At 69.1% G+C, this 49,111-nt stretch carries 39 protein-coding genes (1 of these 39 cut by a window edge); 25 read left to right on the top strand and 14 right to left on the bottom strand.

Annotation, left to right across the window (positions count from 1 at the left end; translation table 11 throughout):
- Positions 1-49 precede the first annotated feature (49 nt).
- Positions 50-3,985 carry a hypothetical protein gene (locus tag ACIBL3_RS25715; protein ID WP_396356100.1) on the bottom strand — a complete coding sequence of 1,312 codons (3,936 nt, stop codon included), beginning with the start codon at positions 3,983-3,985 and terminating at the stop codon, positions 50-52.
- 87 nt (positions 3,986-4,072) lie between these two features.
- Positions 4,073-4,333 carry a hypothetical protein gene (locus ACIBL3_RS25710; protein ID WP_396356099.1) on the bottom strand — a complete coding sequence of 87 codons (261 nt, stop codon included), beginning with the start codon at positions 4,331-4,333 and terminating at the stop codon, positions 4,073-4,075.
- Positions 4,334-5,080: 747 nt separating this feature from the next.
- Here ACIBL3_RS25710 and ACIBL3_RS25705 point away from each other — a divergent pair.
- A complete protein-coding gene (locus ACIBL3_RS25705) occupies positions 5,081-5,626 on the top strand; it encodes a hypothetical protein (protein WP_396356098.1) in 546 nt (181 codons plus the stop codon).
- A gap of 53 nt (positions 5,627-5,679) precedes the next feature.
- On the opposite strand, the gene ACIBL3_RS25700 is transcribed toward ACIBL3_RS25705, so the two are convergent.
- The 4 genes from ACIBL3_RS25700 to ACIBL3_RS25685 form a co-directional block, all read right to left on the bottom strand.
- Complete coding sequence (locus ACIBL3_RS25700; RefSeq protein WP_396356097.1) at positions 5,680-6,393, bottom strand: hypothetical protein; 714 nt, start codon at positions 6,391-6,393, stop codon at positions 5,680-5,682.
- 312 nt (positions 6,394-6,705) lie between these two features.
- Positions 6,706-8,031 (bottom strand): hypothetical protein, encoded by a 1,326-nt coding sequence (locus tag ACIBL3_RS25695; RefSeq protein ID WP_396356096.1) that lies wholly within the window; start codon positions 8,029-8,031, stop codon positions 6,706-6,708.
- A complete protein-coding gene (locus ACIBL3_RS25690; RefSeq protein WP_396356095.1) occupies positions 8,028-10,976 on the bottom strand; it encodes an SNF2-related protein in 2,949 nt (982 codons plus the stop codon). Before ACIBL3_RS25690 ends, ACIBL3_RS25695 begins: the two co-directional genes overlap by 4 nt.
- A gap of 43 nt (positions 10,977-11,019) precedes the next feature.
- Positions 11,020-12,906 (bottom strand): ABC transporter ATP-binding protein, encoded by a 1,887-nt coding sequence (locus ACIBL3_RS25685; RefSeq protein ID WP_396356109.1) that lies wholly within the window; start codon positions 12,904-12,906, stop codon positions 11,020-11,022.
- A gap of 180 nt (positions 12,907-13,086) precedes the next feature.
- Here ACIBL3_RS25685 and ACIBL3_RS25680 point away from each other — a divergent pair, with 180 nt between their 5' ends.
- From ACIBL3_RS25680 to ACIBL3_RS25665, 4 genes are read left to right on the top strand one after another with little or no spacing between them, the layout of a single operon-like run.
- Complete coding sequence (locus tag ACIBL3_RS25680) at positions 13,087-13,857, top strand: TetR/AcrR family transcriptional regulator (protein WP_396356094.1); 771 nt, start codon at positions 13,087-13,089, stop codon at positions 13,855-13,857.
- A 41-nt stretch (positions 13,858-13,898) separates the two neighbouring features.
- Positions 13,899-14,564: a TetR/AcrR family transcriptional regulator gene (locus tag ACIBL3_RS25675; protein WP_396356093.1), complete on the top strand. Its 666-nt coding sequence runs from the start codon at positions 13,899-13,901 to the stop codon at positions 14,562-14,564.
- Positions 14,564-16,297 carry an ABC transporter ATP-binding protein gene (locus ACIBL3_RS25670; RefSeq protein ID WP_396356092.1) on the top strand — a complete coding sequence of 578 codons (1,734 nt, stop codon included), beginning with the start codon at positions 14,564-14,566 and terminating at the stop codon, positions 16,295-16,297. Before ACIBL3_RS25675 ends, ACIBL3_RS25670 begins: the two co-directional genes overlap by 1 nt.
- Entirely contained in the window at positions 16,294-18,342 is a 2,049-nt protein-coding gene (locus ACIBL3_RS25665) for an ABC transporter ATP-binding protein (protein WP_396356091.1), read from the top strand. The genes ACIBL3_RS25670 and ACIBL3_RS25665 overlap by 4 nt, the downstream gene beginning before the upstream one ends.
- 73 nt (positions 18,343-18,415) lie before the next feature.
- On the opposite strand, the gene ACIBL3_RS25660 is transcribed toward ACIBL3_RS25665, so the two are convergent.
- On the bottom strand, positions 18,416-19,048 hold the full coding sequence (locus ACIBL3_RS25660; RefSeq protein WP_396356090.1) for a hypothetical protein: 633 nt from the start codon (positions 19,046-19,048) through the stop codon (positions 18,416-18,418).
- Positions 19,049-19,199: 151 nt separating this feature from the next.
- Between ACIBL3_RS25660 and ACIBL3_RS25655 the strand changes: the two genes are divergently transcribed.
- The 4 genes from ACIBL3_RS25655 (at position 19,200) to ACIBL3_RS25640 (ending at position 23,801) form a co-directional block, all read left to right on the top strand.
- Positions 19,200-21,251 carry a sensor histidine kinase gene (locus tag ACIBL3_RS25655; RefSeq protein ID WP_396356089.1) on the top strand — a complete coding sequence of 684 codons (2,052 nt, stop codon included), beginning with the start codon at positions 19,200-19,202 and terminating at the stop codon, positions 21,249-21,251.
- On the top strand, positions 21,244-21,894 hold the full coding sequence (locus tag ACIBL3_RS25650) for a response regulator (protein WP_396356088.1): 651 nt from the start codon (positions 21,244-21,246) through the stop codon (positions 21,892-21,894). The genes ACIBL3_RS25655 and ACIBL3_RS25650 overlap by 8 nt, the downstream gene beginning before the upstream one ends.
- 186 nt (positions 21,895-22,080) lie before the next feature.
- Entirely contained in the window at positions 22,081-22,662 is a 582-nt protein-coding gene (locus tag ACIBL3_RS25645; protein ID WP_396356087.1) for a TetR/AcrR family transcriptional regulator, read from the top strand.
- Complete coding sequence (locus tag ACIBL3_RS25640) at positions 22,662-23,801, top strand: MFS transporter (protein ID WP_396356086.1); 1,140 nt, start codon at positions 22,662-22,664, stop codon at positions 23,799-23,801. Before ACIBL3_RS25645 ends, ACIBL3_RS25640 begins: the two co-directional genes overlap by 1 nt.
- On the opposite strand, the gene ACIBL3_RS25635 is transcribed toward ACIBL3_RS25640, so the two are convergent.
- Together ACIBL3_RS25635 and ACIBL3_RS25630 are read right to left on the bottom strand one after the other, a co-directional pair.
- Entirely contained in the window at positions 23,798-24,991 is a 1,194-nt protein-coding gene (locus ACIBL3_RS25635; protein ID WP_396356085.1) for a M20 family metallopeptidase, read from the bottom strand. The genes ACIBL3_RS25640 and ACIBL3_RS25635 overlap by 4 nt on opposite strands.
- Positions 24,988-25,908: a 5'-3' exonuclease H3TH domain-containing protein gene (locus ACIBL3_RS25630; RefSeq protein ID WP_396356108.1), complete on the bottom strand. Its 921-nt coding sequence runs from the start codon at positions 25,906-25,908 to the stop codon at positions 24,988-24,990. The genes ACIBL3_RS25635 and ACIBL3_RS25630 overlap by 4 nt, the downstream gene beginning before the upstream one ends.
- A 129-nt stretch (positions 25,909-26,037) precedes the next feature.
- Here ACIBL3_RS25630 and ACIBL3_RS25625 point away from each other — a divergent pair, with 129 nt between their 5' ends.
- The 4 genes from ACIBL3_RS25625 to ACIBL3_RS25610 are packed head-to-tail and all read left to right on the top strand — an operon-like array spanning position 26,038 to position 29,327.
- Positions 26,038-27,213 carry an endonuclease/exonuclease/phosphatase family protein gene (locus ACIBL3_RS25625; protein ID WP_396356084.1) on the top strand — a complete coding sequence of 392 codons (1,176 nt, stop codon included), beginning with the start codon at positions 26,038-26,040 and terminating at the stop codon, positions 27,211-27,213.
- Positions 27,214-27,261: 48 nt separating this feature from the next.
- Positions 27,262-27,702 (top strand): Lrp/AsnC family transcriptional regulator, encoded by a 441-nt coding sequence (locus tag ACIBL3_RS25620; protein WP_396356083.1) that lies wholly within the window; start codon positions 27,262-27,264, stop codon positions 27,700-27,702.
- A complete protein-coding gene (locus tag ACIBL3_RS25615; protein ID WP_396356082.1) occupies positions 27,699-28,367 on the top strand; it encodes an HAD family hydrolase in 669 nt (222 codons plus the stop codon). Before ACIBL3_RS25620 ends, ACIBL3_RS25615 begins: the two co-directional genes overlap by 4 nt.
- A 54-nt stretch (positions 28,368-28,421) precedes the next feature.
- Positions 28,422-29,327 (top strand): S41 family peptidase, encoded by a 906-nt coding sequence (locus ACIBL3_RS25610; RefSeq protein WP_396356081.1) that lies wholly within the window; start codon positions 28,422-28,424, stop codon positions 29,325-29,327.
- Here ACIBL3_RS25610 and ACIBL3_RS25605 read toward each other — a convergent pair.
- The 3 genes from ACIBL3_RS25605 to ACIBL3_RS25595 all read right to left on the bottom strand — a co-directional run bounded on the left by ACIBL3_RS25605 (position 29,313) and on the right by ACIBL3_RS25595 (position 33,344).
- Entirely contained in the window at positions 29,313-29,867 is a 555-nt protein-coding gene (locus ACIBL3_RS25605) for an MOSC domain-containing protein (RefSeq protein ID WP_396356080.1), read from the bottom strand. The genes ACIBL3_RS25610 and ACIBL3_RS25605 overlap by 15 nt on opposite strands.
- Before the next feature lie 58 nt (positions 29,868-29,925).
- On the bottom strand, positions 29,926-31,689 hold the full coding sequence (locus ACIBL3_RS25600; protein WP_396356079.1) for a hypothetical protein: 1,764 nt from the start codon (positions 31,687-31,689) through the stop codon (positions 29,926-29,928).
- Positions 31,690-31,865: 176 nt separating this feature from the next.
- Positions 31,866-33,344, bottom strand: coding sequence for a KamA family radical SAM protein (locus ACIBL3_RS25595; RefSeq protein WP_396356078.1), 1,479 nt, complete (start codon positions 33,342-33,344; stop codon positions 31,866-31,868).
- Positions 33,345-33,487: 143 nt separating this feature from the next.
- Here ACIBL3_RS25595 and ACIBL3_RS25590 point away from each other — a divergent pair, with 143 nt between their 5' ends.
- From ACIBL3_RS25590 to ACIBL3_RS25550, 9 genes are all read left to right on the top strand, one after another.
- Positions 33,488-34,531: an L-erythro-3,5-diaminohexanoate dehydrogenase gene (locus ACIBL3_RS25590; RefSeq protein WP_396356077.1), complete on the top strand. Its 1,044-nt coding sequence runs from the start codon at positions 33,488-33,490 to the stop codon at positions 34,529-34,531.
- Between the two features lie 3 nt (positions 34,532-34,534).
- A complete protein-coding gene (locus ACIBL3_RS25585; RefSeq protein ID WP_396356076.1) occupies positions 34,535-36,124 on the top strand; it encodes an amidohydrolase in 1,590 nt (529 codons plus the stop codon).
- A complete protein-coding gene (locus ACIBL3_RS25580) occupies positions 36,118-37,683 on the top strand; it encodes a lysine 5,6-aminomutase subunit alpha (RefSeq protein WP_396356075.1) in 1,566 nt (521 codons plus the stop codon). The genes ACIBL3_RS25585 and ACIBL3_RS25580 overlap by 7 nt, the downstream gene beginning before the upstream one ends.
- Positions 37,680-38,438 (top strand): OAM dimerization domain-containing protein, encoded by a 759-nt coding sequence (locus ACIBL3_RS25575; protein ID WP_396356074.1) that lies wholly within the window; start codon positions 37,680-37,682, stop codon positions 38,436-38,438. The genes ACIBL3_RS25580 and ACIBL3_RS25575 overlap by 4 nt, the downstream gene beginning before the upstream one ends.
- Positions 38,439-38,828, top strand: a complete 390-nt coding sequence (locus ACIBL3_RS25570) for a hotdog domain-containing protein (RefSeq protein WP_396356073.1) — start codon at positions 38,439-38,441, stop codon at positions 38,826-38,828.
- 559 nt (positions 38,829-39,387) lie between these two features.
- The gene (lnt, locus tag ACIBL3_RS25565) at positions 39,388-40,953 is read left to right on the top strand and encodes an apolipoprotein N-acyltransferase (RefSeq protein ID WP_396356072.1); all 1,566 of its coding nucleotides are present in this window, start codon (positions 39,388-39,390) and stop codon (positions 40,951-40,953) included.
- 57 nt (positions 40,954-41,010) lie between these two features.
- A complete protein-coding gene (locus tag ACIBL3_RS25560; protein WP_396356071.1) occupies positions 41,011-41,790 on the top strand; it encodes a polyprenol monophosphomannose synthase in 780 nt (259 codons plus the stop codon).
- Positions 41,791-41,793: 3 nt separating this feature from the next.
- The gene (locus ACIBL3_RS25555) at positions 41,794-42,267 is read left to right on the top strand and encodes an FxsA family protein (RefSeq protein ID WP_396356070.1); all 474 of its coding nucleotides are present in this window, start codon (positions 41,794-41,796) and stop codon (positions 42,265-42,267) included.
- Between the two features lie 352 nt (positions 42,268-42,619).
- Entirely contained in the window at positions 42,620-45,181 is a 2,562-nt protein-coding gene (locus tag ACIBL3_RS25550; RefSeq protein WP_396356069.1) for a P-loop NTPase fold protein, read from the top strand.
- Here ACIBL3_RS25550 and ACIBL3_RS25545 read toward each other — a convergent pair.
- A complete protein-coding gene (locus ACIBL3_RS25545) occupies positions 45,135-46,319 on the bottom strand; it encodes a GDSL-type esterase/lipase family protein (RefSeq protein ID WP_396356068.1) in 1,185 nt (394 codons plus the stop codon). The two genes, ACIBL3_RS25550 and ACIBL3_RS25545, sit on opposite strands and share 47 nt — an antisense overlap.
- A gap of 102 nt (positions 46,320-46,421) precedes the next feature.
- Positions 46,422-46,793, bottom strand: a complete 372-nt coding sequence (locus ACIBL3_RS25540; protein ID WP_130448290.1) for an RNA polymerase-binding protein RbpA — start codon at positions 46,791-46,793, stop codon at positions 46,422-46,424.
- Between the two features lie 235 nt (positions 46,794-47,028).
- Between ACIBL3_RS25540 and ACIBL3_RS25535 the strand changes: the two genes are divergently transcribed.
- The 3 genes in view from ACIBL3_RS25535 to ACIBL3_RS25525 are tightly spaced (each overlapping or abutting the next) and all read left to right on the top strand, a layout consistent with a single transcriptional unit that may run on beyond the window.
- Positions 47,029-48,390, top strand: a complete 1,362-nt coding sequence (locus ACIBL3_RS25535; RefSeq protein WP_396356067.1) for an efflux RND transporter periplasmic adaptor subunit — start codon at positions 47,029-47,031, stop codon at positions 48,388-48,390.
- Positions 48,380-49,072, top strand: coding sequence for an ABC transporter ATP-binding protein (locus ACIBL3_RS25530; protein ID WP_396356066.1), 693 nt, complete (start codon positions 48,380-48,382; stop codon positions 49,070-49,072). The genes ACIBL3_RS25535 and ACIBL3_RS25530 overlap by 11 nt, the downstream gene beginning before the upstream one ends.
- Positions 49,072-49,111, top strand: partial view of an ABC transporter permease gene (locus ACIBL3_RS25525; protein ID WP_396356065.1) — the start only. The gene runs 1,190 nt beyond the window's last position; 40 of the gene's 1,230 nt are visible here — the first part of the coding sequence; its start codon is at positions 49,072-49,074; its stop codon lies beyond the right edge, outside the window. Before ACIBL3_RS25530 ends, ACIBL3_RS25525 begins: the two co-directional genes overlap by 1 nt.

The following is a 49,111-nucleotide window of genomic DNA, read 5'->3' as shown; positions in this document are numbered from 1 at the left end:
TGATCAGAACTGCATGGGCTTCAGATCTTCCTCGGGAAGGTGCGCTCCTTCATGTCACCCCGCCGAGGGCCATCCACAGGTTCTGATCATTGCTCCCCAGCGCGATGGTGTCGACGACGAGCGAGGACTTACCCGACCCGGACACTCCGCAGACGCCGGCCAGCACGCCGAGGGGGACGCGGACGTCAAGTGAATCGAGGTTGTTCTCCCGCACTCCGGTGACCTGCATCCAACCAGTCGGCTCCCGACGGCGGTCGCGGAGCATCGCAGGAACCCGTCCGTCCAGAACCGCCCGCGTCACCGACTGCGGGCTGTCCAGTCCGACCAGGCGACCACCCGATCGCCCGGGACCGGGACCGATCTCGACGATGTCGTCGGCGGCACGGATGACGATCGGGTCGTGCTCGACGGCGATGACGGTGTTGCCGGCGGCCCGTATCTCGGTCAGCGTCCGGGCCAAGGCGTTCACCTCCGAGGGATGCAGGCCGCGGGAGGGCTCGTCGAGCACGACCGTCGTACCGACCAGTCCGGCGCCAAGTACCGACGCCAGTTTGATTCGTTGCGCCTCGCCGGCCGACAGCGTCCAGGTCGACCGGTTCAGTTGCAGGTAGCCCAGACCGACGGCACGGAGGAAGCCGAGCCGATGCAGCGCGCTGGACCGGGCGTCTGCCGCTTGCAGATCGTCGGGCACGTCCATCGAGGACAGGACGGCCTCCAGGTCGGCCAGCGGGGTCGAGAACAGCTCATCCCGTCCGCGTCCCTGAAGGCGGATTGCCAGGTACGGCGGACGGAGCCGACGACCACCGCACTCCCGACACGGAAACTCGGTCGAGTCCTTGCCACCGACGTCGTTCGCGGCCCAACTGTTCAACCCGACCCAGGACGCGTCGCCGTACATGACTGCGTGCCGGGCCTCGTCGCCCAACTCCGTCCACGGGGTGCTGTCCAGGTCGAACCGATACCGCTCGGCCAGCGACCGCATAGGCTGCTCCATGCCGCCGGTGGCGCGGAACCAGGCCAGGCTGTCGCCGAAGACGCCGTCGACGATCGGCACGTCCGGCGCCACGATCAACTTGGTGAAGTCGAATTCCCGCTCGACTCCGAGTCCCAGGCACTGCGGACAGGTCGACACCGGTGACCCCACCAGATGTCGCGGCTCGATCGGCACCGCACTGGTCCCGCAGTCGGCACAGCTCCACGCTGCCTCCGGCTTCGGGGACGTCCGGCGTACGGCGTCGTTGCCGCAGGCAAGGCAGGTGCGGACACCGGCACGGGCGATGATCACGGCGAACAGGCGGTCGAGGTCGCTGGACCGACCGACGGTGACCCGGTCGGCATCCCAGACGTAGAAGCCCGGCCCGAGCGCGCCGAAGGTCCTGCCGGCCCCGTCGATGCTCATCGTCGGGCCCAGCCCGGTCAGCGAGTCGACCGGAGCCTCCGGTCCCTCGCGGACCGACTGGCGCTCGTAGACCGACAGGCACTCGAGCAGCCGCCTGGCCGCCTCGGACTCCACGACGTTGTGGACCAACGACGACTTGCCCGAACCCGAGACGCCCGTGACGACAGTGAACCGACCCTTGGCGAAGTCGACGTCGACAGCTTGCAGGTTGTGAGCGCGGGCACCGCGGACCCGGATTGCATCGCTGGACCGTCGGTCGGTACGCGGTTCGGCGCGCGGACGTACCCGCGGCTGCTTTTCGGCAACAGGCGCCCCGCAATGCTGCAGGCGTCCGCCCGCGGGACCACCGCCCGGGCCTAGATCGATGCGCCAGTCGGCGGCGGCGATCACGTCCGGCTGGTGCTCGACGACGACCACCGTGCAGCCGTTGTCTGTCAGCCGGTCGAGCACCGCGAGCAACCGATCAAGGTCGCCAGAGTGGAGACCTGTCGTGGGCTCGTCGAGCAGCACGAGGTCGCCCGTCCGCGCCTTGGCCACCTCGCGGGCCAGCCGTACGCGTTGGGCTTCCCCACCGGAGAGGCTCGGAGACGGCTGCCCGAGCGACAGATAGCCGAGCCCAACCTCCTGCAGGGACTGCAGGATGCGGATCACCGACGGGTGCTCGGCGAACACCGCGCTGGCCTCGTCAATGCTCAGCGCCAACACGTCGGCGATCGACCGACCCGCCCAGGTCGCCTCGAGGACCTCGGGTCGGTAGCGCCGGCCATCGCAGGCGTCGCACGGAACCCAGATCGGCGCCAGATAGCTCAAGCCGATCGCCACCGATCCCATCCCCTCGCAGTCCGGGCAGGCGCCCTCGGCCCGGTTGAAGGTGAAGTCCGCTGCGGAGCGTCCGGTCTCGTTCGCGAAGACGTCGCGGATCCGGTCGAGCACCTTCGTGTACGTCGCCGGATTCGACCGTGGGTTGTTCCCCAGCGGCGCCTGATCCACCGCACGAGCCCGGGTCACCGGCGCGTCGAACGACGCGCACCCGACTGGTTCACCCTCGCGCAAGGAAGCCAACAGCACCCCGTGACTCAGGGTGGTCTTGCCTGCCCCTGACGGCCCGGTGATCACCGTCAGCGCGCCGAGCGGGACCTCGCAGTCGACATCGCGGAGGTTGCGCAGGCTCGCGCCGGTGACCCGGATCCGCTCGTCGGAGACCGGGCGTCGCGAACGTTGCCGGCGAGCGCTGCCGGAGAAGCTGATGCCCGACGCGGTGCCTGCCCGCCACAGGTCTGCGGGCGGTCCCTGAAACACCAGTCGGCCTCCGGCCTCGCCACCGCCGGGGCCGATCTCCACGACATCGTCGGCCATGGCGACGGCCAGTGGGTCATGTTCGACCATCAGCACCGGGCCCGGCAGGGCGACAATGGCGTCGAGCAGTCGACTGAGATCGCTGTGGTGCAACCCGATGGTCGGTTCGTCGAGGACGTGCAACAGGTCTTCGAGACGCCCGGAGAGCACGACCGCGAGCCGGGTGCGTTGCGCCTCTCCGCGCGACAGCGTCGGCATCGACCGGTCGAGGGCGAGGTAGCCAAGACCCACCTCTTGCAGCGGACGCAGGCGTCGTAGCAACTCGTCTTGGATCCGTCGAGCGCGCGGCCCCAGTGAGAGCTGCTGCACGAATTCGAGGACCTCGCTCACTGATCGACCGAGCAGCTCCTGGAGCGTGACGCCGGCGATGCGGTGTGACGACGTGTCGTTGTCGCCCCGGAAGGCTGACGGTGCGAGTGGTCGGACCCACGCGCCGCACTGCGGGCAGATCGGTGCCCGCAGGACCGACGTACCGCCGAGCAGCACCTCGGGTCTGCCCAACGCATCGGCCTGCTCCAGAGTGGCCCGGACCTCGCCTGCCGACACGCCAGGCCGAAGGGTGGCCACTCGTACGACGACGTCGTGCGGCAGCGCCGGGTCGAGGCGGGTCGCTGCCGTCGCTGCCAACGGGCGTCCGTCGACGGTGACCTGGGTGAACTGTCCCCGGACGCCGGCAAGCAGGAGCGCGTGACTGCCCACCAGGCCTCGCACGATCGCGACATCGACATCGAGTTCGTCGTTGCGAGCGAGCAGATCCAGCGCGGTGGCAAGGCGCTCCTCGGCGGAAAGCGCCCGGACCGGCACGTGGCAGTCGGGGCATTCGACCTCGGCGAATCGTGAGTACAGAATTCGCAGGAACGGATGCAGCCCGACCGATGTCGCCAGAGTCGAGGCCGGGTTCCGGTTGAGGACGTTCTGAGCAACCGACACCGCGGGTCCCAGACCCTCGATGCGCCGGACGTGCGCAGCGGGAACCCGCGCTCTGTTGCCGCCGAGCGCCAACGACTCGACGAACCGGCGCCGCGCCTCCGCATAAACCACGTCGAACGCCAACGACGACTTACCCGACCCCGACACACCGACGACCGCGGTCAGCCCCGGCCCGAAGGACACATCGACATCGCGCAGATTGTGCTCAGCCGCACCGTGTACGTCGAGGACCCGCTCGTTTCGGCGCCTCAGGCCAGGACCACGCCCGGGCGCACCATCTCCCGCGACTCGGCGATCCACCCCGCCATCCTTGCAGCCTCGTGTTGGAAAACGACCAACTTGGACCAGCAATGCAGCGCAGCTTGATCACCAAGAGCAACTCGACAGTCAGTCCGGCAAAAGCTCCGCGCCCGCTGTGCGTAGCTGCTGCTCGGCTTCGTCTCGCCGTTTCCGGAGATGGCGCAGAGACTCCTCCAGTGCGGCAACCTCCCCGGGCCAAGCCCGGTCGTTCGCCTCGGCCAGGCGGGATTCGGCGTTGCTGGTCATCTCGTCGATCCGCGGCAGTTGGCTGGGGTCGACGCGCAGGAACCGGCACCTCGCCAAGATCACTTTGCCGCCGCCGGAAGCCGCGATGCTCTGGCCGGTCACGCGCCGATCCCCAGCAGTTCGAGGACGGCTGCGACGCCGCCAGCTCCCGCAGATACCCCGACGCCGCATCATGCTCGAGTTCCGGGAACAGCACCCTCCATCGCAGACCCGACTCGAACTCGACCCACGACCCGGCTCAACGTTTGGCACGCCACACCCTCTCCCGGTACCCGCTGTAGCACCAACTGGCGCCCAGAAGAGTTCAGTCAACTAGTCTTCATTGAACCCCTCAATTACCGCTCCATCTCAGGCGTCAGCTGCCTACCTGGCGGCCGCACCCATCCACGTCCGATTCGCACTGACTGCGGCAGCGTTGCCGCGTGCTCCGGGCGGTTGCGTACTGCGGCCGCCCGGCCGGCCGGTAGACCTGGAGCGTTATGCCCTTCGAGAAGGCGCGCGATTCGAGGTCAAGCGCCGTGACTGGGCCGCTGTCGGGGAACAGTCGCGTGCCCTCGCCGACGACCACCGGGACGAGCACATTCATGTCGCTGACGAGGTCGTTCTCGGGTCGTCGGGCTCGAGTGGTGTACAGGACGCGCGCCGGGGGATTTGCTGGTCTTGGGACCACCGGCGGATGGCCGCCCGGGTCGGTGATCACGCATCGGGGCAAAGATGCCACTGGCTGGCATCAATCCAGGCAGAGTCGCCCGGTCCGCGCTCTGCTCGACAGGGGGTACCCGTGCTGCCGGGGCATTCGGGTGTGACCGAACGCGTCACGCGGCCGGGGGCACAGAATGGAGGGGACCAATGCGTAGGCTCGCACTGGTGGTCGGAATCGTCGTCGCATTCGCGTTGGGCGGAATGCCGTCGGCGGTCGCCGCCAATCCTGAGGCCAGCCGCTTCAGCTTCACCGAATCGTTCACCGACGGCGACTTCTGCGGCACCGGCGAGGCGGTGCAGGTCTCCGTGACCGTCAAGGGAACGGAGTTCCTCGCACCCAACCAGCCGGTCGACTACCGCAATGTCACGGAGGTCAAGGTCGTCTACACGAACCCGCAGAACGGCGCCACCGTCGTACGACACGCGGCTGGACCGCTGTCCCAAACGATCGTTTCGGGTGACCCGCTGGGTGTGCACACGGTCGAGCTCGTCCTCGGCGGGCTGTCGGGGATCCTCCGTACCGCCGACGGCGCCGTCCTGCTCGGCGCCGGCTACATCGTCTTCCGCGAGACCTTCAACGGCGAGGAGTTCATCAGCAGGGAGATCCTCGTCGACAGGGGACCGCACCCCAACCTCGAAAGCGACTTGGCGCTGTTCTGCGAGGTCACGACACAAGCCCTCGGCCTGACCTAGCGGCCCGTGGAGGCCGGCCGCGGCTCTGGCCTGGTGCCTGACGCCGCGACGGATCAGCCAGCTGCCTCGAGGAGGTCATGCTGGAGTTTCGAGATGGTGGCGGCGAGTCGGGTGTCGGGGCGGAGGCCGTCTCTGGTCGCGCTTGACTCGGTCACCGACACTTGGGCGAGGACGTTGCCGACGACAAAGTTCACGTTGGCGGTTGCCGTGAAGCGTGTGGGCGACGACTTCTTGGAGAGTCCTGAATCCGTCCAGGTGCGGGAGATTCCCCGGACCGTGAAGGTGTCGCCGTGCTCGTATTGGTCCCAGAAGCGGTCCTGGAGGGTTACTGCGCCCTCGTGAGAACGGAACCGGTACAAGTACACAACCAGTCGTCGGCCGTCGGACGACATGCGGATGCTGACGTATCCGCGGACGAATCCGGTCCGGGCGAGCAGCTTCCGATCCTCCTCCGGGGTCCCGGACAGCTTGCTGACGAACCGCTTGGCGTCGAACGGACCGACCCGTTCCCGATCCCAGTCCCGAGACGATGTCCGAGTGAAGGTGGCGGATCGGACGACCAGCTGCGCGAGATCGTCCTGCCGCGGCGTGGCAGTCGCCCGTGGCGATGCGGCTCGTGACGGTGTCGCCGCAGGAGTTGGCGCAGGTGATGCCGGGGTCGCCGAGGCTATCGTCGATGCCGTCGGTGGCGGCGTGCTCTGCTCGGCGGTGCCGCCGCAGCTGACCAGCAGTGGTACGGCGAGCAGGGCAAGTCCGGCACGCATCATTTGGTGTTCCTTCCTCCCCGCCGGACTCGCTCGTCCGGCCGAGAGCAGACCCTACCCGGCGTCGGGGTGGTGGTGCGCGCACACTGCGATGACCGCTGATGACGATCACCCCCGACAACTGGGATGAGTGGCTCGACCCCCGCACCACCGACGTCGACCACATCAGCGAACTTTGGCGCTGTTGCTCGACGACAGCCGGGAGATCTACTGACTCGCCAGGGCGGGGTCCGACGACATGCGAGCATGGAAGGCTGGCAGATGTGTCATCGGAGGACGATTCGCTGCCCCCACCACCTCGCGCCGCTGTGTGGCTTACCAATCCGTCAGGGCGGTGAGCGGGTCGGTGGTTGCTGGAGCGGATGGGGTCCAGGTGGTGCCGACTTTGCGGTACGGGTGCCAGTGACCGTGGTGGTCCAGGCGGAGCTGGGTGTCCGGGCCGACGGTGATCCGGTTGTCGAGGATCTCGACGGTGAACTCGGCGGCGGTGAGCTCGGTGCGGGCGCGGGCCAGGTCGGCCGGGGGTGGGGACCAGGTGTGCTCTAGGACGTCGAGGCCGGGGGCGCCGCCGTACTTCCAGGCTTGGATGCCCAGAGCAAGCTTCTCGTCGGCCAGCGCGTCGGCGAGCTCCGGGAAGTCGGCGGCCAGCCGGACGCTGTCCTGCCACTCGTCGAGCACGTGTGGCTCCGGCGCTCCGTGCAGCAGCGCGTTGAGCACCGCCCGCGCCCGGCGCGACGCGTCCAGCACGAGCAGCGCCAACGTGGTCGGCGACATGCCCTCCGGCGGCTCGATCCCACCGACCGCCAACTCGTCGAGTGTCACCTTCCCCGGCAGCTCAGGCACGTCAGGCAACTCGGCAACCGGCGTGGACAGAACGTCGGCCACCGCCACCCCAGCCGGCTCCAGCCGGCCGCTCCCAGCTGCCCCCCGGATGCTGCCCCCGCCCAGGCCTCGGGTGCTGCCCTCGCCCAGGCCTCGGGTGCTGGCCCCGCCCGGCCCCTCGGTGCCGCCCCCGCCCGCCGCGGCGGTTGTCTCACCGTCCGCGACCGGGGCATCCGCTGCGGACGCCGCGTTTCTGTTGCGGAGCTGCCGGCTCTGGAGTTGGTCCAGGAGGTCCTCGCGGGACCGTCCGCGGAGCAGGAGCAGGACGAACGGGTCGGAGTCGAGCAGCCAGGCGACCTGGTAGGAGAGGCCGGCGGCGTGCTGGCAGGGGAGCTCCCAGCCGTCGCACGTGCAGGTGGAGTCGAGATCCCCGATGCCCGGTAGCAGCGGAACGCCGGCATCGGCCGCCGCCTCCACCAGGTCATGTGGCATCTCGCCGTCCAGCAACGCCGCGATGTGACCGGCGCGCTCGGCGACCTGGTCGAGGAAGCGGCTCCACTCGTCGGCGCTCAATTCGTCGACCGTCACGACGGCCTCGTAGGTGTCCTCGGGGGAGTAGACCGTGGCCGCGATCCGCCCCGGGCTGATCGTGATCGTCCCGACCTGCCCGGAGTTCGCGTACCGGCGGCCCTTGCGCAGTTGGTCCGAATCCAGCGACGTGTCCTCCAGCGCCTGCACCCAGGCCCGCGCCCACCACGACCGTCCGCGCGTGCTCCGCCGCTGCGCCGCGAACGCCGGGAACCCTCGTGCCTCAGTCATCGCAGGCCTCCTCGCAGCTCGACCAGGTCGGCCAGCTCGGCGTCGGACAGCTCGGTCAGCGCCGCCTCACCACCCGCGAGAACGGCCTCGGCCAGCTCGCGTTTGCTCGCCAGCATGGCCGCGATCCGGTCCTCGATGGTGCCCTCGGCAATCAACCGGTGCACCTGGACCGGCTTGGTCTGACCGATCCGGTACGCCCGGTCGGTCGCTTGGTCCTCGACCGCCGGGTTCCACCACCGGTCGTAGTGCACGACGTGATCGGCCCGGGTCAGGTTGAGCCCCGTCCCAGCCGCCTTCAGCGACAACAGGAACACCGGCACGTCGCCCGCCTGGAACCGCTCGACCATCTCCTCACGCTTCGGCACCGGCGTCCCACCGTGCAGCAACTGGGTGCCGATGCCACGGTCGGCCAGGTGCCGCTCGAGCAGTCTTGCCATGGCGACGTACTGCGTGAAGACGAGCACGGCGCCGTCCTCCGCCACGATCGTCTCGAGCAACTCGTCGAGCAGCTCGAGCTTGCCGGAGCGGCCGGTCAGCCGGGCGTCGCCGCTCTCCTTCAGGTACTGCGCCGGGTGGTTGCAGATCTGCTTCAGCCCGGTCAGCAGCTTCACGATCAGCCCGCGTCGCGCCATCCGGTCGCTGGCCTGCACCTCGGCCATCAGCTCGCGAACCGTCGCCTCGTACAGCACCGCCTGCTCGCGCGTGAGCGACACCGGCTGATCCGTCTCCGTCTTCGGCGGCAGCTCCGGCGCGATCCCGGGGTCGGACTTGCGGCGCCGGAGGAGGAACGGGCGGACCAGTTTGGCCAGCCGCTCGGCGACCTCCTCGTCCTTGTCCGCCTCGATCGGCGCGGCCCACTGGTTCCGGAACGTGCCGAGCCGGCCAAGTAACCCAGGCGTGGTCCAGTCAAGGATCGCCCACAACTCGGAGAGGTTGTTCTCCACCGGCGTACCGGTCAGGGCGACCCGTGCCTGTGACGGCACGGTCCGCAGCGCCTTCGCCGTACCGGACGATGGGTTCTTCACGTGCTGCGCTTCGTCGGCGACGACGAGCGCCCAGCGATGAGCAGCAAGACGTACGGCGTCCCGCCGCAACGTGCCGTACGTCGTCAGCACGAAGCCGTCCTCGGCGCCGTCGAGGGACCGAGCCGACCCGTGGAAGCGCCGTACCGGTGTGCCCGGGGCGAACCGCTGGACCTCCCGCTCCCAGTTGCCGAGCAGCGACGCCGGGCAGACGACGAGCGTCGGGCCGGCCGTGTCGGGGGAGGCCTGGCGATGGAGGTGGAGTGAGATGAGGGTGATCGTCTTGCCCAGACCCATGTCGTCGGCCAGGCAGCCGCCGAGGCCGAGCGAGGTCATCCGATCCAGCCAGCGAAGACCGCGCAGCTGGTAGTCGCGCAGGGTGGCTTGCAGGCCGGTGGGCGCTTCGATGAGCTCGTCGGCGCGGTCCGGGTCGGCGATCCGGGCGCGCAGATCCTCGAGCCATTGGGCCGGCTTGACCGCGATCTGGCGGCCGTCGATCTCGGTGCTCCCGGTGAGCGCGGCGCCGAGGGCGTCGATCGCGGTCACGGGTTTGAGGATCCGCTCGCGCGCCTTGCGGGCCAGCTCGGGGTCGATCAGCATCCACTGGTCGCGCAACCGGACCACCGGGCGGGTCGCCTCGGCCAGTTGGTCCAGCTCCGCCTCGGTCAGCGGGTCGTTGCCGAGCGCAACATGCCAGCTGAAGTCGAGGGTCGCGTCCCCGCCGAAGAAGCTCGGCAGGTCGCTCGGCGGACCGTCCGCCGAGGTGATCGCCGCCCGCGCGGTGAGCGCCCGCCCGAGGCTGCGCGGCCAATGCAGGTCGACGCCGGCTGCGGTCAGCCGCTGAGCCCCGCCCGCGAGCAGGTCGGCGACCTCTTCGTCCGACAGCTCCATCCGATCCGGTACGGCGGACTCCAGCAGCCGGCCCAACGGCGCCCAGACCCGCCCGGCCCGTCGGATCGCCAGTGTCGCGTCGATCCGTGCCCGCGGCCCGAACCCGGGCACATCCTCGGCCCAGACGTCGTCCGCATCCCGCACGAGCGTCGGATCCTGCAAGCTGTGCAGCTGCACGACCGCCCGAAACGCCATCGTCTCCGGCAGCTCGACCCGCAACGAGATCCGGACCCCACTGTCCAGCCCGACTGCCACCTCGTCGGCCCATCCGCGCAACCGCTCAACCCGCTGAGGTTTCGTGCTGGTGAAGAGGTCAGTCCGGTGAGCCTTCGCCGCAGCCGGCGACCGAGGCATGCCATCCGCAACCGCGTCCAGGAAGCTCCGCAACAAATCCTCAGCCACCGGCAACCGCACCCCGGCGACCCCACCTCCCCGACCTCCCGCGTCGGCGGATGCCGGCCCCTGAGCACCCGCACCGCCCAGCCGACCGCCGACAGTCACGCCAACGGTGGCCCCGCCAGAGACGGAAGCGCCGGCTGGCTCAGGGGCGGCAGGTGATGTGCTGGAGGGTTCAGTGGGAGGTGGTTGCAGGGGGAGGGCTCGGGCGGTGGGCGGCATTGCTTCTGCCAAGGACAGGACGCGGTGGACGTCGTCGGCGTCTAGTGGACCTACTCGCCAGGCGTCGTGGCCGGCGGGGGAGACGCCGGGTAGCAGCTTGCCACGGGCAACGAGTTGGAGGGCGGCCAGGGACGCGGCGCCCCAGAAGGCCGCCGAGGGGTGCGCAGCAGCTGCCTGCCGGGCTCGGCCGAGCAATGGCACCGCGTCGGCAACCGGGAGCACGATCGCGCGGACGGTCCTCGGCTCCGCGTCGACGATCAGGTCCAGGTGTGTCTGCTCACCGGCGCCGAGCGGGAGCTGCCCGCCGTCCGGATCCCAGAAGCACACTCGGCCTGCTCGTGGTGGGTCGGCCGGTTTGAAGACCACCGCACAACCAGCCAGCTCCTGCTGCCCCGCTACCGCCAACCCCAACACCCTCCTAGCTCATGGCACTCCTGTCACCGGATCCCGCCGTACCTCAGACCGTGAGCACCTCCGCGTCGGTCGGACCGGCGCCTGGCTGGTCGAACTGGGTGCGGTAAAGCTCCTCGTACCGACCGCCCGCGGCCAGCAGATCGGTATGCGTACCCTGCTCGACGATCTCTCCGGCCTCGATCACCAGGATCTGATCGGCAGCCCGAATCGTGGAGAGCCGGTGCGCGATGACCACCGCAGTCCGGCCTTCCAGCGCCTCGGTGAGCGCCGCCTGGACAGCAGCCTCGTTCGTGGAATCCAGCGCGGCAGTCGCCTCGTCGAGAATGACAACTCGCGGCTGCGCCAGGAGAAGGCGGGCGATCGTCAACCGCTGCCGCTCACCGCCGGACAGCCGGTACCCACGCTCGCCGACGACGGTGTCCAGCTGATCCGGCAACGACCTGATCAGCTCAGCCAACCGCGCCCGCGTCAGCGCGTCCCACAGCTCGTCCTCGGCCGCCTCAGGCCGGGCGAGCAGCAGGTTCTCCCGGATGCTGTCGTGGAACAGGTGCCCGTCCTGCGTCACCATGCCGAGCGTGTCCCGCAACGACTCCGCGCTCACATCTCGTACGTCGACGCCCGCGAGCTTCACCGACCCGGAGTCGACGTCGTACAACCGCGGAATCAGCTGGGCGATCGTCGACTTGCCGGCGCCGGACGAGCCGACCAGGGCGACCATCTGACCCGGCTCGGCGCGGAACGACACGTCGTGCAGCACCTCGACCCCGCCGCGGGTGTCCAGTTTCGCGACCTCCTCCAGCGACGCCAGCGAGACCTTGTCCGCCGACGGGTACGCGAACTTCACGTGCGAGAACTCGACCGACACCGGCCCGGCAGGCACGGTCCCGGCGTCCGGCTTGTCCTTGATCAGCGGCTCGAGGTCCAGCACCTCGAAGACCCGCTCGAAGCTGACCAGCGCGGTCATCACCTCGAGCCGCGCACTCGCCAGCGCGGTGAGCGGCGAGTAGAGCCGAGTCAGCAGCAGCGCCATCGACACGACCGCGCCCGCGTCAAGCTGGTCGCGCAACGCGTAGAAGCCGCCCAACCCGTACACCACGGCCAGCGCAAGCGCCGACACCAGCGTCAGCGAGGTGACGAACACCCACTGCACCATCGCGGTCCGCACACCGATGTCACGCACCCGCCGCGCCCGGATCGCGAACTCCGCCGACTCCCGCGCGGGCCGGCCGAACAGCTTGACCAGTGTCGCGCCCGGCGCCGAGAATCGCTCGGTCATCTGAGTGCTCATCGTCGCGTTGTAGTTCGCCGCCTCCCGCTCCAGCGACGCCAGCCGGTTCCCGATCCGGCGCGCCGGTACGACGAAGATCGGCAGGATCACCAGCGCGAGCAGAGTGATCTGCCATGACACGCGCAGCATCACGACCAGCGTGAGCACCAGCATCACGAGGTTGCTGACCACACCGGAGAGCGTGTCGCTGAACGCGCGCTGCGCACCGATCACGTCGTTGTTGAGCCGCGACACCAGCGCACCGGTCCGCGTGCGGGTGAAGAAGGCGATCGGCATTCGCTGGATGTGGTCGAACACCGCGGTGCGCAGGTCGAGGATCAGTCCCTCACCGATCTGCGCCGACAGCCAGCGAGTCAGCAGACCCAGCCCGGCCTCGGCGACGGCGATGATCGCGATCAGGACGGCCAGCCACAGCACCGTGCTGAACGCCTTCCCGCCGACTATCGCGTCGACGACGTTCCCGGCCAGCACCGGCGTGGCCACCGCGAGGATCGCGGCGCCGACACTCAGCAGCAGGAACAGGATCAGCGCCCGCCGGTGCGGCCGCGCGAACGCGAGGATCCGTTTCAGCGTCGCACGCGAGAAGGGCCGCTTCTCGTCCTGTCGGTGCATCGCGTGGTACATCGACGTCCACGCGGTCATTTCCATACTCACAGCGAGACTCCGGCAGCTCGGTTGTCCTGGGAACGCCGATGATCTCGCGGACCACCGACAGTTTCCGACGCTAGAACCTCAACAATCCTTGAGGTCAACTTCCTTCCCAACTGGGTACACTGTACGAAGTAACCGCACCACTGTAGCCGGTCGGAGAAGGCGACGCACATGAATACCGAGTACACCGGCAGCGGCGACCCCGCGAAGAGCCTGGAGCTGCTCTGGCGCCGCCGCCCGCAGCCGACCCGCGGGCCCAAGCCGGCGCTCACCGTCGAGCGCATCGTCGAAGCCGCACTGCGGATCGCCGACGCCGAAGGGATCGGCGGCATGTCGATGCGCCGGGTCGCCGACGAGCTCGGCGCCGGCGCGATGACGCTGTACCGCTACTTCCCGGGCAAGGCCGAGCTCCTCGACGTCATGCTCGACACCGTGTACGGCGAACTGCCGCGACGTGACGTGGACGGCGGCTGGCGCGCCAAGCTCGACGAGGTCGCCCGGGAGAACCGTGAGCTGTACCTGCGCCACCCGTGGCTGCTCCAGGTCGCTATCAGCCGGCCGCCGCTCGGTCCGCAGGTGATGGCGAAGTACGAGTACGAGCTGTCCGCCGTCGAGGGGATCGGCCTGACCGACATCGAGATGGACGACACGGTCGCACTGGTCAACGGGTACGTGCACGGCGCCGTACGGACTGCTGTGGAGGCGCGGCAGGTGATCCAGCGGTCGGGGATGACCGACAAGGAGTGGTGGCTGGCGCACGTGCCGCACCTGGACAAGATCGGCGACGCGCAGAAGTTCCCGCTCGCCTCCCGGGTCGGGACCGCGGTCGGGAATGAGTTCGACGCACCCTACGACTCCGATCATGCGTTCGAATACGGTCTCGCGAGGCTGCTGGAGGGCGTATCCGCGCTGGTGGAGAACCGGTCTGGCCCGAAAGCGTAAACGCAGTTGTGAGTGAGTACTCACTCAGTTAATCTCGATGCGTGACACCACGAGCGACCCCACTGCCACCGGAAGAGCGACGCGCGGCCATCGTCAAAGCCGCGCTGCCGCTGCTCGAGGAGTACGGCGTGGAGGTGAGCACCAAGCAGATCGCGGAGGCTGCCGGGATCGCCGAGGGCACCATCTTCCGTGCCTTCGGTAGCAAGGACGCGCTCATCGATGCGGCGATGGCGACCGCGTTCGACAGCTCCGACCTGATCACCGCGCTGGAGCAGGTCGACCGCTCGCTGCCGTTGCGGGAGCGGATGGTCGCCGCCGTCGAGATCGGCCAGAACCGGCTGCGCGGCGTCTTCAAACTCATGTTCGCGCTGCGGATGCGGCGCCCGCCGGAGTTCAAGGGCACGGCGTTCGACGAGGCTCGCCGCAAGCGGCAGTCCGACCTGGCCAACCTGGCCTTCGCCGACCTGCTCCGACCGGACGCGGACCAACTGCGCTTCACGCCTGAGGAAGTGGTCCGCCGGATCGGGCTGATCACCTTCTCGGCCACCCACCCAATGATTTCGGGCGGTTCGGTGCTGTCCTCCGAGGAGATCGTCGACTTCGCCCTCGACGGTCTCCGCCAGCGTGGCAGCGACCAGCCGGGCGCCCGTGAGGCCGCCGAGCTCGCCCTCGACGGCCCTCGCACCAACGACTCTGGGGATGCCTGATGTTATTGCGAATCTTGCGTACGCAGCTGCGGCCGTACGCGGGAAACCTGACCATGGTGGTCGTCCTGCAGCTGATCGGGACGATCGCCTCCCTCTACCTGCCCAGCCTGAACGCCGACATCATCGACAACGGTGTGGCCAAGGGCGACACCGGCTACATCATGGAGACCGGCGGCTGGATGCTCGGCGTCAGCCTCGTGCAGATCATCTGCACGGTGCTCGCCGTCTACTTCGGCGCCAAGACCGCCGCCCTGCTGGGCCGGGACCTGCGCGCTGCGGTGTTCCACCGGGTCGGGGAGTTCTCGGCCCGTGAGGTGAACCAGTTCGGCGCGCCGACGCTGATCTCCCGCAGTACCAACGACGTCACCCAGATCCAGATGCTCGTGGTCACCACTTGCACGATGCTGGTGGCCGCGCCGATCACCATGGTCGGCGGCGTGGTGATGGCGGTCCGCGAGGACGTCGGCCTGTCCTGGCTGGTGGCGGTCGCCGTCCCGTTGCTGGCGGCGTCGGTCGGCCTCATTGCCAGCCGGATGGTCCCGCAGTTCCGGCGGATGCAGAAGAACGTCGACGGCGTGAACCGGGTGCTGCGCGAGCAGATCACCGGCATCCGGGTGGTCCGGGCGTTCGTCCGCGAGCCGCACGAGGTGGAGCGGTTCGGGGAGGCGAACGCGAACCTCACCGACACCGCGATCAGGGCCGGCCGGCTGATGGCGCTCGTCTTCCCAGTGGTGATGCTGATCCTGAACCTGTCCAGCATCGCGGTGCTCTGGTTCGGCGCCTCCCGGGTGGAGAGCGGGACGATGGAAGTCGGTGCACTGACCGCCTTCCTGAGCTACCTGATCCAGATCCTGTTCTCGGTGATGATGGCGACGTTCGTCATGATCATGGTGCCGCGCGCCTCGGTGTGCGCGGACCGGATCGCCGAGGTGCTCGACACCGAGTCCTCGGTCCGCCCGCCGGTCACCCCGATCCGCACCTTCACCGGTCGCGGCCAGTTGGTGTTCGAGAACGCCTCGTTCCAGTACCCGGGGGCGGCCGAGCCGGTGCTGCGCGACATCAGCTTCGTCGCCTCGCCGGGCCAGACGACCGCCATCATCGGCAGCACCGGCGCCGGCAAGACGACGCTGCTGTCCCTGGTTCCACGGTTGTTCGACGCGACCGCGGGCCGGGTGCTGGTGGATGGAATCGATGTTCGCGACATCGAGCCGGAGGCCTTGTGGGAGCGCATCGGCCTGGTGCCGCAACGCCCGTACCTGTTCTCCGGGACCGTTGCGAGCAACCTGCGGTACGGCAACCCGGACGCCACCGACGAGGAGCTCTGGACGGCGCTGGAGATTGCTCAGGGCAAGGACTTCGTCGAGGCGATGCCGGAGGAGCTGGACGCGCCGATCGCGCAGGGCGGCACGAACGTGTCCGGCGGTCAGCGGCAGCGGCTCGCGATCGCGCGGGCGCTGGTCCGCAAACCGGAGATCTACCTGTTCGACGACTCGTTCTCCGCGCTCGACCTGGCCACCGACGCCCGCTTGCGGTCGGCGCTGCGGCCGGTCACGGCGGAGGCGTGTGTGGTGATCGTGGCGCAACGCGTGTCCACGATCGTGGATGCCGACCAGATCGTGGTGATCGAGGACGGCGCGATCGTCGGCAAGGGGACGCATGACGAGTTGCTCGAGGGCTGCCCGACGTACGTCGAGATCGTCGAGTCCCAGCGGTCCGCGGAGGAGGCGGCATGAGCGAGGAGAACAAGACACCGCCGCCGTCTCCGAACGGTCAGGGGCCGGCGACGGTCAAGGCAACTGAACGGCCGACCACTGGGCGGGCGTTCGGTCCGCCTGGCGGGATCCCGGGGGACAAGTCGCTCGACTTCCTCCCGTCGGCGAAGCGGCTGCTGGCCAGGCTGCGTCCGCACCGGACGCAGGTGTTCGGTGTCATCATGCTGGCGATCGGCAGCGTCACGCTGTCGGTGCTCGGCCCGAAGATCCTCGGCCGGGCGACCGACATCATCTTCGCCGGCGCGATCGGCAAGGGCCTGCCCAGCGGGGTGAGCAAGGAGCAGGTGATCGAGCAGACCCGGGCCTCGGGCAACGGGCGGCTGGCCGACCTGCTGCAGGGGATCGACCTGATCCCGGGGGTCGGCATCGACTTCGATGCCCTGCGCAACGTGCTGCTTCTGGTGCTGTGCCTGTATGCCGGGTCGTTCGTACTGTCCTGGATGCAGGGCTACATCCTGAACGGCATCGTCCAGCGCACCATCTTCGACCTGCGGTCCGAGGTGGAGGACAAGCTCAACCGGCTGCCGCTGAGCTACTTCGACGGCGCACCCCGCGGCGAGCTGCTGAGCCGGGTGACCAACGACATCGACAACATCTCGACCAGCCTGCAGCAGACGCTGAGCCAGTTGCTGACCTCGGTGCTGACGGTGATCGGCGTGGTGACGATGATGTTCGTGGTCTCGCCGCTGCTGGCGCTGATCGCGCTCGTCACGATCCCGATCTCGATGATCGTGACGGCGGCGATCGCCAAGCGGTCGCAGACCCGGTTCGTGGCGCAATGGCGGCACACCGGTGCGCTGAACGGCCAGATCGAGGAGGCGTTCACCGGGCACGAGCTGGTGAAGGTCTTCGGCCGGCAGCAGGAGATCGAGGCGGACTTCGCGAAGAAGAACGAGGAGCTGTACCAGGCCGCGTTCGGGGCGCAGTTCATCTCCGGCTTGATCATGCCGCTGATGATGTTCATCGGGAACGTGAACTACGTGGTGATCGCGGTGGTCGGCGGTCTGCGGGTCGCCTCCGGCACGATGTCGCTGGGTGACGTCCAGGCGTTCATCCAGTACTCGCGCCAGTTCACCCAGCCGCTCACCCAGGTGGCGTCGATGGCGAACCTGCTGCAGTCCGGGGTCGCCTCGGCCGAGCGGGTGTTCGAGGTGCTGGACGCCAAGGAGCAGGTGCCGGACGACGCGACGCCGGAGAAGGTCACCGACGCGCGGGGACGGGTCGAGTTCGAGCACGTGTCGTTCTCGTACGACCCGGACAAGCCGCTGATCACCGACCTGAGCCTGGTCGCCGAACCCGGCCAGACGGTCGCGATCGTCGGCCCGACCGGAGCCGGCAAGACCACGCTGGTCAACCTGATCATGCGGTTCTACGAGCTGAACGGCGGCCGCATCACCCTGGACGGGGTCGACATCACCGAGCTGACCCGGCACGATCTGCGGTCGCGGATCGGCATGGTGCTGCAGGACACCTGGCTGTTCGGCGGCACGATCCGGGACAACCTGCAGTACGGCAACCTCAACGCCACTGAGGACGACATGCTCGCTGCGGCCAAGGCGACGTACGTCGATCGGTTCGTGCACAGCCTGCCGGATGGGTACGACACGGTGATCGACGAGGAGGGCAGCAACGTCAGCGCCGGTGAGAAGCAGTTGCTGACCATCGCGCGGGCGTTCCTGGCCGATCCGCAACTGCTGATCCTGGACGAGGCGACCAGCTCGGTCGACACCCGCACCGAGGTCCTGGTGCAACGAGCGATGGCTGCACTGCGGTCGGACCGGACCAGCTTCGTGATCGCGCACCGGCTCTCGACCATCCGCGACGCCGACCTGATCCTCGTCATGGAGGACGGCGCGATCGTCGAGCAGGGCAACCACCAGGAGCTCCTGGCGGTGGACGGCGCCTACGCCCGGCTCTACAACGCCCAGTTCAGCGGTGCGGTCGTCGACATCGACGAAGAAGCTCCTGCGGTCGCCGGCCCACCCGGCGGCGCCGTCCGCGTCTGAGCCATTCGAGCAGGTGGCTGCGGAAGCTGACAGCTGGAGGGGTGCCACCCGCCACGGGTGGCACCCTCAGTGTTCACTTCGGTACGACGAGGTGGGGTTTCAGGGCGAGCAGGACACCCAGGGTTGCGTAGCCGATCAGTAGGTGGGTTCCGCCGACCCAGCGGGAGGCCTGGTCGCCGAAGACGATCATCGACGGGACGGTCACGACGGCCCAGCTCTCGGCGACCAGCGGCCACCACCGCAGGACGCCGCGCCAGCGACCGGCGAACGCGATCTTCACGGCGATCACCGCCATCCCGAGCATCGAGAGCGGCCAGCAGATGTCCAGCGGGACCAGCCAGGCCGCGTCCTGGTGCGGCGCCGGCAGCACCCCGTGGAGCAGCGACCAGACACTGGCGATCCCGAGGATCACCGCCTCGACCTTCAGCAGTACGACGGACCCGCGGGACAGCCCGGTCGCCCGAGTCCTGAACTGGATCGCGAGCAGGCAGAATACGCCGAGCTGGAACGCGAGCCCGGTCAGGTCCCCGATCCGCCCGGGCACCCCGTCGTTCACCGTGGTGAACGCGAAGATGCTCGCGGCCCAGGTCAGTGTCCCCGCGGTCAGTCCCAGACCGAGTCGCCGGATCGTGCGTTCCGCCGGAGGGGCAGCCATGCGCAGCGTCGGTGCTACGTCGGTGCGAGCCCTAGCAGGCGTGGTAGTCATTGCAGTTCCTCCCCCTGAGGTTTGTCTTGGCACCGAGTCTTCGGGGCCGGCCGACCCGGGAGGCAGGGCCTGGCGTCCCCGGCTGTGTCCCGAGTCAGGAAGGGACAGCTGACCCGCGACGGCGGGACACACTCTGGGTGACAATGCAGCCGTGGGGGAGGACACGCGGAGGGTATGGGGGACGGCTGTACTCGGGGCAGCCGCGCTCCTGCTGGTCGTTGCCACAGTGGCGCTCGACCTCCGGAACGTGGACCCGCCGCCCGCGGCGGAGCTGGACGCGGGCTGGACCGCCGCCCTGTCCGGACTCGCGCAGCTCATCCCGGGCCTGCTGCTCCTGCAGCGCCTCCCTAGGCATCCGATCGCCTGGATCCTGACCGGCTCCGGTCTGTTGTGGATCGTCGACGGGTTCGCCTCGAGCTGGGCGACGTACGCGATCTACACGTCGCCCGGGCTGCCCGGCGCGTCGGCGGCGTACTGGTTCTACTCTCGCTTCGGGGCGTTCCTGCTGCTCGGCTTGCCGCTGCTCATCCTGCTCTTCCCGGACGGGAGGCTGCCGACCGCGCGGCTCTGGCGGTGGCTGTCGATCGTCAGCCTCGCGCTGACCATGCTGCTCCCGCTGCTGCTTCTGGTGGCGCCGATGGAGACGCTGCAGCGGTACCACAACGCCGCGCTGCCGCCTGAGATCACCCAGTTGTCGCTGGATCCGTTCAGCATCGACCTGCCGTACGGCGTCTGGGAGCCGCTGCTGCGCGTCGCCTACACGGCCGTGCTCGTGAGTCTCGTCGTACCGTTCGCGGTGACCGTGCACCGCTATCGCGCGGCGGAGCGGGAGCGGCGGGCGCAGATCCGCTGGCTGATGTGGGCCGCGCTGATCGACATGATCGTGCTGATCGTCCCGTTCGAGAACCCGCCCGCCGTCTCGGCGATCATGTTCGGCCTGGCAATCGCGCTGACCTCGGCGGCGATCGTCGTCGCGGTCACCAAGCACCGCCTGTACGACGTCGATCGGTTGCTCTCGGCGACCTTCCTGTACGGCGTCCTCGCGGTCCTCGTGGTCGGCGTCGACCTGGCCGTGTTCGCGATCGCGGGCGGGGTGCTCGGCGAGCGGGACGCGGCGCTGGTCGCGATCGCGGTCGTTGCCGTGCTCTACGCACCGCTGCGCAGCCGCCTCTGGAAGTGGGTACGGCGTCTCGTTCGGGGCTCACGCGAGGACCCGTACGCCACGATGTCCACCCTGGCCGAGCGGCTCGAGTCGGCCGCCGATCCCGACGAGCAGCTCCAGGCCGTCGCCCGCACGCTGGCCGAAGCGTTCCGGCTCCCGTACGTCCGGGTGGAGATCGAGCGATCCGGCGGTCGGCTCGCGATCGTCGAGCACGGTCGAGCCTCCGGACCGACCCACGCGCTGCCCGTCGGTTATCGCGGCGAGCCCGTCGGGCGACTGGTGTTCTGTCCCGGCGACGGTACGGCGCTGTCCGAGCGGGACCAACGACTGCTGGGCGATCTGGTCAGGCAGGCGGCGGCCGCGGCGCGGGCCAGCGAGTTGAGCACCGAGCTGCAGCAGGGCCGGAGTCGGCTGGTCGCCGCGCGCGAGGAGGAGCGCCGCCGGCTGCGTCGCGATCTGCACGACAGCCTGGGCCCGAGCCTCGGCGCGGTCGCGCTGCGGATCGAGACTGCCCGGAACCTCGCGAAGTCCGCGCCGGCGGAGGCTGATCGGATGCTCGACCAGGCGACGACCGAGGTGGCTGCGGCGTTGGCCGACGTACGGCGACTGGTCTACGACCTGCGACCGCCGTCGCTGGACGAGCTCGGGCTGGTGCGGGCGATCGAGCAACAGGCTGAGCGTTTCCGGTTGGGTGGTTTGGCAGTGTCGGTCGATGCCGAGACGCTCGGTCCGTTGCCGGCCGGCGTGGAGGTGGCGGCGTACCGGATCGCGTCCGAGGCGTTGACGAACGTCGCCCGGCACGCGGAAGCCAGCCGGTGTGACATCACGCTGCGGGTCGACGGGACGGCGTTGGAGTTGTCGGTGAGCGATGACGGAGTCGGGATCGGTGAGGAGGTGACCGCAGGCGTGGGGATGCTGTCGGTGCGGGAGCGGGCCGCCGAGCTCGGGGGAGTCTGCAGTGTCACGTGCCCGGCGAGTGGTGGCACCGTGGTCCGGGTGACGTTGCCGCTCGACGCCGTACCGGAGGTTGTCCATGGCTGAGTCGGTCCGGGTGCTGCTGGCCGATGACCATCCCGTTTACCGGGACGGACTGGCTGCACTGCTCGGCTCGCTGGATGGCGTCGAGGTCGTCGGTACGGCGGCTGACGGGGTGGAGGCCGTGGACCGCGCACGGGAGTTGCAGCCGGATGTGGTCGTGATGGACGTGCAGATGCCACGGCTGGACGGGATCGAGGCAACCCGGGCGATCACCGCGGACAGCCCGCACATCGGCATCGTCGTACTCACGATGGCCGAGGAGGACCAGACCCTGTTCGCCGCGATGCGCGCCGGGGCTCGCGGGTATCTGCTGAAGGGCGCGAACCAGGCCGAGATCGTCCGCGCGATCACCGCCGTCGCTCAGGGCGAGGCGATCTTCGGACCGGCCATCGCCCGCCGGGTCGCCGAGTTCTTCAGCGCGGCTCCGGCCGCGGCGCCGGGGAGCCCGTTCCCGCAGCTCACCAGCCGGGAGCACGAGATCCTCGAGCTGGTCGCGGCCGGCTGCTCGAACGCCCAGATCGCGTCCGAGCTGTACCTGTCTCCGAAGACGGTCCGCAACAACGTGTCGAACATCTTCGCCAAGCTGCACGTCGCCGACCGGGCCGAGGCCATCATCCGGGCCCTCGACGCCGGGCTGGGCCGCTGAAAGGTTGCTGACGACAACCTTAGGTGCGAGCTGCGTCACAAGCCGGCCTGGCGATGTCACACTGCACCCCCGCTTTCCCTCTCAGGACGCCGGCAGGCCGAGTTCGCTGCGGCTGTCACATCGTTCCTTGCCGCCACCCCGTGAGGGTTTTTGACTGGACAGTCAAGAATGGGTTAGCGTCGGGGCATGGCCAGACCGCGGAAGTTCAGCGACAGCGCCGTCCTCGACGCGGCGATGGAGGTGTTCTGGGAGCAGGGGTACGAGGCGACCAGTACGCAGGACCTGTGTGAGCGCACGGGGTTGCAGCGGGGGAGTCTCTACAACGCGTACGCGAGCAAGCATGCGATCTACGAAGCCGCGATCAAGCGGTACGCCGCCACTCGCGCCGCGCAGCAGCTGGACGAGCTGGCGCCAACCGACGGCTCGGTCCGCGCCCGGCTGCGGAGCCTGATGCTCAGCATGGTCGAGCTCGACCTGAACGATCCCGGTCGGCGCGGCTGCCTCGCGCTCAACGCCGCAACCGAGGCCAGCGGCCGGACCGGCGACGTCGCCGGGCTGGTGCATCAGCAGTTCAAGGACCTCGAGGAAGCACTCGTCGTCCTGATCACGATCGGGCAGGAGTCCGGTGAGTTGTCGGCGGGCCGGTCGCCGACGCAGATCGCGCGGATGTTCCAGAGCGCGTACTACGGCCTGCGCGTGCTGGCCAAGGTCACCGACGACCGCCAGGCGCTGCTCGACGTGGTCGACGGCACCATCGCTGCGCTCTGATGCGCGGTCCGCTTCCGGCGCTGCTGGTCTGCGTCTTCGGCGTCACCACCGGCGAGTTCGTCCTGGCCGGCATCCTGCCCGCGGTCGCCGACGACCTGGAGGTGTCGGTCCCGGCCGCCGGCTTGCTCGTGACGGCATACGCGCTCGGCATGATCGTCGGCGGACCGTTGCTGACGGCCCTCACCGCGGGCCGGCCGCGCAAGCCGTTGGTGCTCGCGCTGCTGGCCGTCGCGGTCGCCGGCAACCTGCTCTCGGCACTCGCGCCCGGGTACGGCGTTCTGTTCGCGGCACGGGTCGTGACCGCGCTGGTCACCTCGACCTTCTTCGCCAACGCCATCGTGATCGCCGTCTCGGCCGCACCGCCGGACAAGCAAGGTACCACGGTCGCGAAGCTTGCCTTCGGCATGAACCTGGCGATGATTCTCGGCGCGCCGCTCGGCACCTGGATCGGCGACGCCTTCGGCTGGCGAGCCACCTTTGGTGCGATCACGGCCTGCTGCACGGCCGGCCTGGTGCTGGTCAGGTGGCTGGTGCCCGCCGGTCAGACCGGGGTGCGGACCCGGGCGTTGAGCGAGTTCGCGGTCCTCCGCGACCGGGACCTGATCCTCGCGATCGCGATCACCGCGGTCGCGAACATCGGCCTGCTGATGGTGTTCACCTACCTCGCACCGCTCCTGACCGAGGTCAGCTCGTTCGGCGCCGGAGCGATCGCTCCCATGCTCCTGCTGTACGGCGTCGGCGCCACCGTCGGCAACCTGGCCGGCGGCTGGCTGGCCGACCGCGCTCTGCTGCCCTCACAACTCGGCGCGTTGGCGGTGCTCGTCGCGATCTTCCTCGGGCTGTGGGTCACTTCCGGCACGACGATGACAGCTGTCCTGGTCTTCGCCGCGGGAGCGGTCGGCTTCTCCGTGATCCCGGGCATGCAGTCGCGGGTCCTGGCCACCGCGGTGGCGGCGCCGACGTTGGCGATCGCGGTCAACGCATCGGCGTACCAGGTCGCGGCCGCCTTCGCCGGTTGGCTCGGCGGTCGCGTGATCGCCGGGCCAGGGCTGTCCGCCGTGTACCTGACCGCGGCTGCGACCACGGTGTTGGGTATCGGCCTGTCCGCGCTGGCCTGGTCTCGTCGGAAGGCGGGTTAGCTCCGGGCGAGGCGCCGTACCGCGAGCTCGGCCAGCAGGGCGGACGCGTCCGGGAGGATCGAGTCGTCGAAGTCGGCCAAGGGGGAGTGGTTGTCGGCCGCGGCGTCCGGGTCGGCGGATCGGCAGGCGCTGATGTTGAGGTAGACGCCCGGGACCTCCTGCAGGACGTACGACATGTCCTCGGCGCCGCACCTCGGGTTGGGGCGTTCGCGGAACCGGTCGGCGCCGAAGAGGTCGACGATCGTGGCACGGGCGAACTCGTACTCCGCCGCGTCGTTGACCGTCACCGGGTAGCCGAGTTGGTAGTTCACCTCGGCCGTCAGCCCGTGCGCCGCCGCCATCCCCTCGACCAGCCGGGTCGCCGCCTGCTGGATCGTCGTCCGGGCCGCCTCGGAGAAGGTCCGGACGGTCGCGTCGAAGAACGCGTCGTCCGCGATGATGTTCTCCTTCGTCCCGCCCGCGATCCGCCCGACGGTGAGGACGACCGGGTCGAACACGTCGAACTGCCGCGTCACCATGGCCTGCAAGGCGCCGACGATCTCGCAGAGCACCGGAATCGGATCCTTGCCGCGGTACGGCGTCGCCCCGTGCGTGCCTGCTCCGACGACACGCACGTGCAGCTGGTCGGCCGCGGCCATGAACGGACCGGGTCTGCTGCTCCACATCCCCAATGGCAGGTTGGCCGACCCGACATGCAGCCCGTACGCCGCATCCGCGCGCCGGCCGGCCGCGTCGAGCACGCCTTCGCGGATCATGATCGGCGCGCCGCCGCTGGTCTCCTCACCGGGCTGGAACATGAACACCACGTCGCCGGGGAGCTCGTCCTTCAGCGCGGACAGGATCTTCGCCGCGCCGACCAGGCCGGCGACGTGCAGATCGTGGCCGCAGGCATGCATCATCCCGGGGTGCTGGGAGATGTACGGAACGGCGGTCCGCTCGGTGACCGGGAGCGCGTCCATGTCGCCACGCAGCAGCACGACCGGGCCTGGTCCGCGGCCGCCGCGCAGCACCGCCGTCACCGACGACAGCTCCTTGCCCAGCGTGATCTCGAGCGGCAGGCCTTCGAGTGCGTGCAGGACCAACTGCTGCGTCTTCGGCAGGTCTAGGTCGTACTCGGGAACCTGATGCAGCGCGCGGCGCAGATCGACGATCTCGCCGCGGAACTGCTCGGCGAGCTCGCGCGTGCTCATGCCTTCGGGCCGAGGTTGAGTGCGGACATCACCCGTTGCGCGCTGCTGCCGAGCTCGAGGAGCTCGACCAGGTCGAGCCAGCGTTCGGGGTCCTTCACCTCGTGCGGGATGGTCGCGTCGAACGTCCCGACCGGAGCGTCCTTGGCCACCGCGACGACCTTCGTGGCGACGTCGAGGTAGTCGCTCGCGTCCAGGATCTTCCGCTTCACCGACGGCGACATCGGCGTGCTCGGGTCAGCCGCCGCCGCGCGGATACCGTCCAGGTCGCCGTACGCGGTGACGAGGGAGGCGGCCGTCTTCTCGCCGACGCCCTTCACGCCGGGCAGCCCGTCCGAGGCGTCCCCGCGCAGCGTGGCGAAATCGGCGTACCGGTTGGCGGGGATCTCGTACTTGGCGAGCAGCGCTTTCTCGTCGTACACGTCGGCCCGCCCGACGCCGCGCGCCGCGGTGTAGACGACGCGGATGCCGCGGCTGTCGTCGATGAGCTGGAACAGATCCCGGTCGCCGGTGACGACGTCCACCGGCATCGTCGCCTGGTGGCACAACGTGCCGATCACGTCGTCCGCCTCATGGTCCGCGGCGCCGACGACCGCGATCCCGAGCGCCTCCAGGCAGGCCCGGATGTAGGGCACCTGGACCTCGAGGCGGTCCGGCACGTCCTCGACCTGCTCACCCTTCGGGGTGACGAACTCGACCCGCTGCGCCTTGTACGACGGGATCAGCGCGACCCGCCAGGACGGTCGCCAGTTGTCGTCCCAGCAGGCGACCAGGTGGGTCGGCCGGTGGTTCTCGGTCAGCCGGGCGATGAAGTCGAGCAGGCCGCGGACCGCGTTGGTCGGCGTCCCGTCGGCGGCCTTCATCGTGTCCGGCACGCCGAAGAACGCGCGGAAGTACAGTGACGCGGTGTCCAGCAGCATCAAGCGCTGCGCCGTCTCAGCCATGGGGGGATGCTTTCATGCCGCACCGACAGGTCGCGACGGCACCGAGTTCTTGCCAACGGCGCGTCGTACGCCAAAGATCTGTGTCAGTCGGAGGAGGGGATCCAGATGAGTCGATCGTGGTGGTGGCGGGTGGCGACGGTCCTGGGGTTGCTGGCCGTCGCCCTGCAGGCTGGGCCGGCAGAGGCTGTCGCGGACAAGCCGGTCGCCGTGATGACCCGCAACATCTATCTCGGCGCGGACATCCAGCGGCCGATCCGGGCGACCGCCGGGCTGACCGGCGCCGCTGCGTTCGTCGCGCTCGGCAACGCGAACCACGTCACCCGTGCCATCGTGGATCGGACGAACTTCCCGCGCCGCAGCGAGCTGCTCGCGGCGGAGATCGCCGAGGCGAAGCCGGACCTGATCGGCCTGCAAGAGGTCGCGCTCTGGCGGCACGGTCCGCTGGAGCTGCCGGGTGCCGGCACGCCGGGCGCGCTGAACGCGACCACCGTGGACTACGACTTCCTCTCCATCCTGCTGCAGGACCTCCGACAAGCCGGTGTGCCGTACAAGGCGGTCGCCGTACAGCAGGAGTCCGACGTCGAGGCCCCGTCGTTCGTCGGCAATCCCTTCACCGGCACGGCGACCCAGGGGCGGGACGTGCGGCTCACGGTCCGGGATGTGGTGCTGCTTCGGGCCAGCAGCAACCTGCGGGTCCTGGACTCCGGCGGCGGGCAGTACAACGCGAAGCTCGTGCTCACAGTGGCAGGTCTGCCGGCGACGTTCATCCGTGGGTACAACTGGGTCGACGTGGCGCACGGGTCCGGCCGGCCGTTCCGCTTCGTGAACACCCACTTGGAGGCGTTCAGCTCGGATCTCGCGCTGGCCCAGGCCATGGAGCTGCTCGCGGGTCCAGCGGGTGACCGCGGCCGGACCACGATCATTGCCTGTGACTGCAACTCCGATCCGCTGAACAGCACGGTGAAGCCGACCGATCCACTCGGTACGCCGCACAACGGGCCGTACAACTTCATCGTCGGGCCGGGTGGGTTCGCCGATCTGTGGCTGACCTGGCGGCCGGCGAACCAGGGCTGGACGTCCGGGCTGAACGAGACCGTCGACGAGCCGCCGCCACCGTCGTTCGACCATCGGATCGACATGATCTTCGCGCGACCGGCGCCCGGTGAGCAGGTCCGGGTGATCGCCGGCGAGGTGACCGGGGACGAGACCGGAGACCAGGATCCGGTCACCGGTCTGTGGCCGTCCGACCACGCCGGGGTGGTGCTGACGCTCGACCGCTGACGTGAGAAGGCAAGCGATCCGGGGTCTCGCTCAAGTAATGTCTTGGGAGTGGAGGAACTGGACCGCAAGATCGTGGGCTTGCTGGCGACCGACGGCAGGATGAGTTTCACCGACCTGGGCAAGGCGACCGGCCTGTCCACGTCGGCCGTGCACCAGCGGGTCAAGCGGCTGGAGCAGCGCGGCATCATCCAGGGCTACGCGGCAAAGGTCGACCACACCGCCCTCGACCTGCCGCTCACCGCGCTGATCTCGATCCGGCCGATCGACCCGTCCCAGCCGGACGACTCGCCCGAACGGCTCCGCGAGGTCCGCGAGATCGAGTCCTGCTACTCGGTGGCCGGCGACTCCAGCTACATCCTGGTCGTGCGAGTCGCCTCCCCGGCGGCCCTGGAGAACCTGCTGGCCGTCATCCGCGCCCGCGCCAACGTCTCCACCACGACCACAATCGTCCTCAGCACTCCGTACGAGCGTCGTCCCCCGGCCCTGTGAAAGCACTCCTGGTCGATCTGTTCAGCACGCTCGTTCCCGCCGGCGACGCCGAGCGCGACGCGGTCCACGAGCAGATGTCCGAGACCCTCGGCGTCGACCTCGACGCGTTCCGGCGCGAGTTCGCGGCGACGGCGTACGAGCGCTTTGTCGGCGCGTACGGCGATCTGCCCAGCACGCTTCGCGTGATCGCGCGCCGCACGGGGGTGGACCCGTCGGACAAACAGGTGCTCGACGCAACGGCTCTCCGTCGCGACCTGTCCCGCCGCCTGCTCAACGCCGCCCCGGCCGGCACCTTGGCCGCGCTGGAGGATTTGCGTTCGGCGGGCTGGCGCCTCGGTCTGGTCAGCAACATCACCTCGGAGACCCAGCTCCAGTGGGCCCACAGCCCGCTCCCGCCGTACTTCGAGACCACCGCGTTCTCCGCCGAAGTCGGCGCCGCCAAGCCGGAAGCCAAGATCTACCTGGCCGCCTGCAACGCCCTCGACGTCCCGCCGAGCGACTGCATCTACATCGGCGACGGCAACGACAACGAACTCCCAGCCGCCGCCGCCCTCGGCATGCACGCCATCCGCACCACCGAACACTCCGACAGCGACCCCACCTGGACCGGCCCCACGGTCAGGTCCTTCACCGAGTTGCCCAGCCTGATCGGCGTACCTGCCTGACCGCGCTGGAAATTCGGTGGCTGTGCGGCTGTTCGCGGTCTAGCGTGGCTCGCCGTGCTCACAAACGAACGGATCGTCGGCCAGGCTCTGGACAGAATCGCGGCCGGGTATGTCTTTCCTGAGCTGACCGCGGACATCGACGCCGCGATCCGGCGCCGTCTCGCAGCTGGGGAGTACGACAACCTGGACGGACAGGTTCTCTGCGAGCTGGTGACCACACACCTTCAGGAGGTGTGCCCGGACAAGCATCTGCGGCTGCTCTGGGTGGACGAGCCGCAGTCACTGGATCCGGCGGACGCAGATGAAGGGCGAGCCGCGTTCCTTGCGCTCCTCAAGGCAGAGAACCAGGGGATCCGCCGGGTCGAGCAGTTGGACGGGAACGTCGGGCTCATCGACGTCAGGCGCATCGCGTTCGCCGACGAGGGCGCCGGCGCGATCGGCGCGGCCATGCAGCTGGTCGCCCACAGCAGTGCACTCATCATGGACCTGCGCGCATGCCGCGGCGGTGCACCGGAAGGGGCAGCGATGTGGTGCAGCTACTTCTTCCGCGACGACCAGGTGCACCTCAACGACATCTACGAGCGGTCCACCGGCACCACCCGCCAGTACTGGACGACCGCACACCTTCCTGCGCCGCGCTACGCGGACCGCCCGGTCTACGTACTCACCAGCGAGATCACGTTCTCCGGGGGCGAGGACGTGGCGTACACCCTTCAGGCGCACGGCCGAGCCGTCGTCGTCGGTGAGACGACACGTGGCGGTGCGCATCCGACGGCCCGCCACGCGGTGACCGAACACATCCTCGTGACCGTGCCGACCGCCCGGACCATCAACAGCGTCACCGGCACCAACTGGGAAGGCGTCGGAGTGATCCCCGACGTCCCCGTCCCGGCCGACCACGCGCTCGACACGGCCCTCAAAGCTGCCCTGGACGACTCGGCTAGATCACGACTCGGCTAGACCACGTCGAGCGGCACGGTGCGGACCGGCGGGCAGGTCCACCACGATCGGGTCGTCGGGGTGGACGACCCCGTCGGTCACGACGACGGACATGATGCCGGTCTTGCGTACGACGGTGCCGTCGGGGTCGGTGTGGATGAGCTCTTTGAGCAGGCCGGGGGTGAAGGTGTTGATCTGCTGACACGGGCTGCGCAGGCCGGTGACTTCGAGGACTGCCTCGGGGCCGATGCGTAGCCGGGTGCCCTGGGGGAGTCCGACGAGGTCGATGCCCCGGGTGGTGATGTTCTCACCCAGTTCGCCCGGCTTCACGTCGTACCCGAGCTCCCGGAGCTCGTCGTGCAGCTCGGAGTGGATCAGGTGCACCTGCCGCAGGTTCGGCTGCGTCGGGTCGCGGCGCATCGGCCCCAGGTGCTGGATCGTCCCCCCGGCGTGCGAGTCACCCTCGATCCCGAACCCCGCGATCACCCGGATCGAGCCGAGGTTCGGCTTGCTGAACCGATGCTGGGAATCCGCGCTGACGGCAACCACCGAACGACCCATGCAGACATTCTGCGGCCCGGTGGAAACCGGCACCAGCCGATTCCCACGGGGTGGACCGTCAGTAGCCGCCGGCGTCGATCAGCTGGGACTCGAGGGAGACGAGCCGGATCTTGCCGCCGCCCTTCGGCGGGATCAGCAGCGCGGCATCGACCAGGGATTTCTTGGTCAAGGCGTTGTCGTGCCGCACCGTGCTCGGGCTGTAGGCGACGACAGGCCCGCTCACCCACCTGAGCCAGGAGTTCGGCTGAGCCGTCGCGAGGTAGTCCCTGGTGAGATAGACGAAGACCAGGGCGGTGCCGGACTTGGTCACGAAGGACTCCGGCGGTTCGCTGACGGTCGTGGTGACGGTGGCGGTACGGAAGTACTGCGGCTCTTCGAGCGCCTCGGCCTTGTCCCGCGCGATGCCTGCGAGGTATTCGGTGATTTCCGTGGAGGATGCGAACGACGCGGCGCGGGAGGACTTGGCGCCGACGGTCAGGTACTCGGCGAGGGCCTGCGCGGCTGCTTCTGGAGCGGCCACGAGTTTGGCGTCGTCGGCCTTCGTTGCCGGCCGGACGCCGGCGAGGTCGGGTAGCCTGACGGCTTTCTTCGGGCCCGCGGAGAACGTGAGCAGCCAGGGGCTGCCGGCGGTCTCGCGTTCCCAGACACCCAGGTGCCTGTACTCCGAGGTGCCGGACATCTCGGCCGAGGAGACGAACCGCATCGGGTAGCTGCCGAAGGACGGCGCACCGATCACCGGCTCGGCGTAGGTGTACGGCTTGGTCAGTTTCTTGCCGGCCTTGTCGAGGGCACGGCTGATCCTGAAGTGGGCCTGGCTCTGGCGGAGCAGGTTGCCGGCTTCGACGGTGGCGATCAGCTTGTCGTCACGCTTGCTGCTGGCGGCGTTGTTGACCTCGTTGTAGTGCTCGATGACGGCAGTCGCGGTCTCGTCGGTGACCGCCGGGCGGGTCAGCGTCCGGACGGTGTTCGGCTCGGGGATCGCCGCGCAACCACTGACCAGTGCGAACGCCGCCGTCAGCGCCACACCCCGGCGGAGGGGACCGGCCGGCGACTGCTGAGGCGGAGGCTGCTGCGGACCGGGGTACTGCGGGCCGGGGTATTGCGGGCCGGGTTGGTGCGGACCGGGGGACCAAGGACCGGGCGAGTGCGGTCCGTGCTGCGGCGGGCCGTGGCCGCCCGATGCGGCGGTGACCGGGTCCGGGGTGGGGGTACGGCGGCCGCGGAACAGGATCAGGAAGATGCCCAGGGCAAGCAGCACCAGCCCGGCCGCGAACACGACCAGGGCGGTCAGGAACGCGTCCGGGATCTCGATGCCCAGGTCGGCTTGGACGTCGGGTGCGGTTTTCCCGTCGGCGCTCATGATCACCACGGAGTACGGCCCGTCGGCGATCGGCCAGGTCAGCTCCTGTGTGCCGCCGCCAGAGGTCTTCGCGACCCACCAGTCGAGAGTGTCGGGTGCCGCGAGCGGGCCGGCGGTGCCTTTGACGTCCCGGGTGGAGATGGAGATCGGATACTCGACCTCCACCAGTTCGGTGTGGGCGAGGCCCTTGAGGTAGCTGGCGGCGTCGAAGTCGCGAGCCACGCCGACGAACACCGGTTTGCCGTCGGTCGACCGTGCGTTGACGTGCAGCGTTGGACCGTGCCGGTCCAGCAGCGAGGGAGCGGAGGCGATGGCCAGGCCCTTGCTGGTGAGGTGCTGTTCACCGGAGTAGATCGTGTCGTCCGGACCGACCAGCCAGAAGGCGGCAACAGCTCCGGCGGCACCGATGATCAGGCCGAGCAGGGCGAGCAAGACACCAAGAACAGAGCGGACGACCCGCACACGAACTCCCGAGATCGCGGCAAGCCCCAGGCCGGCCGGACGGTTGACCAGCCGCGATGCTAGCGGTTGCGCAGGGCACTGGAGCGGTCCGGGTCTCGGGTTGCCGGAAGTTGCCGCGCCCAGCGGAACGCCTCCGGTGCCACCCCCTGCATTGGTGGCACCGAAGACGGGATCGGTTAGGTGATCTGCAGGAGTTTCTGGGACTCGGCGGCCTGGCGGGAGGCGGCGGCTCGTTCTTCGGCCTCGGCCAGCGAGGTGCCGGCGTGTTGCTTCCACCACTCCTGGCCGGCGGCGGGGAGGGTGTCGATCGGGTCGTAGTACTCGTAGGTGCGGTTCAGCGCTTCGGGGTCCTGGTGCTCGATGCCGGTGCGGTAGTTCTTCTTCCAGTACGAGATGCCGCGCACCTCGTCGTACTCGGACAGCTGGTGCACCCAGCGCTTGCCGACGTACGGGACGTCGCAGACGATGCGCGGGGTGGCGAAGCCGGGCAGGTAGCCGAGCATGCCGTGCTGCAGGCGCTGCGCGTCGCGCACCGAGACCCGCCAGTGCTCGGAGAACGGGATCATGTCGCACATGTAGAAGTAGTACGGCGTGATCGTCGCGCCGTCGAGGAGCGCGAAGCACAGGTCGAGCAGCTGCGGCACCGAGTCGTTCACGCCGCGCATCAGCACACCCTGGTTGCGCACGTCCCGGATGCCGGCCTCGAACATCGCCTTCGTTGCCTCGGCCACCAATGGCGTGACCGACTGCGCTGCGTTCACATGCGTGTGGATCGCCATCATCACGCCGCGCTCGCGAGCGGTCCGGCTGACCCGCTCGACGCCGGCTCGGACGTCGTCGGACAGCCAGTGCTGCGGCATGCCCATCAGCGCCTTGGTGGCCAGCCGGATGTCGCGGATGTTCTCGATCTCCAGCAGGCTGCTGAGGAACGCCTCCAGCCGCGGCCACGGCATGTTGGCAACGTCACCACCCGACACGACGACGTCGCGGACTCCCGGATTACGGCGCAGGTAGTCGAGCATCGCGTCGAGCCGTGCCTGCGGTTTGGCGACGAACTTCAGCTTGTCGATGACCGGCGTCGAGTTGCCGACCAGGTCCATCCGGGTGCAGTGGCCGCAGTACTGCGGGCAGGTCGGCAGGACCTCCGCCAGCACCTTCGTCGGGTAGCGGTGGGTCAACCCCTCCGTGGCCCACATCTCGTGCTCGTGCAGCGAGTCCCGAGTCGCGTGCGGGTGCGACGGCCAGTCGGTACGACGGTCACTGAACACCGGAAGCATGTAGCGGCGGACCGGGTCGGCGTAGAACGCCTCAGTAAAAGTCCCTGCGTAGTCGTCCGAGTTTGGGACGATGGTGTTCAGCATCTGCGGCGGCAGCAGCATCGACATCGTCGCCCGCTCCGCCTGGTCCCGGGTGAGGTCCTCGTAGAGCCGCTCCTCGAGCAGGTCACCCATCACGTCGCGCAGCTGCTTGACGTTCTTCACGCAGTGCGCGCGCTGCCACTGGACCGAGCGCCACTCCTCGGCCGTCACGTCCTTCCACCCGGGGATGCGGGTCCAGTCCGGCTCCACCAGCTCGGCTCGCCGGTACGCGTACGGCTGGCCGGCGAGGTCATCCGGCTGCGGTGCGGCGAGATCGGGGCTGATCAGGTCGGTCACGAAGGCCTCCGGAGGGCTTCAGGGGCGTGCGGTCTAGGGTGAGGATAGCGATAGAACTTCCCTCAGATCCAACTGTACGCCGGAAGAATTCTCGTCAGACGGCGATCTGAGTAGTATTTTGCCTGACTCGTGAAGGAGGCCCCGTGTCGTCTAGCCCGGTAGGACTGCACCGTGTGATCACCCCGTCCGGCGTGTTGCCGCAGGCAGCGGAGAAACTCGACGCGCGTCCCGAGATCTGGCCGGACGAGGTCCGCATCGCGGTCGAGCGGCTGAACCTGGACGCCGCGTCCTACCGCCAGCTCGCGGAGGCGCACGGCGGCGACGGTACGGCGGTCCGCCAGGCGGTGCTCGGCATCGTCGAGGCTCGCGGCAAGATGCAGAACCCGGTCACCGGATCCGGCGGCATGCTCGTCGGCGTGGTCGACGAGGTCGGCCCGGAGTCGCCGCTCGGCGTCGCGCCCGGCGACCGCGTTGCGACCTTGGTCTCACTCACGCTGACGCCGCTGCAGATCACCGACGGACTGGAGAACTGGGACGGCAAGAGCGAGCAGGTGCCGGCCCAGGGGCACGCGATTCTCTTCTCCCGCTCGATCGTCGCGAAGCTCCCGGACGACCTGAAGCCGGAGCTGTCGCTGGCCGTCATGGACGTGTGTGGCGCGCCGGCGCTGACCGCCCGCGTGGTCCGCCAGTATGTCGACAAAGGCACAAAGCCTGTCGTGTCAGTAATTGGCGGCGCAGGTAAAAGTGGCTCGCTGTCGCTGGCTGCGGCACGGCACGCGGGTGCTGCCCGGACGATCGGCATCGTGCCGGTCGATCACGAGGCCGAGAAGCTCAACGCATCAGGGCTGGCCGACGTGGTCGCGCTTGCCGACGCGCGGGACCCGGTGGCTCTCGCCGAAGCGGTCGAGCAGGCTGGGGGACCGGCGGACATCACCGTGGTGTGCGTCGACGTGCCTGGGTGCGAGCACGGCGCCGTACTCGCGACTGCGGCCGGCGGCACTGTGATCTTCTTCTCGATGGCGACGTCGTTCTCCGCCGCTGCGCTCGGTGCGGAGGGCCTCGCCGCGGACGTGACCATGCTGGTCGGCAACGGGTATGTGCCCGGGCATGCGGACTACGCGATGGAGCTGTTGCGCACTGAGCCGGGTGTCCGCGAACTGTTCGAAAGCAGGCTGGCGGAGGATTGAGCCGTGCGCACACTTCTGACGAACGGTTCCGTCTACTCTCCCGCCGACCCGCACGCGACCGCGATCGCGTTCGACGACGGTGTGGTCACCTGGCTCGGTGACGACACCGGCGCGTCGTCGTACGCCGACGGCGCGGACGAGGTGATCGACCTCGACGGCAAGCTGGTCACGCCGGCCTTCGTCGACGCCCACGTCCACGCCGCCCAGACCGGCGCAGTGCTGACTGGCCTCGACCTCGTTGGTACGGCGTCCCTCGCCGAGGCGCTCGACAAGCTCTCGGCGTTCGCGGCGAACCTTCCGGCCGACGCGGTGATCGACGGCGCCGGCTGGGACGAGACCAAGTGGCCCGAGCGTCGCCCGCCGACCGCGGAGGAGCTGGACCGCGCGGCCGGCGGTCGCCGCGTCTATCTGTCCCGAGTCGACGGTCACTCCGGGGTGATCTCGTCGGCCTTGGTGCCTGCGGCAATTGGTGTCGGGTACGACGCGAGCGGCCGGGTGGAGCGGGACGCGCATCATGCCGTACGCGACCTGTTGAGCGAGCTGATCGGTCCCGACCAGCGGCGTGCCGACGTGAAGGCGGCCCTGCAGGCGATGGCGTCGCGCGGCATCGGGGCGTTCCACGAGATGGCGGCGCCGCACATCGGGCCGTTGTGGGAGCTGCCGATCATTCGCGAGGTCGCCGACGAGCTCGGCCTGTCGGCGACCCTGTACTGGGGTCAGCCGGGCGCCTTCGAGCACGTTGAGACCTACGGCTTGGCCGGTCTCGCCGGTGACCTCAACGCGGACGGTGCCCTCGGATCCCGTACGGCGGCACTCCGCGAGACGTACGCTGATCGCGCCGACCACCGCGGCCACGCCTACCTGACGGCCGAGGAGATCGCCGAGCACGTCATCGCAGCGACCGAGCGAAACGTGCAGGCCGGCTTCCACTGCATCGGCGACCAGGCGCTCGACAACATCGCACGCGGCTTCGAGCTCGCCGCGGAGAAGGTAGGCGTGCAGGCACTCGTCGCCGCGCGGCACCGGCTCGAGCATGTCGAGATGCCCAGCGAGGACGTGATCGCGACACTCGCGCGCTGTGGTGTCGTGGCCAGCGTGCAGCCGATGTTCGACGCCCTCTGGGGCGGCCCGGACGACATGTACGCCGAGCGCGTGGGGGACCGGTGGCAGGGCATGAACCCGTTCGGGTCGCTGGCCCGTGCAGGCGTCGTACTTGCGTTCGGCTCCGACGCGCCGGTGACCGAGCTCGGTGGCTGGGAGGCGGTGCGGGCAGCTGCGTTCCACCATGAGCAGGGGGAGCGGATCACCGTGCGGGCCGCGTTCCAGGCGCACACACGTGGCGGCTGGCGGGCGGCGGGGATCGACGATGCCGGCGTACTCGCGCCCAGCACGGCGGCGACGTACGCGATCTGGGAGAGCGATGCGGAGCTGGTCGTCCAGACACCCGACTCGCGGGTCGCGGCCTGGTCGACGGATCCGCGGGCGGGCGTGCCGGTTCTCCCGGACCTGACTGCCGGAATACCTACCTGCCTGCGGACGGTCGTCGGTGGCCGTGTCGTCTACGAAGCCGAGGGATGGTCCCAGAAGTGGTGACAGTGAAGAAGCTCGACCTGGACCCGGTCACCGTCCGGAAGGCGCGCAGCCTGGCGCGCAAAGCCGGGCGGCCGATCGTCAACCTGGCGCGGCAGCACACCACGGTGTCTGTCGAGCGGGCGGTCCTGCGGCTGGCCGGGCTCACCGGCGCGGACTCCGAAGGCATTCCGTGGGTCAATCGGCTTGCGGACACGGTGCGCGCCGACGTCGGTCTCGAGCACGGTCTCGCGCTGCCGGTGTGGGACGCGCTGGTCCGTGGTGAGGCCGAGGACCTGAGTGTCCTGGCGCAGAAGGCTGCCTCGGGCTCTGTGACGTTCCGGTTGCCTGAGGGACGGGACGCCGTACGGGCGCGGTCCGCGGCGCGGAAAGTGGCGGCCGCCGGGTTGAAGCGGATCGACGCGCGGCGGCGGGAGCGCGACCGGCTGATCAAGCGGCACGGGGATCCGGAGCAGCGGCCGTGGATCTACCTGATCGTTGCCACTGGCGACATCTACGAGGACATCCCGCAGGCGCAGGCGGCCGCGCGCGAAGGCGCCGACATCATCGCGGTCATCCGGTCGACCGGGCAGTCGCTGCTCGACTACGTGCCGGAGGGCGCGACCCGGGAAGGATTCGCCGGGACCTACGCGACGCAGGAGAACTTCCGGCTGATGCGGGCCGCGCTCGACGAGTCCTCTCGCGAGCTGGGCCGCTACGTCCGGCTGACCAACTACGCGTCCGGGCTGTGCATGCCCGAGATCGCCACGCTGGCCGGGCTCGAGCGGCTGGACATGATGCTGAACGACTCGATGTACGGGATCCTGTTCCGCGACATCAACCCGATCCGCACCTTCGTCGACCAGCGCTTCAGCCGGCAGATCCACGCCCGCGCCGGGATCATCATCAACACCGGCGAGGACAACTACCTGACCACCGCGGACGCGGTAGAGGCCGCGCACACGGTCACCGTGTCGCAGCTGCTGAACGAGTACTTCGCCAAGGAGGCCGGACTCGAGAACTGGCAGCTCGGCCTCGGGCACGCCTTCGAGATCAACCCGGACCTGCCGGACTCGTTCCGGCTCGAGCTCGCGCACGCGATGCTGGCCCGGCAGCTGTTCCCCGAGGCGCCGCTGAAGTGGATGCCGCCGACCCGGCACATGACCGGCGACGTGTTCCGCGGCTACCTGCTGGACGGGTTCTTCAACCTGGTCGGGGCGATGACCGGCCAGGGCATCCTGCTGGTCGGGATGATGACCGAGGCCGTGGTGACGCCGTGGATCTCCGACCGCGACCTCGCCCTGCAGAACGTCCGCTACGTCTTGGGGGCCGCCGGCAACCTTCACGAGGACTTCCGGCCGGAGCCGAACGGCTTCATCGCGTCCCGCGCCCGCCAGGTGCTCGCCGAGTCGGTCGAGTTGCTGGAGGAGATCGTCGACGACGGCCTGCTGAACGCCATCGGCGACGGCACCTTCGGTTTGATGAAGCGCCCTTCCGACGCGGGCCGCGGCCTGGACGGGGTCGCGCGCAAGTCGTCGGAGTACTACAACCCGGCGATCGAGCTGTTGGAGGAGGCCCAGTGAGCATCATTCGGCCGTACGGCGATACCACCGGTGACGGAATGGTGCAGCTGTCGTTCACGCTGCCGATCCCGCACGACAAGCGGGCCGAGGGCGCCGCCGTCCAGCTGGCCAACAAGATGGGCATGGACCCGGCGCTGGTCGTGCACGCCAAGGCGATGGGCCCGGACTTCACGTTCTTCGTGGTGTACGGGCCGGTGAACCACCTGGTCGACACCAGCAAGGTCGAGGTGATCGAGCGCGACTACCCGCTGCTGTCGCCGAAGGAGGTCAACCTCGCGATCCGCAAGACGCTGCGCCGCCGGCTGACCATCGTCGGCGCGTGTATCGGCACCGACGCGCACACGGTCGGCATCGACGCGATCATGAACATCAAGGGCTTCGCGGGGGAGAAGGGCCTGGAGTACTACCGCGAGCTGAAGGTGGTGAACCTCGGCGCGCAGGTCGCCGTACCAGAGCTGGTACGGCGGGCCCGGGCGGAGAAGGCGGACGCGATCCTGGTGTCGCAGGTGGTCACCCAGCGGGAGGCGCACGTGCTGAACACCAAGGAGATGTCGGCCGCGTTCCGGGAGGCCTACCCCGAGGACGCCCGGCCGGTATTGGTTGCCGGCGGCCCCCGTTTCACCGAGCAGATGGCCGGCGAGCTCGGCGTGGACCGGGTGTTCGGCCGTGGCACCACCCCTGGCGAGGTGGCCAGCTACCTGGTCGACGCACTCGTGACCCGACGCAAGCAAACGACCGGCAAGAGGAGCGCATAGGTGTCAAAGGCAACTATCGGGTTGAGTGTCACGCATCGGCGGTACGTGCCGTACAGCCACGCGCACTATGCCGGCAACCTGGTCGACGGCGCCTACGTGCTCGGTCTGTTCGGTGACGTCGCGACCGAGGTGTGCATCCAGGCCGACGGGGACGAGGGGCTGTTCGCGTCGTACTCCGACGTGCAGTTCCTGCAGCCGCTGCGGGCCGGTGACGTGGTCGAGGTGACGGCGACGATCAGCCGGGTCGGCAATCGCAGCCGGGAGCTCGACTTCAGTGCGTCGGTGGTCTGCCGGGGCCGTCCGGACGTGTCGGAGTCGGCGGCCGAGGTGCTGGCCGAGCCGCTTGTGATCACGCGCGCAAAAGGGACCGTCGTCGTACCGGTTGCGTGACGATTGGTTGCCGACGGTAACGGTCACGTGGAGTGCCGAGATGGCTCTGTAACGTGACCCCGCCGAGGAGTTCTCGTTTTCTCCGTACAGGGCAGGCGAATGTGTTACAACGGCCTCAAGGAGCCGCTGGAGAGGTTGACACCATCGCCGCCAGCGAGCATCGTTTTGGGAGTCGTCATATCCCGTTTTATCAACGGTCACACGAAGTTCGGCCACCGGATGATCCCGCGACGCTGACCAGGCCAGTGCCAGGCCTGAGTCGACGGGGGCTGAGATCGCCGGTGGTTAGCCCCCCGCGGGGCAGAGGTGGAAGAGGCTCGGCGGCCAGTAGACAACAGCCGGCCGGTGCGCAGCCAGCGCATCGACGGTTGGTCCGAAGGCGCGCCGAGTCTCTTTCCTCTTTTCTGAGGCGTTTTCACTTCCTCGCACTGTGCTGATTAGTGCTCACTTTCCGCGATCGACGCTTGGTGGCTACTGACCGGATACATTTGCATATCCGGGACGTTGTACGGTCGTGCGACCGGCGTCCGCCGGGGACAGTGAGGACAAGGGGTACCGCGTGGACCGGTTGAAGGCTCTGGGACGCGTCCTTCCGCGGGTCGCCGTGGCCGTGCTGGCGGGCGCACTGCTCGGCTTCGCCTTCGAACCGCACGACTACCCCTGGCTGACGATCGTCGCCGTACCGCTGTTCCTGGCCGCGCTGAACGGCGCCTCGGCGAAGGCCGGTTTCCTGATTGGCGCCGGGTTCGGGATCACCTATTACCTCGTCCTGGTGCCGTGGCTCAGTGTCATCGGCGGCGACGCGGCGATCGCGCTGGCGATCCTCGAGGGCCTCTTCTACGCGGTCTTCGGAGCCTTCGCGACCCAGGTGCTGAAGCTGAAGTGGTGGCCGGTCTGGATCCCGTGCCTGTGGGTCGCGACCGAGTACGCCACCGCGTCGATCCCGTTCGGCGGGTTCCCGTGGGGGCGGCTGGCCTGGGCGTTCGCCGACTCACCGCTGGGCAAGTTGGCGTCGCTGGTCGGCATCCCCGGTCTGAGTTTCGCGATCGCGGTCCTCGGCGTCCTCGTGTACGCCGTACTGAAGCCGAAGAGCACCATCAAGCTCCGGGCCGTCGCTCTGGTCGCCGGGGTCGCGATCGTCGGCGGCAGCGCGCTGATCAACCTGTCGACCGAGGGCAACGGCAAGGTCGTGAAAGCGGCGATGGTGCAGGGCAACGTGCCCGGCAAGGGCCTGGAGTTCCTCGGCCGCGCCCGGACCGTCACCCGCAACCACCTGAACGCGACCCTCGACCTGCAGAAGCGGGTCCAGGAGGGCAGCGAGGAGAAGCCGGACATCGTCATCTGGCCGGAGAACTCGACCGACATCGACCCGTTCAAGGACGCCGAGACCAAGGCCGACATCGAGGAAGCGGTCAAGGCCGTCGACGTGCCGATCCTGGTCGGCGCCGTACTCGAAGGTCCCGGCCCGAACGAGCGGCAGACCACCGGCGTGGTCTGGGACCCGGTCAAGGGAGCGGGCCAGATCTACGCGAAGCGCCACCCGGTTCCGTTCGGGGAGTACATCCCGTTCCGTGAGCAGCTGCTGCCGTACATCAAGCGGCTGGAGATGGTCGGCCGGCAGACCGCGCCCGGCAAGGTGCCCGGCGTGCTGCCGATCAACGGGGTCACCTACGGCGACGTGATCTGCTTCGAGGTCGCGTACGACGACGTGGTCTCCGACGTGATGAAGGGCGGCGCCCAGGTCCTGGTCGTCCAGACCAACAACGCGACGTACGGCGACACCGGTCAGCCCGAGCAGCAGTTCGCGATCACCCGGATGCGGGCGATCGAGACCGGCCGGACCGTGCTGATCGCGTCGACCAGCGGGATCTCCGGCGTGATCCAGCCCGACGGCACTGTCGAGCACAAGTCGTCACAGTTCGTGCCGGACGTGTATGTCGCCTCGGTTCCGGTGCGCGATACCCATACGCTGGCCACCACACTCGGCGGCTGGCCGCAGTGGATCCTGACCGGCCTGGGGATCCTGGGTGTGGTCCTCGCGCTGGTGGCTCGCCGCCGCCGGGCGGACCACGGCCCGGACGCCCCGCCGGCGCCCACGCGCAGCCGCGAAAAGGTCCCGGCCTGACGTCAGGCCGGCTTGGAAACCCCGGCGACAGAGCCGTCACCGGGAGGCAGGAGCAGCGTGAGCACCACCCCCTTCGCGGATCTCGGCAGGATCCTGGTCATCATCCCGACCTACAACGAGGCCGAGAACATCGAGCCGATCGTGAGCCGGCTGCGCGACGCCGTACCGGAGGCCGACGTCCTGGTCGCCGACGACAACTCACCGGACGGCACCGGTGAGCTGGCCGACAAGCTGGCCGCCAATGACGACCACGTGCACGTCCTGCACCGCAAGGGCAAGGAGGGCCTCGGCGCGGCGTACATCGCCGGCTTCCGCTGGGGCATCGAGCGCTCGTACGGCGTCCTCGTCGAGCACGACGCGGACGGGTCGCACCAGCCTGAGCAGCTGCCCCGGCTGCTGACCGCGTTGCGGGACGCGGACCTGGTGCTGGGATCGCGGTACGTGAAGGGCGGCGCCGTACAGAACTGGCCGAAGTCGCGCGAGATCCTGAGCCGGGGCGGCAACATCTACACCCGGCTGGCGCTCGGAGTGCCGCTGAAAGACGCGACGGGTGGGTATCGGGCGTTCCGGCGCGCAACACTGGAAGGGATCGGACTGGACGAGGTCGCCTCCGCGGGCTACTGCTTCCAGGTCGATCTGGCGTGGCGGGCGATCAAGTCCGGCTTCCGGGTGGTCGAGGTACCGATCACCTTCGTGGAGCGGGAGCGGGGTCAGTCCAAGATGTCGCGGGCGATCGTCGTCGAGGCGATGGCCCGGGTCGGCCGGTGGGGCGTTGGTCACCGGGCACGTCAGCTCCGAAGTCTGTTCAGGCTGCCTTTGTCAGGCAGAAAGGGGTAGGACATGCCGTGGTTCGTGGCGCTGGCGCTGCTGGTGGTGCCGATCCTGGAGATCTACGTGATCATCCAGATCGGCCAGGTGATCGGCGGCTGGCCGACGGTCGGGCTGCTGCTCGTCGAGAGCGCGCTCGGCGCCTGGATCATCAAGCGCGAGGGTCGGCGGGCGTGGAACGCGCTGCAGTCCGCTTTGCAGACCGGGAAGATGCCGGGCCGCGAACTGTCGGACGCCGCCCTGGTGCTGGTCGGCGGCACGCTGCTGCTCACCCCGGGCTTCGTCACGGACATCTTCGGCTTCTTCTTCGTTCTCCCCTTCACCCGCCCCGTGGCCCGCCGCGGCCTGTCCGCCTTCCTCAGCCGCCGCCTCACCACCCAACTGGGCGGCGTAAACCTCACCGGCTTCCCGCCGCCAACCACCCGCCCCGACCCAACCTCCGGCGACGTAATCCAAGGCGAGGTCATCGACCCCGACCAGAAGTAGCCGGTCGGGCCCGCGCGGAGACCTGAGCCCGCCGCCGCCCAGTCAGCCACCCTCCTCAACCCGGCCCCCTGCGGTGGGTCAGCCAGCCAAAGTGTGGGTTGCCACACCGGAATCCGGTGAGGCAACCCACACTCTCGTGGGCCAGCCCACCGGAGGGGTCTGCTTCGGGGCGGGTGGCTGAAGGATCGTGCGGGGCCGCTGTGGGGGTGGGGGTTGGCGTCGTATCGTCCTGGGTGGGGGTGGGGTGATGGCACAGGCGCCGGGTGGGAGTGGTGCTGCGGGGTGGTCGGGGTCGTTTGGGGAGGCGTTGCGGTGGGCTGAGGCTTCGGCGGCGTTGCGGGGGGTCGGGCAGGTGGTGACGGAGCCGGATCTGCTGCTCGGGACGTTGTTGGCTCATCCGGATGCGGATGGGGAGATGCGGCGGTTGATCGGGTACTTCGGGTTGACCGCGCGCGATCTGTTGCCGGACGACTTTCCGAAGGTCACGTTGGAGAGTTTGCGGCAGGCGGCGGCCACCGTGGGCGCGCAGAGTACGGCGAGTTTGGATCAGCGGGTCAGCCAGATCGTCTCGACGGCGGATCGGTTGTCCGGGACTGGTCGGTCGACAATCGTCGCTGACCTGGTCGGCGCAATGCTGGCGGAGTCGACGGCTTTCCGGGACGGGCTCCAGCGGGCGATGGATCGGTCCGGTCTGTCGGTGAATGTGCTCGCCGATCGGTACAGCACGTTTCTTCTCGAGCTGAATCCGCAGGCGGAGGTTGCCGGGGAGAAGCTGGGCGTGTGGCTGTCGAAGAACTTTCCGCGGCGGCCGGCCAGCTTGGCGGCGTTCAGCAGTGACGTGGTCGATCCGACGGCGGACTTCATCGACATCAGTGCGGAGGCCGACGCGTTCGCCTACCTGATTTCGTCCCGCGCCCTGGTGCCGCCGCTGGCCATCGGCCTGTTCGGTCAGTGGGGGAGCGGCAAGAGCTTCCTGATGGCCAAGATCCGGCATCGGATCCAGCAGCTCAGCAAACTGGCCAGCTCCAGCGATCAGGCCAACCTCGCCGTCTGGCCCAACGTCGCGCACATCGAGTTCAACGCCTGGGAGTACGTCGAGACCAACCTCTGGGCCTCGCTCCTGGATAAGATCTTCGACGAGCTGGATCCGGTGGCGCGGCAGAAGCTGTCCGACCGGCGCCGGAAAGAGATCCTCGCCAAGCTGGACGCCAAGCAGAAGGACGTCGACCAGGCCGAAGAGGAGCTGGAGTCGTTGCAGGCCGCCGAGTCCCAGGCCGCCGGCGTCGTCCGGAAGAAGCAGGAGCACCTCGAGGCGGTGGTGCGCACCACCGCCGAGCTCCGGGACAGCCTGATCACCCGCGAGCTCGAGTCCGGCGCGCGGGCCGCGCTCGTACAGACTGCGGTTGCCGTGGGCAAGGAAGAGCTCGGCGACGAGGTGGCTGACGCAGTGGCCGAGGTACGGCGGGCCGCGGTGGCGACTCGAACCAGTCCATGGCTGCAGCAGCGGTTCTGGACGCGCAATCGAATCGTTTACGTGGTGCTGGCGGCGGCCGTCGTACCTGCTGTGGCGATCGTCATGGACCTGCTGTCGGCTCCACCGATCACAAGTGTGGTGGCGAGCCTCGCGCCTCTGATCCCGTTGGCGGCACTCGCGCTCAAGGCGGCTGCAAGCTTCGCCACGAGCCAGCGGGAGGCATTGGCCAGCGCCGAGGAGAAGGTCGACGCAGAGCTGACCGCGGCCGTCACCGCGGTCAGGACGAGTCTGACCACCGCCAAGCAGGACCTCGATACGAAGCGAGCGGCGTTGAGCGAGGCGGAGACCGCAGCCGGCAAGGCGCGCGACGAGCAGGCGGAGCTGAAGCGGAAGAGCGATGCCCTCACGGTCGGGAACACGTACGTGGAGTTCCTCGCCGATCGCAAGGCCAGCGACGACTATCGCAGCCACCTCGGCCTGATCAGCAAGGTTCACGAGGACTTGCAGGACCTCGCCGACCTGACAACCGACTTCAACCAGGAGAAGCCGCGGGCTGTGGCCGGCCCGCCGAACCGGATCGTGCTGTACATCGACGACCTGGATCGGTGCCCGCCGAAGAAGGTGGTCGAGGTCCTCGAGGCGGTGCACCTGCTGCTCTCGTTCCCGCTGTTCGTCGTGGTCGTCGCGGTGGACACCCGATGGCTCAGGTCGGCTCTGCACGACGCGCTGCCCGCCCTCGACGCGAAGCTCGGTGCGGCCGGAGACCAGCCGAAGGCGATGGACTACGTGGAGAAGATCTTCCAGATCCCGTTCTGGGTGGAGACCCTCGACGACGACGCCAGGCGGCGCCTGTTGCGCGGCCTGCTGCTGCCGTCGGTGGCCACACCACCGACCGATCGCGGCAGCGGTGGAATGACCACCCTGCAGGTCGGCAAGCGCGAGGAAGAGCTTGTCAGCTCAATGCTGACCGACTTCGGCAGCTGGCTCGACCTCGATGCCAGGCCCCTTGCGCTGACCGTGGACGAACTCGCCTTCATCGAGTCGCTGGCGCCGCTGATGGGCGGGACCCCGCGCCGGGTGAAGCGCTTCGTGAACATCTGCCGGCTGCTGCTCGCGATGGCCCCACCGCTGTCGGCGGACGGCAACCAGCCGACCGAGCGGATGGCGACCTGTTTCATGGCTGCGCTGCACGAAGGTACGCCGAACCTCGCAAGCCGGCTCGCCGTCGTGTCAGCGGGCTTACCGTCGGCCACCCTCGTCAGCGCCCTCGGCGCGCTCGGTCCGGACGAGCTGGCTGTTGAGCGCGAGCGGGTGCAGGAGTGGCTGCGGAAGCGGCAGGAACTCGCGGCGCCGGGGGTGGCCGCGTTCGGGATGACGCCGATGAGCAAGTTCCTCATCCGGTTCGAGCTGATCCGCCGGCTGACCTTCGAAGCTGGTTGAACGCGAGTTTGGCGAAGCGTTCGGCCATTCGGTGGTGGGTGTGGCCGTCGGGGTGCAGGTCGTCGGGCAGGGGGAGCTCGGCGTTGTCTGCTTCGCCGTACAGCTCGCGGCCGTCGAGGTAGTGCAGGTTCGGGTCGTCGGTGGCGCGTTGGGCGACGATCCGGGTCAACTCCTCGCGGATCACGCCGAGCGTCAGCTTGCCCATCGGGACGTCGGCCGGGTCACCGGTGGCCCGGAATCGCAGCTCGCCCCGGCTAAGCGCCTCCAGGTCCCACATGGTCGGGCCCGGGGTGTCCTCGTGCATCGGGCAGAAGATGGGGGAGACGACCAGGAGCGGGGTGGTCGGGTGACCGTCGCGGATAGTGTCCAGGAACCCGTGTACGGCGGGTCCGAAGGCGCGCCGGCGCATCACGTCGGCGTTCACCACGTTGATGCCGAGCTTGACGCTGATCAGGTCGGCGGGCGTGTCGCGCATCGTCCGGGCCACGAACGGCTGGAGTAGGGCGCTGCCGCCGAACCCGAGGTTGGTCAGCTCGACGCCGGCCAGCGAGGCGGCTCGGGCGACCCAGGTGCCGGTCGGGCTGGTCGCGTTCGAGCCGTGGCTGATCGAGCTTCCGTGGTGCAACCAGGTACGGCGCTCGGTCGCCGGCGCCGGCGCGATCGGCGCATCGGTGCGCAGGGCAACGAGTTCGGTGGTCTCGGTGTGCGGCAGCCAGATCTCCACGGTCTTCAGGTCGCCGCTCAGCCCGATCACGCGGACCGTGCCGGGTGCACCGGGTCGGGTCTCGGTGGCACCGGTGGTGAGGTCGATGATCAGCACGTTCCCGCCTGGCACGGTCGCCTGCTCGACCAACTCGCCGTCGACGAGGACGCCGTACACCCCGTCGGGCGTCGCCGGCGCGCCGGTGTACGACCTCTTGGTCGGCAGCGTGTCCAGCTCGACCGCGGTCGCGCGCGTCTGGAACACCAACCGCACCCCGGACGGCTGTGACTCCACCATCTCCAGCTGCGGATCGTCGTACTGCGCCCGAGCCCACCCCGGCAGCCGACGCGGCAACACCCCACGCTCGGTCCGCTCCAGCTCCAACGTTCCCCGCATCAACTCAGGCGTGATGGCTGTCGAGATCCACTCAGGCATGCCGCCTACCATCTCATCCCATGAACCCAGCGCCAGGTGTTGCTGACGTGCGAAACGGGCCCTTCGCCGCCTCGTTGCGGTGAAGGGCCCGTCGCGGGTGTGTCAGGCGGTGCGCTTGGTCCGGTGCAGGTGCGCGGGGCCGATCTCGCCCTTGCGGAGGAGCTCGACGCGCTCGGCCAGCAGCTCTTCCAGCTCGGAGATGCTGCGGCGCTCGCGCAGCATGTCCCAGTGCGTACGGGCGGGCTTCTCCTGCTTCGGCTCCGGCTTCTCACCGGTCGACCGCGCGGCCTCGCTGCCGCAGTGCGGGCACTCCCAGACCGCGGGCACCTCGGCGTCGTGCGCCATCGTCACCTCGACCACGTGGCCGCGGGGGCAGTCGTACGTGATCATCTGGCGCGGCGCGAACTCGACACCACGGTCGTCCTCGAAGCTGACCCCACCCAGCCCCGAACCACGCAGTACGCGATTAGACATGTCAAACCTCCGAGATCGTCATCCGTGCCAACGGTCGGCCGGCCCGGATCATTCCCATTTTGGCATGCCCGAGCGATATGTACGCACCTGACAGCACCGTCGTGACCGGCTGTCATCAGGCGTTCACACATCACGGTGTGTCGCGGCCGACAGGTTTTCAGACGCTTCGAGTTCACAGCGAGTTGCCAGGTTTCGGGGATCGATTCCTCAGCAAACGTCCCTAGCGTCTGCGTCCATGGTGCTACCCCGCCACAAGCTCCGTGGCCTCAGCCTGCTCAATGTGGCCTTGGTGGCCATCGTCCTGGCCATCGCCGTCTCGGCGTACCTCCTCTTCTTCCGCAAGGACCAGCCGACCGCCGCAGCCACCCGGCCGACGGTGGCCGTCGCCCGCGGCGAGGTGACCGCGAGTGTCAGCTCCAGCGGCACCCTGCAGAGCTCCCAGACGGCTTCGCCGCAGTTCGAGACCTCCGGGACCGTGACGCAAATCATGGTGAAGGTCGGCCAAGTGGTCGCCAAAGGTACGGCGATCGCGAAGATCGACCCGTCCGCGGCCGAGCGCCAGCTCAGGATCGCCGAGCAGAACCAGATCGCCTCGGCGAACTCGGTCGAGGCGGCCCAGGAGTCGCTGAGCGACGCCCAGGACGCCCTCGAAGACGCGGAGGAGGCCTCGGCCTCGCCCAGCTCGACACCGACCGACGGCCAGCAGGCCCAGACCAGTCAGAGCCAGAGCAGCCAGGGCCAGAGCCCCGAGGTCGCCGTCAGCAACGCCGAGGCCAGCCTGGCCCGTGCCAAGGCCGACAATGAGCAGGCCGACCAGGACGTCGAGGCGGCTCAGGCTGCGGTCGACGCGACCACGCTGAAGGCGCCGATCGCCGGCACGATCACCGCGATCAACGGCTCGGTCGGCTCGGTCACCGGCGGGTCCAGCTCGGGTAGCTCAGGCACCGGTTCAGGCGGGACAGGCTCGACCTCAAGTCAAGGTTCAGGCTCCACCAGCGCCACCACGACCACAACCTCAGGTACAGGGTTCGTCGATCTCGCCGACCTCAAGTCGCTTCAGGTGGTCGCCGCCTTCGCCGAGGCGGACGCGATCAAGATCAAGGCCGGCCAGTCCGCCACCGTCACCCTCAACGCCGAGCCCGGTACGACGCTGACCGCGTCCCTCGCCTCCGTCTCACCCACCCCGACGACCACGAACGGCGTCGTCTCGTACTCGGCCACCTTCTCGCTCACGAAGATCCCGCCGAACGCCCGGATCGGCCAGACCGCGAACGTCACCGTGCAGACCGCCAAGGCGGCCGACGCCCTGTACGTCCCGAGCACCGCGATCGCCACGAGCGGTACGACGTACACGGTGACGATGGCCGACGGCGGTGGGAGCCGCGAGGTGCAGGTCGGCGTCCGCGGCGACAGCTACACCCAGATCACCTCCGGCCTGGAGGAGGGCGAGCGGATCGAGTTGCTGCAGGGCTCGATCGGAACCACTGCCAACCAGAACGGCCAGGGCAGGCAGGGTCAGTTCGGTCAGGGCCAACTCCCCGGCGGCGGGCAGTTCCCCGGCACGGGCACCGGAGCCGGGGGCACCCGTGGCCGCTGACGCCCTGATCGACATCCGGGACGTCACCAAGACGTACGGCGCGGGCGAGACAGCCGTGCACGCACTCCGCGGGGTGTCGCTGCGGGTCGGAGCCGGCGAGTACGTCGCGGTGATGGGCTCATCCGGGTCCGGCAAGTCGACGCTGATGAACATCGTCGGCTGCCTCGACGTCCCGAGCCGAGGCGAGTACTGGCTCGACGGCAGCAACGTGGCCCGGCTGACCGAGGACCAGCAGGCGCTCGTCCGCGGCCGCAAGATCGGCTTCATCTTCCAGTCGTTCAACCTGATCCCGCGCACCACCGCGATCGCGAACGTCGAGCTACCCCTGACCTACGCCCATCTCCGCCGCGCCGAGCGACGCAGAAGAGCCGCCCGGGCCTTGGAGTTGGTCGGCCTGGAAGACCGCGCCGGCCACCGGCCGAACCAGCTGTCCGGCGGCCAGCAGCAGCGCGTCGCCATCGCCCGCGCACTGGCGACCGGACCGCGGATCCTGCTCGCCGACGAGCCGACCGGCAACCTCGACGCGCACTCGACCGAAGAGGTGCTCGGGATGTTCGACCAGCTGAACGCCGACGGCCGCACGGTTGTGGTGATCACGCACGAGAACGAGGTCGCGGCCCGGGCCCGCCGGCTCATCCGCGTCTCGGACGGCCGGATCGTCGCCGACGAGGTGACCCGCTGATGACACCCCGCGACCTGTTCGGGGCCGCCCTGCGCGGCC

Source organism: Kribbella sp. NPDC050124, from assembly GCF_044460355.1.
Classification (GTDB): Bacteria; Actinomycetota; Actinomycetes; order Propionibacteriales; family Kribbellaceae; genus Kribbella.
This window is presented reverse-complemented; position numbering and strand designations above follow the sequence as displayed.

Excerpts from the sequence above, each read along its gene's own strand:
- ACIBL3_RS25650 (WP_396356088.1), top strand. The coding sequence starts at position 21,244 with ATGGCTGAGTCGGTCCGGGTGCTGCTGGCCGATGACCATCCCGTTTAC.
- ACIBL3_RS25540 (WP_130448290.1), bottom strand. The coding sequence starts at position 46,793 with ATGTCTAATCGCGTACTGCGTGGTTCGGGGCTGGGTGGGGTCAGCTTC.
- ACIBL3_RS25665 (WP_396356091.1), top strand. The coding sequence starts at position 16,294 with ATGAGCGAGGAGAACAAGACACCGCCGCCGTCTCCGAACGGTCAGGGG.
- ACIBL3_RS25635 (WP_396356085.1), bottom strand. The coding sequence starts at position 24,991 with ATGAGCACGCGCGAGCTCGCCGAGCAGTTCCGCGGCGAGATCGTCGAT.
- ACIBL3_RS25640 (WP_396356086.1), top strand. The coding sequence starts at position 22,662 with ATGCGCGGTCCGCTTCCGGCGCTGCTGGTCTGCGTCTTCGGCGTCACC.
- ACIBL3_RS25705 (WP_396356098.1), top strand. The coding sequence starts at position 5,081 with ATGCGTAGGCTCGCACTGGTGGTCGGAATCGTCGTCGCATTCGCGTTG.
- ACIBL3_RS25660 (WP_396356090.1), bottom strand. The coding sequence starts at position 19,048 with ATGACTACCACGCCTGCTAGGGCTCGCACCGACGTAGCACCGACGCTG.
- ACIBL3_RS25700 (WP_396356097.1), bottom strand. The coding sequence starts at position 6,393 with ATGATGCGTGCCGGACTTGCCCTGCTCGCCGTACCACTGCTGGTCAGC.
- ACIBL3_RS25545 (WP_396356068.1), bottom strand. The coding sequence starts at position 46,319 with ATGCCTGAGTGGATCTCGACAGCCATCACGCCTGAGTTGATGCGGGGA.
- ACIBL3_RS25605 (WP_396356080.1), bottom strand. The coding sequence starts at position 29,867 with ATGGGTCGTTCGGTGGTTGCCGTCAGCGCGGATTCCCAGCATCGGTTC.
- ACIBL3_RS25625 (WP_396356084.1), top strand. The coding sequence starts at position 26,038 with ATGAGTCGATCGTGGTGGTGGCGGGTGGCGACGGTCCTGGGGTTGCTG.
- ACIBL3_RS25670 (WP_396356092.1), top strand. The coding sequence starts at position 14,564 with ATGTTATTGCGAATCTTGCGTACGCAGCTGCGGCCGTACGCGGGAAAC.
- ACIBL3_RS25685 (WP_396356109.1), bottom strand. The coding sequence starts at position 12,906 with ATGACCGCGTGGACGTCGATGTACCACGCGATGCACCGACAGGACGAG.
- ACIBL3_RS25535 (WP_396356067.1), top strand. The coding sequence starts at position 47,029 with ATGGTGCTACCCCGCCACAAGCTCCGTGGCCTCAGCCTGCTCAATGTG.
- ACIBL3_RS25645 (WP_396356087.1), top strand. The coding sequence starts at position 22,081 with ATGGCCAGACCGCGGAAGTTCAGCGACAGCGCCGTCCTCGACGCGGCG.
- ACIBL3_RS25680 (WP_396356094.1), top strand. The coding sequence starts at position 13,087 with ATGAATACCGAGTACACCGGCAGCGGCGACCCCGCGAAGAGCCTGGAG.
- ACIBL3_RS25630 (WP_396356108.1), bottom strand. The coding sequence starts at position 25,908 with ATGCTGCTGGACACCGCGTCACTGTACTTCCGCGCGTTCTTCGGCGTG.
- ACIBL3_RS25555 (WP_396356070.1), top strand. The coding sequence starts at position 41,794 with ATGCCGTGGTTCGTGGCGCTGGCGCTGCTGGTGGTGCCGATCCTGGAG.
- ACIBL3_RS25695 (WP_396356096.1), bottom strand. The coding sequence starts at position 8,031 with ATGACTGAGGCACGAGGGTTCCCGGCGTTCGCGGCGCAGCGGCGGAGC.